This window comes from Collinsella sp. LCP19S3_A6, assembly GCF_052122015.1.
Lineage (GTDB): Bacteria > Actinomycetota > Coriobacteriia > Coriobacteriales > Coriobacteriaceae > Collinsella.
Genome location: NZ_JBQKDD010000003.1, coordinates 115,344 through 173,014 on the forward strand (window position 1 = coordinate 115,344; position 57,671 = coordinate 173,014).

The 57,671-nt window shown below is 57.5% G+C and carries 46 protein-coding genes (2 of these 46 cut by a window edge); 19 read left to right on the plus strand and 27 right to left on the minus strand.

The window, feature by feature from the left end; genetic code table 11:
• From ACTQVX_RS02870 to ACTQVX_RS02880, 3 genes are all read right to left on the minus strand, one after another.
• A protein-coding gene (locus ACTQVX_RS02870; protein WP_441032546.1) for a chloride channel protein crosses the window boundary here: on the minus strand, window positions 1-1,226 show its 5' portion. It extends 79 nt beyond the left edge of the window; 1,226 of the gene's 1,305 nt are visible here — the first part of the coding sequence; the start codon lies at window positions 1,224-1,226; the stop codon falls past the left edge of the window.
• Window positions 1,227-1,351: 125 nt separating this feature from the next.
• Window positions 1,352-1,885 (minus strand): TIGR00730 family Rossman fold protein, encoded by a 534-nt coding sequence (locus ACTQVX_RS02875; protein WP_427719368.1) that lies wholly within the window; start codon window positions 1,883-1,885, stop codon window positions 1,352-1,354.
• 36 nt (window positions 1,886-1,921) lie between these two features.
• Window positions 1,922-2,347: a potassium channel family protein gene (locus tag ACTQVX_RS02880; protein WP_441032550.1), complete on the minus strand. Its 426-nt coding sequence runs from the start codon at window positions 2,345-2,347 to the stop codon at window positions 1,922-1,924.
• Between the two features lie 256 nt (window positions 2,348-2,603).
• Between ACTQVX_RS02880 and ACTQVX_RS02885 the strand changes: the two genes are divergently transcribed.
• Window positions 2,604-3,083, plus strand: a complete 480-nt coding sequence (locus ACTQVX_RS02885) for a pyridoxamine 5'-phosphate oxidase family protein (protein WP_154516961.1) — start codon at window positions 2,604-2,606, stop codon at window positions 3,081-3,083.
• A 96-nt stretch (window positions 3,084-3,179) separates the two neighbouring features.
• Here the strand turns inward: ACTQVX_RS02885 and ACTQVX_RS02890 are convergent, their stop codons facing one another.
• Window positions 3,180-4,391 carry a MalY/PatB family protein gene (locus ACTQVX_RS02890; protein WP_154516958.1) on the minus strand — a complete coding sequence of 404 codons (1,212 nt, stop codon included), beginning with the start codon at window positions 4,389-4,391 and terminating at the stop codon, window positions 3,180-3,182.
• A 112-nt stretch (window positions 4,392-4,503) separates the two neighbouring features.
• Window positions 4,504-5,241, minus strand: coding sequence for a tRNA (N6-threonylcarbamoyladenosine(37)-N6)-methyltransferase TrmO (gene tsaA / locus ACTQVX_RS02895; protein WP_441032555.1), 738 nt, complete (start codon window positions 5,239-5,241; stop codon window positions 4,504-4,506).
• Between the two features lie 141 nt (window positions 5,242-5,382).
• Here tsaA and ACTQVX_RS02900 point away from each other — a divergent pair, with 141 nt between their 5' ends.
• Window positions 5,383-6,210, plus strand: coding sequence for a TipAS antibiotic-recognition domain-containing protein (locus ACTQVX_RS02900; protein ID WP_427794277.1), 828 nt, complete (start codon window positions 5,383-5,385; stop codon window positions 6,208-6,210).
• 51 nt (window positions 6,211-6,261) lie between these two features.
• On the plus strand, window positions 6,262-6,507 hold the full coding sequence (locus tag ACTQVX_RS02905) for a glutaredoxin family protein (RefSeq protein WP_441032559.1): 246 nt from the start codon (window positions 6,262-6,264) through the stop codon (window positions 6,505-6,507).
• A 252-nt stretch (window positions 6,508-6,759) separates the two neighbouring features.
• Here ACTQVX_RS02905 and ACTQVX_RS02910 read toward each other — a convergent pair whose 3' ends face one another.
• On the minus strand, window positions 6,760-8,742 hold the full coding sequence (locus ACTQVX_RS02910) for an InlB B-repeat-containing protein (protein WP_441560131.1): 1,983 nt from the start codon (window positions 8,740-8,742) through the stop codon (window positions 6,760-6,762).
• 250 nt (window positions 8,743-8,992) lie between these two features.
• On the minus strand, window positions 8,993-9,151 hold the full coding sequence (locus tag ACTQVX_RS02915; RefSeq protein WP_441560133.1) for a hypothetical protein: 159 nt from the start codon (window positions 9,149-9,151) through the stop codon (window positions 8,993-8,995).
• 384 nt (window positions 9,152-9,535) lie between these two features.
• Here ACTQVX_RS02915 and ACTQVX_RS02920 point away from each other — a divergent pair, with 384 nt between their 5' ends.
• From ACTQVX_RS02920 to ACTQVX_RS02930, 3 genes are read left to right on the plus strand one after another with little or no spacing between them, the layout of a single operon-like run.
• Entirely contained in the window at window positions 9,536-10,822 is a 1,287-nt protein-coding gene (locus tag ACTQVX_RS02920; protein WP_441560135.1) for a hypothetical protein, read from the plus strand.
• 57 nt (window positions 10,823-10,879) lie between these two features.
• Entirely contained in the window at window positions 10,880-11,146 is a 267-nt protein-coding gene (locus tag ACTQVX_RS02925) for a hypothetical protein (RefSeq protein ID WP_441560137.1), read from the plus strand.
• Between the two features lie 8 nt (window positions 11,147-11,154).
• Window positions 11,155-11,421 carry a ribbon-helix-helix protein, CopG family gene (locus tag ACTQVX_RS02930; RefSeq protein WP_195192539.1) on the plus strand — a complete coding sequence of 89 codons (267 nt, stop codon included), beginning with the start codon at window positions 11,155-11,157 and terminating at the stop codon, window positions 11,419-11,421.
• A 239-nt stretch (window positions 11,422-11,660) separates the two neighbouring features.
• Here ACTQVX_RS02930 and ACTQVX_RS02935 read toward each other — a convergent pair whose 3' ends face one another.
• Together ACTQVX_RS02935 and ACTQVX_RS02940 are read right to left on the minus strand one after the other, a co-directional pair.
• The gene (locus ACTQVX_RS02935; protein ID WP_441560139.1) at window positions 11,661-13,658 is read right to left on the minus strand and encodes an InlB B-repeat-containing protein; all 1,998 of its coding nucleotides are present in this window, start codon (window positions 13,656-13,658) and stop codon (window positions 11,661-11,663) included.
• 250 nt (window positions 13,659-13,908) lie between these two features.
• Window positions 13,909-14,862: a tRNA dihydrouridine synthase gene (locus ACTQVX_RS02940; RefSeq protein WP_441560140.1), complete on the minus strand. Its 954-nt coding sequence runs from the start codon at window positions 14,860-14,862 to the stop codon at window positions 13,909-13,911.
• 365 nt (window positions 14,863-15,227) lie between these two features.
• Here ACTQVX_RS02940 and ACTQVX_RS02945 point away from each other — a divergent pair, with 365 nt between their 5' ends.
• Window positions 15,228-16,070 (plus strand): hypothetical protein, encoded by an 843-nt coding sequence (locus ACTQVX_RS02945; protein WP_441560142.1) that lies wholly within the window; start codon window positions 15,228-15,230, stop codon window positions 16,068-16,070.
• Window positions 16,071-16,323: 253 nt separating this feature from the next.
• Here ACTQVX_RS02945 and ACTQVX_RS02950 read toward each other — a convergent pair whose 3' ends face one another.
• The 3 genes from ACTQVX_RS02950 to ACTQVX_RS02960 form a co-directional block, all read right to left on the minus strand.
• On the minus strand, window positions 16,324-19,578 hold the full coding sequence (locus ACTQVX_RS02950; protein ID WP_441560145.1) for an ABC transporter ATP-binding protein/permease: 3,255 nt from the start codon (window positions 19,576-19,578) through the stop codon (window positions 16,324-16,326).
• 242 nt (window positions 19,579-19,820) lie between these two features.
• A complete protein-coding gene (locus ACTQVX_RS02955) occupies window positions 19,821-20,405 on the minus strand; it encodes a DUF5714 domain-containing protein (protein WP_441032571.1) in 585 nt (194 codons plus the stop codon).
• 279 nt (window positions 20,406-20,684) lie between these two features.
• Entirely contained in the window at window positions 20,685-20,948 is a 264-nt protein-coding gene (locus ACTQVX_RS02960; protein ID WP_441032574.1) for a GMP synthase (glutamine-hydrolyzing), read from the minus strand.
• 261 nt (window positions 20,949-21,209) lie between these two features.
• Between ACTQVX_RS02960 and ACTQVX_RS02965 the strand changes: the two genes are divergently transcribed.
• The 5 genes from ACTQVX_RS02965 to ACTQVX_RS02985 all read left to right on the plus strand — a co-directional run bounded on the left by ACTQVX_RS02965 (window position 21,210) and on the right by ACTQVX_RS02985 (window position 31,729).
• Window positions 21,210-22,214: a helix-turn-helix domain-containing protein gene (locus tag ACTQVX_RS02965; RefSeq protein WP_441032577.1), complete on the plus strand. Its 1,005-nt coding sequence runs from the start codon at window positions 21,210-21,212 to the stop codon at window positions 22,212-22,214.
• 155 nt (window positions 22,215-22,369) lie between these two features.
• Window positions 22,370-26,728: a hypothetical protein gene (locus ACTQVX_RS02970; protein ID WP_441032579.1), complete on the plus strand. Its 4,359-nt coding sequence runs from the start codon at window positions 22,370-22,372 to the stop codon at window positions 26,726-26,728.
• 254 nt (window positions 26,729-26,982) lie between these two features.
• Window positions 26,983-28,980, plus strand: coding sequence for a DNA gyrase/topoisomerase IV subunit B (locus tag ACTQVX_RS02975; RefSeq protein ID WP_441032582.1), 1,998 nt, complete (start codon window positions 26,983-26,985; stop codon window positions 28,978-28,980).
• Between the two features lie 45 nt (window positions 28,981-29,025).
• Window positions 29,026-31,266: a DNA gyrase subunit A gene (locus tag ACTQVX_RS02980; RefSeq protein ID WP_441032585.1), complete on the plus strand. Its 2,241-nt coding sequence runs from the start codon at window positions 29,026-29,028 to the stop codon at window positions 31,264-31,266.
• Between the two features lie 247 nt (window positions 31,267-31,513).
• Complete coding sequence (locus ACTQVX_RS02985; RefSeq protein WP_441016470.1) at window positions 31,514-31,729, plus strand: hypothetical protein; 216 nt, start codon at window positions 31,514-31,516, stop codon at window positions 31,727-31,729.
• A 35-nt stretch (window positions 31,730-31,764) separates the two neighbouring features.
• Here the strand turns inward: ACTQVX_RS02985 and tet(W) are convergent, their stop codons facing one another.
• On the minus strand, window positions 31,765-33,684 hold the full coding sequence (tet(W), locus tag ACTQVX_RS02990) for a tetracycline resistance ribosomal protection protein Tet(W) (protein ID WP_441560147.1): 1,920 nt from the start codon (window positions 33,682-33,684) through the stop codon (window positions 31,765-31,767).
• A gap of 1,518 nt (window positions 33,685-35,202) precedes the next feature.
• Here tet(W) and ACTQVX_RS02995 point away from each other — a divergent pair.
• The gene (locus ACTQVX_RS02995; RefSeq protein ID WP_441033667.1) at window positions 35,203-35,622 is read left to right on the plus strand and encodes a YjdF family protein; all 420 of its coding nucleotides are present in this window, start codon (window positions 35,203-35,205) and stop codon (window positions 35,620-35,622) included.
• 456 nt (window positions 35,623-36,078) lie between these two features.
• On the opposite strand, the gene ACTQVX_RS03000 is transcribed toward ACTQVX_RS02995, so the two are convergent.
• The 3 genes from ACTQVX_RS03000 to ptcA all read right to left on the minus strand — a co-directional run bounded on the left by ACTQVX_RS03000 (window position 36,079) and on the right by ptcA (window position 40,373).
• On the minus strand, window positions 36,079-37,284 hold the full coding sequence (locus ACTQVX_RS03000) for an agmatine deiminase family protein (protein WP_320772223.1): 1,206 nt from the start codon (window positions 37,282-37,284) through the stop codon (window positions 36,079-36,081).
• Between the two features lie 321 nt (window positions 37,285-37,605).
• Complete coding sequence (locus ACTQVX_RS03005; protein WP_441033671.1) at window positions 37,606-39,036, minus strand: APC family permease; 1,431 nt, start codon at window positions 39,034-39,036, stop codon at window positions 37,606-37,608.
• 266 nt (window positions 39,037-39,302) lie between these two features.
• Window positions 39,303-40,373, minus strand: coding sequence for a putrescine carbamoyltransferase (ptcA, locus tag ACTQVX_RS03010; protein ID WP_441038877.1), 1,071 nt, complete (start codon window positions 40,371-40,373; stop codon window positions 39,303-39,305).
• Window positions 40,374-40,688: 315 nt separating this feature from the next.
• Between ptcA and ACTQVX_RS03015 the strand changes: the two genes are divergently transcribed.
• Window positions 40,689-40,925 carry a response regulator transcription factor gene (locus ACTQVX_RS03015; RefSeq protein ID WP_441062878.1) on the plus strand — a complete coding sequence of 79 codons (237 nt, stop codon included), beginning with the start codon at window positions 40,689-40,691 and terminating at the stop codon, window positions 40,923-40,925.
• A gap of 64 nt (window positions 40,926-40,989) precedes the next feature.
• Here the strand turns inward: ACTQVX_RS03015 and ACTQVX_RS03020 are convergent, their stop codons facing one another.
• Window positions 40,990-41,901 (minus strand): response regulator transcription factor, encoded by a 912-nt coding sequence (locus tag ACTQVX_RS03020; RefSeq protein ID WP_441033680.1) that lies wholly within the window; start codon window positions 41,899-41,901, stop codon window positions 40,990-40,992.
• Between the two features lie 241 nt (window positions 41,902-42,142).
• Here ACTQVX_RS03020 and ACTQVX_RS03025 point away from each other — a divergent pair, with 241 nt between their 5' ends.
• Together ACTQVX_RS03025 and ACTQVX_RS03030 are read left to right on the plus strand one after the other, a co-directional pair.
• The gene (locus ACTQVX_RS03025; RefSeq protein ID WP_441038879.1) at window positions 42,143-43,948 is read left to right on the plus strand and encodes an amidohydrolase; all 1,806 of its coding nucleotides are present in this window, start codon (window positions 42,143-42,145) and stop codon (window positions 43,946-43,948) included.
• 106 nt (window positions 43,949-44,054) lie between these two features.
• Window positions 44,055-44,345, plus strand: a complete 291-nt coding sequence (locus ACTQVX_RS03030; protein WP_441032493.1) for a helix-turn-helix domain-containing protein — start codon at window positions 44,055-44,057, stop codon at window positions 44,343-44,345.
• A gap of 217 nt (window positions 44,346-44,562) precedes the next feature.
• On the opposite strand, the gene ACTQVX_RS03035 is transcribed toward ACTQVX_RS03030, so the two are convergent.
• The 3 genes from ACTQVX_RS03035 to ACTQVX_RS03045 form a co-directional block, all read right to left on the minus strand.
• Entirely contained in the window at window positions 44,563-44,790 is a 228-nt protein-coding gene (locus ACTQVX_RS03035; RefSeq protein WP_441032491.1) for a hypothetical protein, read from the minus strand.
• Window positions 44,791-45,197: 407 nt separating this feature from the next.
• Window positions 45,198-46,271 (minus strand): SDR family NAD(P)-dependent oxidoreductase, encoded by a 1,074-nt coding sequence (locus ACTQVX_RS03040; RefSeq protein ID WP_441032488.1) that lies wholly within the window; start codon window positions 46,269-46,271, stop codon window positions 45,198-45,200.
• A 104-nt stretch (window positions 46,272-46,375) separates the two neighbouring features.
• Entirely contained in the window at window positions 46,376-47,713 is a 1,338-nt protein-coding gene (locus tag ACTQVX_RS03045) for an LPXTG cell wall anchor domain-containing protein (protein ID WP_441038881.1), read from the minus strand.
• 337 nt (window positions 47,714-48,050) lie between these two features.
• Here ACTQVX_RS03045 and ACTQVX_RS03050 point away from each other — a divergent pair, with 337 nt between their 5' ends.
• The gene (locus tag ACTQVX_RS03050) at window positions 48,051-49,268 is read left to right on the plus strand and encodes an InlB B-repeat-containing protein (protein ID WP_441545377.1); all 1,218 of its coding nucleotides are present in this window, start codon (window positions 48,051-48,053) and stop codon (window positions 49,266-49,268) included.
• Window positions 49,269-49,396: 128 nt separating this feature from the next.
• Here ACTQVX_RS03050 and guaA read toward each other — a convergent pair whose 3' ends face one another.
• On the minus strand, window positions 49,397-50,995 hold the full coding sequence (gene guaA / locus ACTQVX_RS03055) for a glutamine-hydrolyzing GMP synthase (protein ID WP_427795973.1): 1,599 nt from the start codon (window positions 50,993-50,995) through the stop codon (window positions 49,397-49,399).
• A gap of 268 nt (window positions 50,996-51,263) precedes the next feature.
• Between guaA and ACTQVX_RS03060 the strand changes: the two genes are divergently transcribed.
• Window positions 51,264-52,277, plus strand: coding sequence for an asparaginase (locus ACTQVX_RS03060; protein WP_441032456.1), 1,014 nt, complete (start codon window positions 51,264-51,266; stop codon window positions 52,275-52,277).
• A gap of 317 nt (window positions 52,278-52,594) precedes the next feature.
• On the opposite strand, the gene ACTQVX_RS03065 is transcribed toward ACTQVX_RS03060, so the two are convergent.
• Window positions 52,595-52,813 carry a helix-turn-helix domain-containing protein gene (locus ACTQVX_RS03065; protein WP_427719445.1) on the minus strand — a complete coding sequence of 73 codons (219 nt, stop codon included), beginning with the start codon at window positions 52,811-52,813 and terminating at the stop codon, window positions 52,595-52,597.
• Window positions 52,814-52,889: 76 nt separating this feature from the next.
• Here ACTQVX_RS03065 and ACTQVX_RS03070 point away from each other — a divergent pair, with 76 nt between their 5' ends.
• A complete protein-coding gene (locus ACTQVX_RS03070; protein ID WP_195838610.1) occupies window positions 52,890-53,279 on the plus strand; it encodes a hypothetical protein in 390 nt (129 codons plus the stop codon).
• Window positions 53,280-53,288: 9 nt separating this feature from the next.
• Here the strand turns inward: ACTQVX_RS03070 and ACTQVX_RS03075 are convergent, their stop codons facing one another.
• The 5 genes from ACTQVX_RS03075 to ACTQVX_RS03095 all read right to left on the minus strand — a co-directional run.
• Window positions 53,289-53,672: a DUF1648 domain-containing protein gene (locus tag ACTQVX_RS03075; protein WP_154517947.1), complete on the minus strand. Its 384-nt coding sequence runs from the start codon at window positions 53,670-53,672 to the stop codon at window positions 53,289-53,291.
• A gap of 11 nt (window positions 53,673-53,683) precedes the next feature.
• Window positions 53,684-54,760 carry a redox-regulated ATPase YchF gene (gene ychF, locus ACTQVX_RS03080; RefSeq protein WP_089572784.1) on the minus strand — a complete coding sequence of 359 codons (1,077 nt, stop codon included), beginning with the start codon at window positions 54,758-54,760 and terminating at the stop codon, window positions 53,684-53,686.
• A 114-nt stretch (window positions 54,761-54,874) separates the two neighbouring features.
• Complete coding sequence (locus ACTQVX_RS03085; protein WP_441032451.1) at window positions 54,875-56,128, minus strand: 4Fe-4S binding protein; 1,254 nt, start codon at window positions 56,126-56,128, stop codon at window positions 54,875-54,877.
• A 151-nt stretch (window positions 56,129-56,279) separates the two neighbouring features.
• Entirely contained in the window at window positions 56,280-57,347 is a 1,068-nt protein-coding gene (locus ACTQVX_RS03090; RefSeq protein WP_441032449.1) for a glycerol dehydrogenase, read from the minus strand.
• 151 nt (window positions 57,348-57,498) lie between these two features.
• Window positions 57,499-57,671, minus strand: partial view of an iron-containing alcohol dehydrogenase gene (locus tag ACTQVX_RS03095; RefSeq protein WP_441032446.1) — the 3' end only. It continues 1,042 nt past the right edge of the window; 173 of the gene's 1,215 nt are visible here — the last part of the coding sequence; its start codon lies beyond the right edge, outside the window; its stop codon occupies window positions 57,499-57,501.

A 57,671-nucleotide genomic window follows, 5' to 3' on the forward strand; every position in this document is an offset into this window, starting at 1 on the left:
GGGAAGCACATGAGCAGCAGGCCCACGACCATAACGGGTTGGCGCATGACGGCGCCCATCGTCGATGCCGTGCAGACGGCGACGCAAAAGACCGGATCGGCGCCGGTGAGGATGGCAAGGCCATAGCCCAGGCTTACGCCCGAGAAGATAACCGGGAAGAAGTGACCGCCACGCCAGCCCATATTGATGAGGGCGGGGGTCAGCATAGCCTTGACAAGACCGGTCGCGATAAGCACGCCGGCGGGAATGGTCAGATAGGTTTCCATGAGCACGTCAGCCTGAGTCTCGCCGGCAAACATGGTGTAGGGCAGGAGCGTGCCACAGATGGCGAGCGCCAGACCGGCCATCATGGCCTTGACGACAGGACGCTCCCCTATTGCATGGGACAGCGCCTCGCTCGCGTGCTCGGAGACAAAGTACAGCCAGCCGCAAACGGTGCCGAGCAACGCCAGCGGAATGAGCCAGGCAAGCTCCAGGTTGCCCACCTCGGCGGACTCGAACCTGGGCATGCCCATGCCGCCGCCCACGAGCTGGCCAAGCAACAGGTAAGTGCCCAGACCGCCGGCAATCGCAATGCCGTAGACCACGGTCTTTTGCGCCTTGGGCAGCTTGATGGTGATCTCGTCGGACGCGGACTCATCGTCGGCATCTTCGCCCTGGCCGTCGGCGCTACCGGCGAGCGGCGCCACAAAGCCAAAGACAGGCGCGGTAAAGAGCGCCGTCAGGGCAGCCTGGGTACCTAGCAGCGTGAGCTCCCTAAACTCGGCGCCAAAGCGACGCATGCGGTCGCCGACCCAGCTGCACAGGCCCGCGATAACGCCGGTCAGGCCGGCCTCCGGTCCAATACTTCCGCCAAACAGCAGCGGCAGCAATGCCGCAAGCGAAAGCTTGCCCAGATTGTCGTACGGGTAGCGCCCATCTTGCTTGACCTTAGCCATCACCTGATTGAGGTTATCGGTCTTGGTGTCTGTCATCTTTTCGTACAGACCGATTAACAGGCCGCCCAGCAGGCAGACAAAAAACGGGTACGGCAGAAAGCCAAACGGGCCGCTGGCGAGCTCGGGCGAAGCGACGCCCAGTGCATGCGGAATCTCGGTCCATAGATAGTCGATGCCGTGCTCCATCACAAAAAAGAACAGCCAGACCGCGGCACCTGCGAACGCACCGGTCACGGCAACGCTAACTAAAAACAGCGCGCGGTTTGTAGGTTTAGCGAGCTTATCCATCGGGTCCTCCCGCGGTCAAAGTCGACATAGATACGTTTTATTGTAGAGCGAGTGTGGCCCAGACAAGCCAACCGTCTGCGCTGCAAACGGAGCCACCGGGGACCACAGCGGGACAGGCTCAAGGCTTATCCGTTGATAATTGATGCGATTTCGTACAGATCCTCGGCAAAGTAAATGCCTTGCTGGCGCCGTGGGCTTGATAGGCCCTTATCAATCATGTGTCCGAGCAGCGCCTTGAGGTCGTTGTAGTAACCGTCCAGGTTATACAGAATGCACGGAGCACTCAGGTGCCCCAACGACACCGCGGACATAACCTCGGCAATCTCCTCGAGCGTGCCCGTCCCACCGGGAAAGGCAATGAACGCATCGCCGAGCTCGATCATCTTTGCCTTACGCTCCGCCATATCGCTCGTCACGATGAGGTCGTCGATACCGTCATGTTGAAACTCGGCCTCGATAAAAAAGCTCGGCTCCACACCCGTCACGTGCCCGCCGGCATTAAGCACGCTATCGGCGAGCGCGCCCATCAGGCCCGATTTGGATCCGCCGTACACGAGCGCGTGCCCGTTGGCGCCAATCCAGTTGCCCAGCTCCTGCACCGCAGGCAGAAACGCCGGGTCATTGCCGATACTGGCACCCAGATACACGGTGATATTCAAATTCAGTCCCCCTCATGGTGACGCGCTGCGCCCGTTTTAGCGCTGGCGCCGGCGATATTCGCGCACGCGGCGCGACAGATCGGCGAGCTCGTCACGATCGAGCTCTTCCAAATGCTCAAGATCATCCATAAAGCGCGCCATAGTGTCCTTTTGATGCATCTTGATGAGCATATTGCAGTAGCTCACCGCCACGCCCGTGAGCATGGCAATGTAAAAAATGCTGATAACGCTTAGGACGACCGTGATGACACGGGCAATCGGCGTTTCGGCCGGAATGTCGCCAAAGCCGATCGTCGATACGGTTTCAAAGCTAAACCAAAGGCCATCGCCAAACGTAAGAGTTGTTGGCTCAGAGAGCCAAACAGCCATTGAACACAGAAGATAAAAGACGAGAAAAAGGCCCGTGATGCGCACGAAACCGGCTTGACGCAACACATCGGCCAGCGTCCTCAGCTTTTTCATCGAGACCCCCTTTTTTCAGGACAAGCAATCGCTTTTGGTCGGTATTGTCCCACGCCTCCCCCGCAAACGGAACCAGCCATCGAGAATGCCCCTAGACGACGAGTTGTGAGGGACAATCCTTCCACAACAAAAAAGTGCGTTTCAATCTGCGACAAATAGGATGTTCCCGTCGGCCTCGCAGCCTGAACTAGTATCTTGATATAGACATGCCACCCACCGCCGTGCACGCAGCACGCGGAAAGAAAGGAAACCCACGATGTTTAGACCTCTTCGTAGAAAGAAGCGTGCTATCACCGATCAAGAGGCACGAGAGCTACTTGTTAATTGCAAACGCGGCATTTTTGCCGTCAACGGAGACGACGGCTATCCTTACGCCATTCCCGTTAACTACTACTTTGACCCCGAGCACGACAAAATTTACTTTCATGGAGCCAAGGCGGGGCATAAGGTCGATGCACTCAAACGCAGCGACAAAGTCTGCTTTACCGTCTATGGCAACGATTGGTACAAAGACGACGACTGGGCACCCTATGTTCAGAGCACCGTGGTTTTCGGCCGTTGCCGCCTCGTGAACGATGACCCGGCGTTTGTCGAAGACAAAGTCCGACAGTTTGCCCTCAAGTACTATCCTTCTGCCGAAGAGGTCGAAGAGGAGATCAAGCAAAGTATCAGGGGCGTCCAGCTGTATGAAATTACGGTTGAACACCTTTGCGGCAAGCAAATTCAAGAAAAGTAGCAAACGTGGAAAACGCGCTCGCAACCCTCTGCGCCCTATGCGCCCACGCACGTTGACGACACGGGCGCAAGCTGCAGTACCCGAATCGTGCGACCCCTATACCCCAAAAACGTAACGGTCTAGGCGGTCGCACGCTTCCCTTACGCGCGAAAGCGGCAGCGCCAGATTCACGCGAATGTGGCAGGGGCCATGGAACGGACGTCCATCCTGATACCCCACGCCCACGCGTGCCCCCTCGTCGAGCAACCACTGAATATCGCGGCCATGCTCGCGGCACCACTCGGTGCAGTCCAGAAACACCATGTACGTGCCCTGCGGACGCGAATAGGACACGCCCTCAAAATGCTCGTCCACGTAATCGCAGAAGTACTCGATATTGTCGGCAAGCACCTGGTTGAGTTCGTCCACCCACTCGTAGCCCTGCGGTTGGTAGGCACCGATAAGCGCATGCATCGAAAGGACATTCATCTCGTTGTAATGGGTCTTGTTAGACACAGCGCACATGCGGTCGCGCAGTGTCTCGTTGTAGACAATGTGGTAGCTGCCGACCAGACCCGCCAGGTTAAACGTCTTGCTCGGCGCATAGAGGGCAACCGTGCGCATGCGGGCATCCTCGCTCACCGACTGCGTCGGGATGTGCTTGTGTCCCGGCAGAATGATATCGGACCAAATCTCGTCCGAGATCACCACGCAATCGTGCTCGCGATAAATGTCCATGGCGCGCTCGATCTCGTCGCGCTCCCATACGCGGCCGCAGGGATTGTGCGGCGAGCAGAACACTGCGGCATGGATGTGATTTTGGGCGAGTTTGCGCTCCATATCCTCAAAGTCCATGCGCCACACGCTCTGGTCGTCGAGCTGAAGCGGGCTGTGGACAATGCGATAGCCCGCGGCCTCGATGGACTTGGTGAAGCCGATGTAGGTGGGGCTGTGGACCAACACCGCATCGCCCGGCTGGACATACGCGCGCAGCGTCGACACGACACCGCCCAGCACGCCGTTTTCGTAGCCGATATGCTCAGGCGCCAGGCCCTCGACGCCATTACGGCGGCTCTGCCATTCGATGATGCGGTCGAAGTACTCGGAACGCGGATTGAAGTAACCAAACATGGGGTGCTGGGCGCGCTGAATGATGTGCTCCTGGACCGTGGGCACCGTGGCGAAGTTCATGTCCGCCACCCACATGGGAATGCGGTCGAAGCCCTCGTCGGGTGCGTTCGGAGCCATACCGGGGATCTCGCCCCAAGAGTCAACGGCGATGGAGTCCATGCCGTGGCGGTCGATGATTGAAGTGAAGTCGTATTTCATGCTGAGCCCCCGTGCAGAGCGGAATGATTCGGTAAGCGTTATTGTCCACCAGCGTAGGCGATTTTGGCATGGGGTTTGGCGCTTAATTTGATGGGTGCGGACGAATGGCTGGCTAGTCTCGCGCGTCGTTGATTGCGGTTACCGTCAACCTGGCCCCGTCAACCGTAAACGATATGTCGAGTCCGGCGTAAGCCAAGTGGTAAACGCGGTTTGGCTCGTGCTTGCTGCCCGCGCGGCGCGGATCTTGGCGAAGAACCTCGACCAGGCCGGGGAGCTTTGCGGGCGGGACCATGTCTTGAAGCGCTTGCGGGAACTCAACATCGAGCTCTTGCCACGGAGCACCCTCAATCCAGCCGCCGGTCGCATCCGGGTGGCAGTCCGCAAACGGGATGTAGGGCTTAATGTCGTAGATGGGCGTGCCGTCACGCAGATCGGCCCCCAGTACATGGATGATGGGGCCGTCGTCGGTGCGCTCAACGCGGCTGAGCTTGACGCAGGTAAGACCGATGGGATTGGGGCGAAACGGACTCCGCGTGGCAAACACGCCCACGCGCTCGGCTCCGCCCAGACGCGGCGGGCGCACAGTCTTCGACCACTTGACGTTGGTGCCGGACCTGTCCTGCGTCTTGGCATCGGCAGCTATATCCTTAGCCGTGCCGCCGGGCGTTCCGTTTTCGAAGCGCCACAGCAGCCATAGGTGAGAGAAGGAGTCCAGACCCTCAACTGCTGCGTTGGAGGCAAATTCCGGCTCAAAGACGATGCGTCCCTGCAGGCGGGGCGCCAAAAAGCTGTTACGCGGAATGCCGAACTTCTGCGGTAGGTCGGTATGTATGTGTGCGATAGGTTCCATGCCGGTCATTGTACGGCATGGAGGTGTGGGGTGCAGCGCGCAATTCTTCGCCGCGGTCTCCCGTCGTGCAACCAACGGTTGCTTGGAAGGAAGCTGGCCGCCGCGTATGCTTAAGCCATCAACCAGCAGAAAGGAGTCGCTATGGCCTTTGCAGAAAAGCTCATTGCCATTCGCCGCGCCCATCACCTTACCCAAGAGCAGCTCGCCGCCAAGCTCTTCGTCACACGCCAAGCCGTCAGCCGTTGGGAACGCGGCGAAGTCACCCCGGGCATCGACATGATGAAGCTCATTGCCGCCGTAACCGGAGAACCGCTGTCCCACCTGCTCGAAATGCCCGAGCACTATTGCCAGAGCTGCGGCATGATACTCACACCCGACGACTGCGGCACCGATGCTGTGGGCGCCACGACCGACCATTACTGCAAGTGGTGCTACGACCACGGCCAGTACACCTACGACACCACCATGGAGGCGATGATCGAGGATTGTGCCCCGCGGCTGGCGCAAAACACCGGCATGTCGCTCGACGAAGCCGTCTCGCTCATGGGCGCCGTCCTGCCGCAACTAGAGCGCTGGCGCTCCGTGCAAGAAAACGAGGAGCGCTACGGTGCCGAGGCGCGGGCGCGCTATGGCGACGAGGCGATCGACGCAGCAAACGAAGCACTGCTGGACATGGACCCCGAGACATGGAACGACATGAAGGAACTTGAACGCGCTATTCTGGGTCAGCTTTCGATTGCCATGGGCGACGGCGATGCGGATGGAAGCGAGGCCCGCAAACTTGTCGCGATGCACCGTCGATGGATTGGCCTTAACTGGGGGCACAAGCCCCAAGACGAAGCATACCTGGGCCTCGCCCACGGCTATCTTGCTGACCAGCGCTTTATCGACTACTACGACAAGCCCTGCGGCACCGGAGCCACGGCGTTTCTGGTACAGGCCATCGAGTCGTCGTCAGCTCATGCATAGACCGCGGCGGCTTTGGGTATTTCAATCAAAACCTCAACCGATTGGAGACCTATGGCTACTAATCATGAGCTCACGCTGTACGTTATGACTGGCTGCCCGTATTGCATGAAGGTCAGGCGCTTTTTGGTAGATAACAGCGTGACCATCCCTGAGCGCAACATCTCGACCGACCCCGATGCCGAGCAGACGCTCATCGCCGTCGGCGGAAAACGCCAGGTTCCCTGTCTGTTCATCGACGGCAAGCCGCTCTACGAATCGAGCGACATCATCGCATGGGTACAGGAGAACCTGCTCTAGCGTGCGCATTGCAACCGGCCCACCCCAACCCATACGGCTCAAACATGCACGTCAGCATCCAAAGTCGACATTTTTCGAGATCTTTGGAGGCTGACGTACAACTTTTTATGGGTAGTCATTGGGAACGTTCTTGAATGACTAGTTGCGCAAGCACAACGTATAGCCACAACGCATAGCAATAAGGGCCAGGCTCGAAACACCAACTCGAACCTGGCCCTTATTTATGGTCTAGCTACGGTTTACGGCTGCGCATTACTTCTCGCGGCGACGCGCCTTCACGCCCAGGGCAATCGCGGCGGCTCCCCCGGCAAGAAGTGCCGGCACGGCCGCAAAGCTCTGGTCACCCGTCTGCGGGATACCCTTCTTTGCCTTGGAAGCGGGCTTTGTCGTCGTGGGGGTCTGGGTATCCGCCGGCGTTGCGGGAGTCTCGGGGTTCTTCGTCCACTTGCCGTAAAGCGTCATAGAGCCGGGCAGCTCAGCGCCGTCGGTCCACTTGACCGTGCAGGCCTCGTCCGCGTACCAACCGTCGAACGTCCAGCCGGCGACCGCCGCCTGGGCCTTAGCCGTATAGGCGCAGCCGAACTCGAGGTCCACGTCGGTCGAGGGAAGCACGGCGTCGCTGGGCGCCTCGCCCACGTACTCGTAGTCCACGCACGCGAGGCCATGGGCCGCCTTGAGCGCGAGCGCGCCCTCAAGCTTGCCCGCCTCGACGGCATCGACGTGCTTCGCGTCGTCGTGGGCAGACCAGCGAGTACCCTCGGCGTCGTCGTACCAGCCGTCGATGGCGTGGCCGCAGTTGCCGAGGTTGTCGTCGAGCCGCCAATCGGAGCCCGTAGCCTTAAAGTCCACAACACCGGTGCTGTAGATGTCATCGCCAACCGTTGCGGCGTGGTTGTTGTAGAGCTTAGCCCCGTCGGCCACGGTCACTGTGCCGCGGTTCCAAATGCCGCCGCCAACCTCAGCGGCCGACCCGTTGCGCAGGACCTCGGTCCCCTTACCGACGTAGATGGTTCCGTCGCTGTTGATCGCGCCGGCCGGATTGTCTACCAGGGAAACCGAAGCGCCATCAGAGAAGTTCACATTGGCGGCCGAGCGAGCACACGCGATCGCCCCGGTGTAGCCAGCACGCTGCTTCACGCCTTCCGCGCCGGTCCCCGTAATTCTCAGCTTGGTCCCGTCCTGAACGTCGACGTTACCGCCCCACAGGAAAATGCCCGCGCTCTTGTTATTTGCCATTTCGAGCTCAGAGCCATTCGTCAGGGTCAAGTTGTTGAGCCCCGCATAGCCCGTGATGCCGTAGTAGTTTCCGCTGATGGTTGCCTTGGACGCATCGAGCTTAGTTATGCAGCGGACGAGGCCTTGATAGGCGTTGTTATCGATGTGAAGCTCGGAGTTCATCACGTCGATGACGAATCCCGTAGCGCCGTTGCCGTTGATGGCGTTGCCGTTGATGGCAGACTTCTCGACCATGAGGTTGCCCCCATTGGTCACGTTGATTTTCGCGTATCCCTTGCCGTTTTGGTACTCGTTCATAAGCGGAGTATAAGACGTGCCGGAAAACGTGAGGTTCGACTTGTCGACGTTGATCTCAACCCCGGAGCCCACCGTATAGATACCATGCTGCATGAATGTCGCAGAAGAGCCATTCACGAAGGACAGTTTGCCCGCGTCCGACATAACAACGCTCCAGTTGTTCGGGTTTCCGAACGAAACCTTTGTGTTGTCAAACGTCAGCGAGCCGGAACCGGAGATATTGAGACGGCCGTCATCGGTACCGGACTGGGACTTAACCTCCACGGAGTGTTTGCCGTTGCCCTTGATTGTCACAGCCTTGGAAATCGTGTTGGTCGTGACAATGACGCCGTCCTGCTGCAGTACAATGGTGTCCCCGGTATTTGCAACGGCAAGAGCCTCGTCGAGGCTTGCGTACGTAGCGTCGCCGATCTTTGCGACAGAAGCACCGTTCCTTGCGCCCGCAGAAGCACTTGCGGCAACAGGAGCCGAGGAGGGAGCGGTCGCAGCAGATTCGGCAGAAGAGGCGACAGGCGTGCCAGATTCGTTCGCAGACGCGGCATCGACTTGGGGCTTGGCAACCGTGCTCACCGAAGACGCCTCAACGGCAGGCTCGGAAACAGAAGCAAAACCGCCATCCGCAAAAGCCTGAGGCGCAAGAAAGCAGAGGGATGTCATAAGCCCTGCTGTTACCGCAAGAACGGCATGGGAGCGTTTTTTCATGGAATGCCTTTCCTTTCGTATCGAGCCCGGCAGAATGCCGGCACAACTATCTTACATCGCTACTCGTATGGCATAAGCGAAATACGCTTCAGGTTTATAGCTCAAGTATTATCACATTGTAAATATTTTAAATAGTCATAGCATCATCACATTTTGGCAAGTTTCTTGCACAACTTTTGGTGCCAGTCCCAAGCCTCTGGGAGTTGGCACCAACAAGACGATTTGCTTCCTTCGTCCCCCTACAGATCAGTTATCCGTGGAAACGAGCGGTAGGCGCGAGCGGCTGCTCGCGGAAAACGCGGTCGACGGCGGCGCGGTATTCGTCGACCTTTTTAGTCTTGCGTACGAGTTTGTGAACGGTAGCAGGATCGGCGAAGGCGCATTTAGCGTAGAACCACCACTCCTTCATGCGAAAGACCGCGTTGCCGCCAATCTCTTCTGCATATGCCGCAAACAGCGTGTCGTGGAAGCGCTGCAGTTCGGCTGCCGTGGCAGCAGGGCCGCCCTTTACTCATTGGGGACGCACTTAAATGAGTAGGTAGGAATTCAGTGCCTCAAATTTATAGAACATATGTTTGCTATCTGTGTTATACTCATCTCAAGGCATGAGACTGGTCGAGAGCTCCTGCGGAGGTCCCCAATGACACGCTGGAGCAAGCTCGGTAAGTAAGATCGGTGGTTACCGCACTCGCCCATCTCAGACAGGCTGCGCTCCTGTTCGTCGTCGCCATCAAAGAACGGCACTCACAATCAGACTGTTTCTTTTCCGTGAGTCACACAGGAGTGCATCGCTATGGCAAAAAAGATACCAACCCTTTCACCCGACATTATTTCAAACACCTGCTCGGATATCAGCAGGATTGTCGAGGCCAAACACCTCGGCCAGAAAGGCACCGACCATGAGGCCTCTTCGGAAGGGGCTCTGCTCATCGGGCGCCGTCTCGAGCAAGAGATTGCCGGATACCCCATTTCCAATCTAAATGGCCTACTCTCGCCCATCGCTTGCCACCTCAAGCAGCACTTTAGCCCAAGCCTGGGCCCGACCTATCTCAAGCGTTGCATAAAGCTCGCACGAACTGTTCCGGAAGACATGAGTTTTCGACCGGAGCTTGATCTAAAACACTATCAGTCGCTCGCTCGCATCGTCGACAAAGATCTGCGCTTGGATCTGATGAACGTTGCCGCTGATAACCATTGGAGCGCATCGCGCATCGATCGTCATGCTCGCTATCGAAGTCCGCAGGACGTTTTGGATGCTTGGGAGCGCCGTGCGCTTGAATCAAATCAAGAAGTACGGCGCTTCGCCCGCGCCTACACAGATGCCTGTGGAATCATTTCGCTCGATAAACTTATTGAGCTCTACAACTCCTGTGCCCCCAATCCAGTCTCGAGATTTGAGATAAATGAAACTATTTGGCAAATCAGGAACGAATCGGGGCAAATCGACAATCCCTGCGTCATATCCAGAGATGGAAAACTCTATCTCATAGCGCCTGAGCTCGATGACGCTGTCGATGAAGCCCCTTATTACTACGATGAGTACGGATACTCCTATCGAAAATATGAACGGCGCAGCGAATACACCGGTGAGATGCGCGCACGGCGAGAACGGCGCGTTGGCATCAGAGTGGCAGCCATCTTCGCCGGTCACGAACGTCTTCCAATCAAAAGGCTCAGCTATGACGAAGTCATCTGCGGACATATAAAGTGCAGTCGATCTGTCGAACAACTCAAGCAGTACGTCCTGAGAGACCCTGAGATTAAGGCATCCGATCTCCATGCAAGAGAAAATGAGTTCGATTTCATCATGACAAAGCTTTTGCGTTCCGTTGGACTCAACGGTATGCCGACAGCACAGCAAATTACCGAAGACGCAGCTTTCTTATTGATTGTCGTACGGCCCGAGTTTTACGAACGCAAGAAAACAGCCGAAGTCTCGAAGCTCCTCTCGATAATCTATGAAGACGCTCCCCTCTGGGAGTTCAACGGACGTTCACATACCGAGCTAAAAAGCGAAGGAGTGGTGGAGCCTCCGACGTCGGCTTTACATCGAGAAGTCCAATCAAAACAAGCCGCTTAAGCCTATTAACTGCTTGCATTTTTGTCTACAAAACTGTATACAAAAAGAGAGGCCCTTATGGAGCTCGTCGCAATCCACCCCCACGCCCTCAAACACGGGCTGACGGAGACGGATATTACCTGCGCCTGGAACTCCGCTTTTGCATGGTTCAGGCGTGATCTTGAAAACGGAGGTATCGATTACGTTCTCGTTGGACTTGATGGAAGAAACCGTCTCATGGAGCTCATCGCTCGATATTGCCCCAATCGAGATGGTTACATCATTTACCATGCCCTTGTCCCTCCTACGCGCAAGGTGCTCAGGGAAATCGGGGTCGATCGATAGGAGGCGCTATGGACGCTAAGCAGCTCGAAAAGATGATGGGGTTTGCCCCCGGAGAGCTGGAAAAGGCCGCGGAGGCATACGAAAAAGATGAGTGGCCGAAGGGCCGCACCATCAAGCTGGGAAGGCCGTCGATCTCTGATGAGCCAAGCGTTGTTTTATCGGCACGTGTGGGTGAATCGGTTCTTGAAGCGTTTGACGAGAAGGCAAAGCGCCATGGGCAAACACGAACGGAGCGACTCAGAGAGCTCATTACACTCGACGCAATGATTGCCTAGATTACACTCCCACACCGACCCAAACATGTACGCCAGTATCCAAAGTCGACATTTTTCGGCATCTTTGGATGCTGGCGTACAGCTTTTTTGCATGGGCCCGGCACAGGTGATTCGTTTTTCTCCGTCCCGAGGGGTCAAACGAAAGGGCGTGGGTGACTCGCTCTAGCCACCCACGCCCTAAATTGAACAAATGCGCTTAGCGATGTAGCTCACCGTAAGCGTGACCTGCCAACCATCAACTACCTATTGGAATTGGCCCTGCGACGAATCGCCTCACCAAAGCCGAGCACCGCAGTGCCAACACCGGCGAGGGCGGCAGTCATCACGGCGCTGCTTTTATCACCGGTCGAAGGGAGTGACTTGGTGCTCTTGGTGCTCTTGGTCTTCTTGGCAATCTCCGTCTTGGGTTTTTCACTCGGCTGAACGGGCTTCTTCGTCCACTTGCCGTAGAGCGTCATCGAACCCGTCAGCGAATCGCCGTCGTTCCACAGGACCGTGCAGCCCTCGTCGGTATACCAACCATCGAACGTCCAACCATCGACAGCCTTCTGCTCCTTGGCGGCATACGCAGAGCCAACCTCAAGGCCCTCATCGGCATCGGGCAACTTTGCCTTCTCGGGGGCTTCGCCGACATACTGGTAGCTGACGCTTACGAGGCCGTGGGCAGCCTTGAAAGCAACCTCGCCCTCGTACTTGCCGGGCTGAGCGAGCGCCGTAAACTTCGGCTCTTTGTGGGCGGACCAGCGAGAGTCCTTCCCGTCAACATACCAGCCGTCAATCGTGTGGTCGCAGTCATCAAGGATCCAGCCAGTGCCAACATTGCCAAAATCAGTGTCGCCAGCACTGGTGCTGTAGATGTCATCGCCGGCGTTCGCGGCGTGGTTGTTGTAGATAACAACCGACGGATCGAGCCTCATAGTGCCCACGTTATAGACGCCGCCGCCCATGTCGGCACCAATGCCGTCCTTGTTGCAGGCGCCAGTGCCGTTATTGGTAATGGTCGCAGAGCCAATGGTCAGGTTGCAAACATCTTGCTCAGTGTAGATACCAGAGCCCGCATTATTTTTGATGGTGACGTTTGCGCCCTTCTCAATCACGCTTGTGTATTGTTTGTTGCCCTGGAAGAAAATGCCGCCGTTCTTCGCGGCGGGTCCCTTTGTACCGTTGCCCTCGACGTCAACCAGGCAAGAAGAATCAACGTTAAGCACGCGAGTCCAGATGCCACTGTACCCGTTGTCATTCGCATAGAGCTTCGAGCCCTTGCTCATGTCGATGCGCCAAGCGGAAATACCCCAGGTGCCGCTGTTATCGAACGTGACTTCGGAGCCGTTCTTGATGGTGTAGTACGTGCCGTTCGAGCCGTTGCCCTTGCTGTTAAGAACCTTGACCGTCGACGAATCGATAGTGGCATAGAACGTGCCCGTAAAGCCAGAGCGGTTGTGGTCGGAGATATAGGTGGAACCACCTTCAATATTCACGTTGTAGCCACCGTCACCACCATCCCACTCAAGAGCGTCCTGGCTGTAGTTCTTAATGGTGAGATTAGAGCCATTCTTCAAGTTTAGCTTGTTGTTGCTGCAGAAATAGATGGCATGCACATTGCTGGCGGTACCGGTACCGTCCATGGTAAGCGTAGCGCCATCGAGCGTGAGCGAGGCATCCTTGCTCGCGCACACAGACATCCAATTCCACTCGGCGGTATACGGAGTGGAGCCGATGCCGGTCATGGTCACGTTGACGTTCTTGAACGTCAGAGCCTTACCCCAAAGGGCAATGCCCTTCTTCTGGGTGAACTTCAGCGCGTGGCCATTGCCGTCGATGGTGAGGTCCTTGTGCAAATCAAGGCCCGAAGTCTCGGCATCGCCAAGGAGCTTGATGGTCGCGCCGTTCGTGTTTTTGGCAGCAGCGAGCGCTTCATCAAAGGTCGCGTACGGGGTCCCATTAAACTCTGCGACAGAAGCACCGTTCCTTGCGCCCGCAGAAGCACTTGCGTCAACAGGAGCCGAGGAGGGAGCGGTCGCAGCAGATTCGGCAGAAGAGGCGACAGGCGTGCCAGATTCGTTCGCAGACGCGGCATCGACTTGGGGCTTGGCAACCGTGCTCACCGAAGACGCCTCAACGGCAGGCTCGGAAACAGAAGCAAAACCGCCATCCGCAAAAGCCTGAGGCGCAAGAAAGCAGAGGGATGTCATAAGCCCTGCTGTTACCGCAAGAACGGCATGGGAGCGTTTTTTCATGGAATGCCTTTCCTTTCGTATCGAGCCCGGCAGAATGCCGGCACAACTATCTTACATCGCTACTCGTATGGCATAAGCGAAATACGCTTCAGGTTTATAGCTCAAGTATTATCACATTGTAAATATTTTAAATAGTCATAGCATCATCACATTTTGGCAAGTTTCTTGCACAACTTTTGGTGCCAGTCCCAAGCCTCTGGGAGTTGGCACCAACAAGACGATTTGCTTCCTTCGTCCCCCTACAGATCAGTTATCCGTGGAAACGAGCGGTAGGCGCGAGCGGCTGCTCGCGGAAAACGCGGTCGACGGCGGCGCGGTATTCGTCGACCTTTTTAGTCTTGCGTACGAGTTTGTGAACGGTAGCAGGATCGGCGAAGGCGCATTTAGCGTAGAACCACCACTCCTTCATGCGAAAGACCGCGTTGCCGCCAATCTCTTCTGCATATGCCGCAAACAGCGTGTCGTGGAAGCGCTGCAGTTCGGCTGCCGTGGCAGCAGGGCCGCCCTTGACCATGCGAGCCAGCGCGGGGTTCGCAAGCAAGCCACGCCCCAGCATCACATGGCGTGTACCGGGATAGGCCTCCACCAGCGCCTCCATGTCCTCAAGATCAAAAATATCGCCGTTGTATGCCACCGGAAACGGCGCCAGCTCCAGCGTCTCGCCATAAAACTCTTTGCGCGGCGAGCCCGTATAGCGATCCTTCTGTATGCGCGGATGCACGATCAGTTCTGCCAGCGGCATGCGACAGTACAGATCGAGCACGCGCTCGTATTCGTCGTCGCTCTCCAGCCCCAGCCTGGTTTTTACCGACACCGGCAACGGCGACCGCTCGCACACATCGCTCAAGAACACCTCGAGCCCATCGAGGTTGCGCAAGAAGCCCGATCCTTTACCCTTGGCAACAACCGTACCCGAGGGGCAGCCAAGGTTGAGATTAACCTCGCGGTAGCCCATGTCGGCGAGCACGCGCGCCGCCCACACAAACTCATCCGCGTTCTTGGACATCAGCTGAGGCACCACGTTAAGCCCTTGGTTGTTAGCCGGATTGATTTCCTTAAACGCCTTGCCGCCAAAGCGGTTGCCCACCCGCGGCGGCGGCAAAAACGGCGTGTAATAGCAGTCGAGCGCACCGAAGCACTCCGCATGCACGCGACGGAACACATGCCCGGTAATCCCCTCCATGGGGGCCAACGATAGAATCATCAACATCTACTCTCAAATCAATGCGGCAAAGGAACCGCCCCTTTGTCACATGCATTATGCCTTGTCCCCGAGGCGGCCCACAAGGCGGAGGCGGTTGCTTGACACCAACCAGCCCTCCGACCGTCCCTGTGCAACGAAGATGAACGGTGTCCACGAACAGCAAATGGGGCCGCTTCACAGCGGCTCCCTCTCTCGCCACTTTTCCTTTGATAGCGGCTTCATACTCTAAAAGATGGCGCCCACGATCAAGCGATCACCAACAGCACGCTGCTGACCGCCATGTCTGAACAACAGACACCCTCCACTCATCTATATTCAAGAACGTGTGTGCATCGCCCCCGAAAAACGATGAGAGTCGAGGCCCCATGCAGCTGCTCACCGAACAAGAAAAGAAACGCATCCAGCGGTACTGCACATACCCCAAAATCGCAGCGACCGCACTCGTCATGTCGTTCGTAGCATGTCTGTTGATGTTGCCGCTCCAAATGATCAACGATATCGCGTTCCACCAAAAGGAATTCCAATCCGCGGGCATATATACCGCCATTGCACTCACCGCAATCGAACTCGTCATCTTTTGCTATTGCGCTCTTGCGCCGCGCTTTGGAATGCAGGGCAAACAGTGGAAGGAGCTGCAGAGCAGGCTTGCGGTAGCCCAAACCAACAAAGACCGCTCCGCGGAGGTCGCCGGCGTGCTCGCCGCGCAAGATGCCTTGGAACCCGTGTGCAAACGCGTCGCGGCAGACGACCCATACGAGTCGTATCACGACTACGGCTACCGCATTATCGGCTATCTGCGTGATAATGACCTCGGCGCTCAAGCAGCCTATGTCTACCTTTCTTTCGATGCAGATGGCATGCTCACGGACGTCGATTACACCAGTCAGATCGACCCCGAGGCAAGCCTTGCAGACAACCTCGCCTGCACCGAGCAGGATATCGCGACACTCTGCGCCCCGCTCAACGGGTTGGACATTTCCTTTGCCACACTGGGCCTCCTCATGCCATGCAGCCTGTCGGATGAATTTAAACAGGCATTTTTAGCCGGATCCCTATATGAAGAAATCAGCATCAAGACGGAGGAGGATCTATCAAGTCGTACTACACCTTTGACACCGAGCCCAAAGAAGAGTTCGACAAGTACACCCATCCGGAAATTAGCCTCATGCTCTCCGCAAAGGAGGACTAGCAACTTACGCTCTAATTGACGCTGCAAACGCCGTCTATATCTCAAGGTCTAATACTTTTCCCGAGAAGTGAACGGCTATATTTGGACCCCCGAAGCATCGACATTTTTAGACGCCAAACCCGCAGGATTTGGCTGGCAAAACCGCAGGAAACCGCCTTCAATAAGTGTCGATGCTTCGGGGGTCCATTTTGACTCGTTCACTTCTCGGGAAAAGTATTAGACCTCGATTTACATGTCACTCAATGTGACAAAAGGACAGTCCCTTTGTCACATTATTCGGAGCGCAGGGCTTCTACGGGGTCTTTCTTGGATGCACTGCGGGCCGGCAGCAGGCCGGCAACGACCGTCAGCAGCACCGAAATTGCAATGAGCGCCAGCGCATCCTGCACGGGCAAGCTCATCAGATTGGGTACCTGTTTGGCAGCAAGCGCCCAGGCATTAACCGGAAAACTCACGGCCACCACAACGACAATGGCAAAGACGCCGGCAATGAGGCCCTCGATAAAGGTCTCGGCGTTGAACACGTTTGCCACGTTGCGCTTCGACGCACCGATCGCGCGTAGGATGCCAATCTCCTTTTTGCGCTCCAGCACGCTGATGTAGGTGATGATGCCGATCATGATGGAGCTCACGACCAGGCTGATGCTCACGAACGCGATGAGCACCAAGCTGATGGTATTCACGATATCAGTCACCGAGCCCATGATGATGCCCATGTAGTCGGTGTACGAGATTGCCTGCTCGTCGTGGCCGGCGGCTTTGACCTGCTTGTTGTACGCATCGATATGGTCGAGTACGCGCTCCTTGGCCTCAAAGTCACGCGGGAAAATCTTGACCGAGATGGGGTCCGCTTCATCCGCGTAGCCCAACGTGGTCAGATTGTTGTCGTAGGTGAGCTTCGACGCCTTGGCATAGCTCATCATGAGCGAGCTCAGGTCCTCGGCGTCCATGTTGAAGTGGATGGCACGAGCAAAGGCGCTCGCATCCACGCGCATGGCGCTCGCCAGGTTGGCAAAACTCGAAGACATCTGCGTCACCATCTGGTCCATGAGCCCTGCCGCGCCGGCCTTAAGCTGGGTCGACACGGTCGTTGCCACCTGCTCGCTGATCGCCTTCATCACCTGATCCATAGCCTGCTGCAGATACGGAGCCAACTGATTTTGGACATAGTCGGTCATCGCCTGTTGCAGGCGCTCGACCAGGGCATCGCCGCCGAGCGCCTTGAGCTGTGCCAGGCACTGCTGCGCCACAACATCGTTCTCGAGATACGCCGAGAATGCGGCAGCAAGCTTTGACGCGTCTTTGAGATCTTCGGGTGACAGCGCCCTAAACTGATCAGACTGCAAAAAGCCCTCAAATAGTTGGTTGGCAAGCGTTCCCACCTGTTGCATTTGCTCGGGTGTGAGCTCCAGACCGTCAAAGATGCCCGAAAAATCGGGGGTCGGCGCTTTGGCCATAATGTCGCTTAAGTCGATGTCTTTGCCAACGCCCGAAAGATCAATATCCAGGCCCGACAAATCGATGCCCGAAAGATCCATGCCACCGGCAGAACCCGAGAGTGCAGACGCATCGAACGAGAACGCGCTCTTGAGCGCCGCCTCGTCCACGCTGAACATACTGCCCAGATCCACGCCTTGCCTGGCCTCGCCTTGCAGTTCGTCGAAGGTTTTGCCCGTAAAGACATCCGTCTCGGGGTGGGCAAGTTGCTCTTGCACGATCTGCGAATCGGCGGCGCGCTCCATAAGCTGGCGAGTCAACGCATGCGTATAGGCAATGCCCGGAGACAACGCGCTCGCATTGGCCGTCTCGTTAGGTCGCACCACGCCCACAATGTGCACGTCAATACCGTCGGCAACCTTGGCCGTCATAAAGTCGGCGTCGCCGGACATGTCAGTCCACATGCCGGTCTCTTCGTTTTTGCGATAAGCATCGGCCGGCGACAACACCTTAAACGTCGTGGACAGCGCATCGTCGTAAGTAAAGTCGGCGCCGCTCTCAGGCGTCTCAATCTTACCGTCGGCGGCCATGGCACTGTTCACCAGGTCGTTGAGCTCATCGATATCCAGCGCACCGATGCTGTAAAGCGTATAGTCGCCCACCGTTCCACGGCTCGAAAGCACCATTACGGCTTCGTGAGCAGACGTAGGCCAATGGCCGGCGACGACATCGTACTGGCTGTCGAGCAAACTCTGGTCGTCGATCATCTCGTTAAAGACCGAGGTCCCCATGGAGTCCATGCTCACCGTTGCCGCCGAGCTCGCACCACCGCTCATGGCCTCGGTCATAGCGTTGGGCACCAGCCGGACAGGCTTCTCATCGCCCTTGCCGGCACGATAGACAACCGGCGTCACGCCGTAACCGTACTGGATGGCGTTGACCTCTTTGTCGATACCGTCGCCGCCGCCGTCAAGCCATGCCTTAAAGCTCGTCATATCGTTGGACTTAACACTTGCGAACATATCCTTTACGGCCGTGACCACGGGAATCTTTTTGGTTCCCTGAGCCTTGCCGTCGGTGCCGTCGTCGGACGAACCCTCGTTCTTGGACGTATCGTCATCCGTGGCCCCCTGTTCGCCCATCATGGACGACAGGTCGTAATCCTGCTTGGAAATGGTAAGCGGGTAGCTCGAAAGCGTATCCTCCTCGACCTTTTTGATGTAGCCGTTTACGCCATTGGACAGCGCCAAAATCGCCGCGATGCCAATAATGCCAATCGAGCCCGCAAAGGCCGTCATGGCCGTACGGCCCTTCTTGGTCATAAGGTTTCGGGCAGAAAGCCCCAGCGCCGTCACAAAGCTCATCGAGGTTTTGCGCGTAGGCTTGGCCTCGCGGCGCGTGGCGTCAGCGACATCGAAAGGATCAGAATCGTCGGTAATCTTGCCGTCCGCCAGGTTGACGATGCGCGTGGCGTACTCGTACGCCAGATCGGGATTATGCGTGACCATGATAACCAGACGGTCGCGCGCGACGTCCTTGAGCAATTCCATGACCTGCACGGACGTTGTGGAATCCAAGGCGCCAGTCGGCTCGTCTGCCAGCACAATCTCGGGATCATTAATCAGGGCGCGGGCGATGGCCACGCGCTGCATCTGTCCACCCGAAAGCTGACTCGGGCGCTTGTTCACGTGCTCGCCCAGACCAACGGCCTCGAGCGCCTTGCGCGCACGCTGGCGGCGCTCGGCGTGCCCCACGCCCGTGAGCGCAAGCGCCAGCTCCACGTTTTCCAAAATGGTCTGATGCGGAATGAGGTTATAGCTTTGGAACACAAAGCCGATGCGGTTGTTGCGATAGGCATCCCAATCGCGATCGTGGAAGTCCTTGGTCGAAATACCGTCGATCAGCAGGTCACCCGAGTCAAAGTGGTCGAGTCCGCCGATAACGTTGAGCATCGTGGTCTTACCCGAACCCGAGGGGCCCAGAATGGCCACGAACTCGTTATCGCGAAAAGACAGGCTTACGCTGTCGAGCGCCACCTGCGTAAACGACTGCGTAACGTATCTTTTGCAAATTCCTTTGAGCTCCAGCATGGACGGCAACCTCTCCTGCGCAGGCACCTTGCCCGCTCTCCCCCGCCGTTCGTATTCGACGCGTTTGTCCTACTCTATCCCCATTTTTTACCGGCGTCAGTGAGGAATGTAACAAACCGCACCAAAAAACGAACGAGACGGCACGCCGCGTGGCGCACCATCCCGCGCATACCGCCGATAATGTGACAAAGGGACTGTCCCTTTGTCACATCTGCCCAACCCTTATTGGGGCACCCGATTCCCTATTGGATGATAAAGGACGGATGATACGGGCACTTTTCGCCCATGCACACTGTATTGGCCGCATAGCTATCGCAGGCTGGCGTCTTCTCCCATGCTTTAAGCTGCGGTCCGCCGAGCGCGTTAAAAAACGAAACGGCCTCACGAATCGCCACGCGCGCGTCTCGCTTGCAGCACCGCGGGCTTCCCGAGCGCGCGATGGCGGCGAGTAGCTCAGAAACCATAAGCTGCCCCTCCTGCCAGCCTTCACTACGCAGCGGCGCATTGCCGCGCACGATTGCATATGCCATGCCCGCAGACGCAGCTGCCCCGCACACGCCCCAACGGGCACACGTTGCCCCCGGCACGCAATCCGAACGAGACATCAAATCGGCAAGATCGTCTTTGAGCATCGCATCTCGCTCCCCAGATGCTTCGGCGTTGCGCCAGCACGCAAGCAGCACCGCGCCCACAATAAAATGGTGGATGGGGCCAAAATCCACGCAGCGCTCATCTGCCATAACCTCTTCCAAAAGAGCCGCGGGCGCCACCGACACACTGGCCATGAGCATCTCAACAATCCAGCTTGTTTGTTCGTCTTTTGCCATGCGGCATCCTCCTCTAAAACAAATTGTGCGCGCACTCCATTATGGCCTTCTTCTGCCCGGCGCGCTCAATGCGAAACAACCTGCTTCGCTCGTGCCGCTAACAAGCCCTGCTAGTTCTCGTCGCAAATCAGCCCTGCTCATGAGCAACACCAGAGGCGATGGCAGGCACGATGGACAGTGGCGACACCACGACGGAAGCCCTTTTCGAAAAAGAAGGCCCCGCGCAATCGCGCGAGGCCTCCCCATTCATGGAACTATGATCAAAGCAGCCCAAAAAGCTTACTCCCACTCAACGGTGCCGACGGGCTTGGGCGTGAGGTCGTAGCACACACGGCAGATGCCGGGGACCTCGTCCTTGTACAGCATTCTGACGGGCTCGCAAAGCTCAAACTGCAGGTCCTCGGGCAGGCCAACCACGTTGTGATGGGCCTTCACGCCGTCCTGGGACTCCAGGATGTCGGGATAGATGGTGCCCTGAGCGAGGAAGCTGACCTCGTCGCCAACCCTGCGGGCCTCCTTTTCGGTTCGATGGGAATGCGTCACACGTATGCAAACGCACCGTCATATGACCTCATTATATGCAGAACAAGATGTGTTTCCCATCGCTGCGACAAAGCTTTTTGCAGGGGTGGCAATTTTTCCTACTGTCGAGCTCAGCTAGGCTTCGGTAGCCACCTTGGCAGCATCGCCAATAGACTCTTCCTTTATACGTTCTGCGTAATCGTATGCCATACCCGCAAATTCCAGTCCCGAGTAACAGGAGTACAATTGCTGCTATTGTTGCCAGCTGTTGGGAGATGGAAGATGGACTGCGATGGCTACCCATGCGTTCCCATGCCGTTGATGTGCACCGCCTTTGTGCCGGGGCAGATTGACGCTGCGGTTGCAGGCATTTCCGACCCCGATTCGCGCGCCATTGCCACGGCAGAAGCGCTGTACTTTCGCGGACAGGCCACCCTCGCTGCCAAGACGGCGCGCCCTTATCTTGACGCCACCGACCCCGCACTGCGCTATTCCGCATGCTTTATCTGCGGATACGCCAGTCTGTCGCTCAACCGTATCGCCGATGCCCGCCGGTGCCTTACTGGCATCCTCGATACGCCGGCCGACGAGGAATCGCCTGCCGTCCACGCCATGCACATCCTGTTCACCTCGGCCGCGAGCGTCCTGCTGCACTTGCCTTCCCCGTATTCCGCCGAAGAGTTTTATCCGCTTGCGGCGCATTTGCCCGAAGGCCTGCGCCTGTTCGCCAGCTACGTGATGGCGCACGCCTTGTATCTGCGCGGCGAATACGGCCGCAGCCTGGGCATGGTGGAAAATGCCCTGATCATGAAACAGGGAAGCTATCCCATCTCGGAACTGTTCCTGCACCTGGCGGCTTCCATGGCATGCATGAGCCTCAAGGACATCGACGCCGCAAAGGCACATTTCGGAGCCGCTTGGGACATTGCGCGCCCCGACGGCCTTATCGAGCTCATTGGCGAGCACCACGGCCTTTTACAGGGGCTCATCGAGGCGTGCCTAAAAGCGCAATACCCTGACGATTTCGCACGCATCATCGAGATTACGTATCGATTTAGCTACGGCTGGCGGCGCATCCACAACCCCGATTCGGGCGAGGACGTGGCCGACGATTTAACGACCACGGAGTTCACCATGGCCATGCTCGCCTGCCGCGGATGGACCAACGCCGAAATCGCACGCCACATGGAAGTATCGCCGGGCACTGTTAAAAACCGCCTATCAGGAGTGTATGCCAAGCTTGGTATCGGAACTCGCGCCGAGCTGGTCGCGCATATGTTGCGTTAGCGACCGGGCTGCCAAGCGCATCGAACGCGTTCCGGAACCCGGCGCTTCGCTCGATCAATTTGGACATTTTGACCCTTGAACGGCACTACCGCCACGGGGCACCTTCTCGCAAAATAGGATTATTTCCTCCGTTATTTGCGGGATGGGAGCCCAAAATGCTTGATCGTCGTTCGCTACTTATCGCCGGAGCATCCTCGCTGGCAGGCATCATGCTGCCTCGCGTGCCGAGCAGCGCAAACGCCTTCATACTGCCATTCGCCCCCACCGAGGCCTATGCCGACGAAGAAGACCCCTTCAAGGTGCTCGTTCTCTCGCGCACCATGTTTGGTGTGGTCGTGGTCGACGTCGCCAACAAGAATATGCCCATCAAGGGAGCCCAGGTCACGCTCGCGTCGCGTTATGCCGCGGGCAAGCAGCTCTCCGCCACTACCGACGACGAGGGCACGGCCATCTTTGAGGTCGCGCCGCTTTCGGAAGGCTACGTGGACGAGGCAACGCTTCTCGACGCGTACGACTTTAACGGTGGCATCTCCATCAGCATGGCGGGCTACCGTGATGTCGAGATCCCCCTCACGCGCATCCAGGGCGGCACCGCCATTACCGCGCCCACACGTCCGCTTTCCGACGGTGAGCCGTACTTTCGCCAGCTTACGTTCGACGAGTGGGACATCCAGTACGCCGACGCCACGTTCATGGCACTGCCGAAGGACGACGCCGGAAACGACCAACCCGACACGCACGCCTTTACCGTGCAGGCACATCTGCCACAGGGTGGACAGGCAACGCTGTGCATCAACAAGGTAATGCCCGCCACGAGCAGCTCATCCGAAACCGTCACGCAAATTGGCCAAGTCAAGGCCAGTGCATCGGGTTCGGATAATCTGGCAACGTTCACACTCGAAGACACGTTCCTCGATGCAGCTTCGGGCCTTCTGGAGGAAGGATGCAAGCTGCGCTTTGTCCTCGACTATCAGGGCAAGACCTATACACTCTCCTCCCCCATGGCCGTTGTCACCGCGCCGGCCGCAAAGGCAGAATCGGGCTCGACCACTATCGTCCCCACCACCATGGACCAAGAGATTACTCCGTTTGATTTCCCGGCGGCGTTTCCCGGCATCGGCGGCAATAAGTTCACGTGCTGGATGCCCTCGTTCCCCATTTTGTTCGATTTCTCTTTTGCCGGATACGTGCTGTTTGGCGGAGGATACAAACCGGTCGGCTACATGAACGATTCGGGCAATCCGGATCCGGAATACTGGAAGAAGTCACCGCGCGAGTCGGGCGCCAAGCAGGCAAACCGCTACCTCGACGAGATGGAGGGGAAGTGGAATCAGTACAAAAGTATGAGTGCCGGTTCGGGCACCGATCCAAGGAACACTAAGCTGCTTCGTCACCACTGCACGCCGCGTTTTACGATGAATATCGCCACACAGCTGTACGGATCGCTCGCCTACGACTGGGTGGGCAAAACCTGGGGTGACAACAACGACCCCGCATTTGGCAATATTAAGGCCCTCTTCCAGGTAAGAACCGACCTCAATTGGACCGAGCAGTTTACCCTAGGACCGGTGCCGTTTTTCCTAAACGTCAACCCCTGGGTGCTGGCGAAGCTGGCGCTCGCCGTGGGTGCCCACACGCACGGCAGCGGCGCGGCGTTTTTTAAAAACATTTCGCTCGACTATTCAAACACCTCGGGCTCGTTCACCATCCAGATCGGGCTTGCCGTCACCTTTGGCGCCGGCGTTGCAGGCGTCGCTTCGTCTGCCGTGCGCGGCGCCGCATCCCTCACGCTGTTCATTGGGTACGAGAAGGCAGATGGACACCAGCTTCCGCGACTGCGCGTAGGTGCAGACGTCGATGTCGATGTGATACTCCAGTTCGTAATGTTCAAGTGGACCACCAAGGCTTGGTCGGGGTCGTGGCCCACACTCCTCGATTCGTGGAATATGTCGGTGAACAATGGCAACCAGTATGTGCTCCAGCGCTCTGAGCTCGCATTGGGTGGAGATACGCCTTACACGTTGGATGCCCGCTTCGGCACGGCCGGCAACGCCGAGGCAGGCGGCGTGCCGCAATTTATCGCATCGGCCACCATCGTCACCAACGCCGAGCTGCTCGCACGCGCCGAGGTTAAGGCCACCGCCGTAAACGTCGCGCCTGTCGTGCGCGATTGGGATCAAGCGGTCACGCGCATTGAGCTCGAGGCGGATGCAGAAAGCGACGACACGGGACAGATCGAGCATTTCGTCCATACACTGATAGAAAACGCCGCGCCGATGTATAAGTACACCTATATCGGGCAGGCGAAGGACGCCGTTGCGGACCCCAACGCCAATTCTGCTGGCGTATCGGAGGACGAGCGTGGCGGCATAAAACCCTCGAGCGACAACGTGCTGTTTACTGGCGTGCTCAGCGAAGCTCACATGAAGCTGGCAATGATTGCCGGCGTAGAATGTCTGTTCCGTATCGCCTCGGTGCGCTACGGCGACAATGGCCGCTCGCGCCTGGTGGTGCACACAAAGGCAAACGGCACGTGGTCCGCTCCCACTCCCGTGGACTTTCCCCTTGGGTTTGGCGAGGGCGACGTGGAGCGCGACGGCATATTCGATTACGACTTCGACGTGGTGGAATATACGGACGGAAGAGGAAACCAGGACGCCTACGTGCTGCTGATCTCGGGCGAGCGCCCCGCCGGTGACAACACCCTTTTCGATACGGCAAGCACAGCCGGCATACTGTCCGTCGTGCGCCTGCGCATAAGTAATAGCAAAGTTCGCGTGGTGTCGTATACGTCGTGGCGCAGCATCTCGCGCGGCCGCCTTCAGGAGGATGGCTACCATTGTCTGCAGTGCCCGCGTATCACGGTGGGCAAGACGCTCGTCGACGGGCGCCTGTCGGGTGCCTACCTCCACCGCCGCGGAACCACCGCAGAAGAGGCGCTCGGCAGCGAGGCCGAGGTTGCGCTGGAATGCTTTACCTTGTGGTCGGATGATTTGGGCGACAGTCTCACGTTCCGTCAGGTCCTCCGCTTTCCGCAAGCACCGTCGAGTATCGAGCTGGGCAAGCCCGAGAATATCAACGGCAAAATGGTGGTGTCCGTTGCGTACGAGACCGCAGACGGTTGCGGCTGCGCATCGTACGCCGTGATCGGCCAGTCCATTGCGTGCTGGGACGTTATGTCACCAGACGCCACGGTACCTCATGCGGTGCCATGGCCACAACATTCGGGCTTTTTGGCAACCGTCAACGAGCAACTGCAGCATATTACTTGGACGCGAGGCGCATCGGCATTTGCAACGCAGCCCGTGGGTGCCGCAGGCTGTGGCCCGGCATCGTTTAGCGTAAGCAACAACGGCAGGTGCGTGCTCTATGTAGAGAACACCGATGGCAAGGTGGGACAAACCTACGACGAAGAAGGCAACCCGGTAGCAGTGATGGGCAAGCACTTCCGCATCTTCGCCAGCACCTTGGCAGGCGATCTGTTCACGGAGCCGTTCGTGATGTGCGAGCTGGACCACCCCGTCGATCAGATAACGACATTTTTGACGTCGGGAGGCATGCTCTCCGCACTCGCCACGCACATTGTGAGCGCGGAGAAGAGCGAGGCAGAGCTGCACGGCATCGAAGTGCCCTTGGTGGCGTGTGCCACTCCGACGGGCGCAGTCGCTACCTCGGGCGCAGTGGTACCCGGAGCAGCAGGCGAATCCTTCATGGTCACGGTGCGAAACGACGGCAACACCTTGCTGACCGCCGGCACGATCGATCTGTACCGAGAGGGCTCCAGCCAGCCGTTCTCCAGCGCATCCATCGGATTCGGACTGAACGCACGCATGGTTTCGATCTACGATCCAGAGCTTGCCGAGGATGCTTCGGCCCAAGACATGGCACACGTGAAGTACGCGCTCGAGACGCTGGGCGCACGTTTTGCAACGCACCCGCTGGTAGCCGACAACGGCAACGCCGTGCTGGCACCGGGTTGCACGGCACAGTTCCGCATGAGCTTTGCCATCCCCGAGAGCTGGAGCGACGATGTGGGCAAACGCGTAACGCTGTATGCGAAGGCGCATAACCTGGTGGCGCTCGATCCCGTAACGCTCGAGGAAATTCGGCCGGGTGCAAACTCGGCGCTGGGTGCCGTACTGCACGAGCTTCATGTGCCCGACGCGGCATGCGAACGCTCAGAAGTTCAGGTCGGCGTATGCGACAGCGCGGATACGACGGGGCTTCACGATGCACCGATGACGGTGGACGACGGTGGCGGCTCGAGTGGCGGCGGTACTGACAAGGGCGGCGGCTCCGGCGGAAGCAGCTCCAGCAGCGGCAAGGACCACAACAATAGCAAGCGCCCCGGAAAAGCGGGCGCGCTTGCGGGCACGGGCGATACATGCGCTCCCCTTACGGCAGCCGCTGCAGCACTCGCCGCGGCAGGCGCCGGCCTCGTCGCCTACAGCGCCCGCCGCACGGCGCTCGAAGCCGATACCGCCAATGAGGTCAATTCGGATAGGCCCCGCTAGCTCCTAGTTACTTTTGTGAGAGACGCCGACTCGGCTCATTCGTCATCGCTATGCGGACATTACAACTTCGGTTCGCTATTCAAACTTGCTCGCACAATACCGACTCGGTTTTGTGCGAGTAAACGAAACCTTATCGAACTCCGAACGATTGTTCGATGGATTTCGTGTTGGTTGGAATCGCCCAAGGGCTGGGCTATGCTACCTTGACTATCTATATGACTAAAACGCAGCAAAGGAGCATCGAGAGAGCGAGCATGGCAAAAAACACCGCAAACTATGGTAACGACAGTATTCGTCAGCTCAAGGACGAGGAGCGCGTACGCCTGCGCCCCGCCGTCATCTTTGGCTCGGACGGGCTCGACGGCTGCGCGCATGCCGCCTTCGAGATCCTGTCCAACGCCGTTGACGAGGCGCGCCAGGGCTACGGCAAGCTCATCACCCTTACCACCTTTCGCGATGGCTCCATTCAGGTAGAGGACAACGGCCGCGGCTGCCCGCTTGACTGGAACCCCTCCGAGAAGCGCTTTAACTGGGAACTCGTCTTTTGCGAGCTTTACGCCGGCGGTAAGTACAACAACAACCAGGGCGGCGACTACGACTTCTCGCTCGGCACCAACGGCCTGGGCTCGTGCGCAACCCAGTACGCCTCCGAATACATGGACGTCACGGTTTGGCGCGACGGTAACAAGTACTCCCTGCACTTTAAGAAGGGCAAGGTCGTCGGCGCCAAAAAGAAAGCACTCGAGGTTGAGCCCAGCGACGAGAACCGCACCGGCACCACCATCAAGTGGCGCCCCGATCTTGAGGTCTTTACCTCCATCAGCATCCCCCACGATTGGTATCGCGAGACCATGCGCCGCCAGGCCGTGGTCAACGCCAACGTGACCTTCCGGCTGCGCATCGAGGGCGACGACGGCGAGTTTTCCGAAGAGGACTTCTGCTATCCCAAGGGCATCGAGGACTACGTGCTCGAGAAGGTCGGTACCGACTACCTTACCGAGCCCTTCTTTATCGAGGCCGACCGTCGCGGTCGCGATCGCGAGGATCTACCCGATTACAACGTAAAAATCACTGCTTGCATGTGCTTCTCGCGCACTTTCACGATGCAGGAGTACTACCACAACTCCTCCTGGCTCGAGAACGGTGGCTCACCCGAAAAGGCGGCCCGCAGTGCCCTCACCAGCGCCATCGATGCCTACATTAAGCAACAGGGCAAATACAACAAAAACGAGAGCGGCATTAAGTGGCAGGACGTCCAGGACTGCCTGGTGCTGGTGACCAACTGCTTCTCCACCCAAACGTCCTACGAAAACCAGACTAAGAAGGCCATCAACAACCGCTTTATCCAGCAGGCCATGACGGCATTCTTTAAGGAGCGCCTCTCGACCTACTTGATCGAGAACAAAGATGCCGCCAACAAGATCATGGAGCAGGTGCTCATCAACAAGCGCTCGCGCGAGAATGCCGAGAAGACGCGCCAGAGCATCAAGACCAACCTGCAGCAGAAGACCGACATGGCCAACCGCGTGCAGAAATTCATCGACTGCCGCTCCAAGGACAAGAGCCGCCGCGAGATCTACATCGTAGAGGGCGACTCGGCAGCAGGCGCCATTCGCACCTCGCGCGATGCCGAGTTCCAGGGCGTTATGCCCGTCCGCGGCAAGATCCTCAACTGCCTAAAGGAGGACTATCCGCGCATCTTTAAGTCCGACATCATCATGGACCTCATGCGCGTGCTGGGCTGCGGCGTGGAGATCAAAGACAAGCGCATCAAGAACCTCGGCGCCTTCGACCTGGACAACCTCAACTGGAACAAGGTCATCATCTGTACGGACGCCGACGTCGACGGTTATCACATCCGTACGCTCGTGCTCACCATGCTCTATCGCCTGGTGCCCACGCTTATCGACGAAGGCTACGTGTATATCGCCGAGTCGCCGCTCTACGAGATCAACTGCAAAGAAAAGACCTACTTTGCCTACACCGAGCTCGAGAAGAACGGCATTCTTAAGGAGATCGGCGACCAGAAGTGCTCCATCAACCGCTCCAAGGGTCTTGGTGAGAACGACCCGGACATGATGTGGCTCACCACCATGAACCCCGAGACGCGTCGTCTGATTAAGGTGGAGTCCGAAGACGTCACCAAGATGGAGACCATGTTCAACCTTCTGCTGGGCAGCGACGAGGCGGGCCGCAAGCGCCATATCTCGGAGCACGGCAAGGAATACCTGGACCAGCTGGACCTGCAGTAGCAGCAAATCGATAACGACGGCCCATAAGAAGTTCAAGAGGAAATCGTGGCAAAGAAGAAGACAAAGAACCAGCCAAAGAAAAAGCAGGTCAACGCCGAGAACGTCATCGGCCTGCACTCCGAGGTCACCAATCAGCCGATCACGCAGACGCTCGAGGTCAACTACATGCCCTACGCCATGAGCGTCAACGTCTCGCGTGCGTTCCCCGAGATCGACGGTTTTAAGCCCTCGCACCGCAAGCTGCTCTACACCATGTACAAGATGGGCTTGCTCAAAGGTGAGCGCCAGAAGAGCGCTAACATCGTGGGCCAAACCATGAAGCTCAACCCGCACGGCGACGCCGCGATCTACGAGACGATGGTGCGCCTGGCCACCGGCAACGAGGCACTACTCGCCCCCTTCGTGGAGTCGAAGGGCAACTTTGGCAAGTACTATTCGGGCGACCTGAGCTACGCTGCCTCGCGTTACACCGAGGCCAAGCTCGCCCCCATCAGTGCCGAGATCTTCAAGGACATCGACAAGGACCCGGTCGACTTTGTCGACAGCTACGACGGCGCCATGAAGGAGCCGCGCCTGCTGCCTACCACATTCCCCAACATCCTTGTCTCGGCCAACAAGGGCATCGGCGTCGCCATGGCGTCCGACATCTGCGGCTTCAACCTCAACGAGGTCTGCACCGCCACCATGCACTACCTGCAGGATCCCAACTGCGATCTGCTCGAGTACATGCCCATGCCCGACTTCTCGACCGGCGGTGAGATTATCTACCGCCGCGAGGAGATGGAAAAGATTATCGAGACCGGCCTTGGCAGCTTCCAGATCCGCTCCCGCTGGCGCTGGATTTCCGAAGAGCGCATCATCGAGGTCTACGAGATCCCCTACACCACCAAGACCGATGTCATCATCGATCGCATCGTCAAGCTCTCCAAAGAGGGCAAGGTCAAGGAGATCGCTGACATCCGTGACGAGACTGACCTCTCGGGTCTGCGTATCGCCATCGATCTTAAGCGCGGTGTCGACCCCGACAAGCTCATGGCGAAGCTTTATCGCTCGACTACGCTGCAGGATTCGTTCTCATGCAACTTTAACGTGCTGGTCGACGGCTATCCCCGCGTTATGGGCGTACGCCAGATCCTGCACGAGTGGGTCAAGTGGCGTATTGAGTCCACGCGTCGCCGCATTAACTTTGACTTGGGCAAAAAGTCCGAGCGCCTGCACCTGCTGCACGGTCTTGAGGCGATTCTGCTCGACATCGACAAGGCCATCGCCATCATCCGTGGCACCAAGCTCGAGGCCGAGGTCGTGCCCAACCTTATGAAGGGTTTCGGCATCGACGAGACCCAGGCCGAGTTTGTTGCCGAGCTTAAGCTCCGCAACATCAACGAGGAGTACATCCTCAACCGCACCAAGGACATCGCTAAGCTCGAGGGTGAGATTGCCGAGCTTGAGGAGATCCTTTCGAGCGAAGAGAACATCAAGAAGGTCATCAGCGACGAGCTGGCCGCGGTCAACAAGAAGTACGTGATGCCGCGCCGCACGGGCAGGATCGAGCCCCATGAGGTTGTCGAGGTAAGCCTGGAGCCCGAGATCGAGGAGTACCCGGTTACCATCATGCTCTCGCGCGATGGCTACCTTAAGAAGATGACGGACCGCGTACTCAAGAAGGCTGCGACGCTCAAGTACAAGGACGGCGATAAGCCCTTTATCGAGTTCCCGTCCTCCAACACCCACGAGCTGCTGGTCTTTACCAACAAGAGCCAGGTATACAAGTGCAAGGTTGCGGCGTTTGAGGACACCAAGTCGGCCCAGCTGGGCTCGTACTTGCCCACCGACCTCGAGATGGAACCCGACGAGAGTGTCATCTGGGTCATCGACCCCGAGGACTACAAGGCCGACGTGCTGTTTGTCTTTGAGAACGGCCGCGTGGTGCGTGTCGCACTTGCCGGATACGTTACCAAGACCAACCGCAAGCGCCTCAAGAACGCCATCTACGGCGGCAGCAAACTGCTGTATGCTCAGGTACTCAAGGAAGACCGCGACATCGCGCTGGTCTCGAGCGACTACCGCCTGATGAACTTCAACACGTCGCTGCTCAAGACCAAGACGACCACCAACACGCAGGGCGTCCAGGCCTTTACCGCCAAGAAGGGTCGCTCGGTCACCACCGTCGGCACGACCGAGGAAATCCTTGGCGCTGGCGTCTCGGCCGAGAAGTTCACCGCGCAGAGTCTCCCCTCTGCCGGTGCCCTCATGAAGGAAAACGACATGCCGAGTTTGTTTGACTAGGACGACGGCAACGAGATCGTTAGACACTTCGCAAAGCGACGAGGCCCGGAACGCAACGGCATTGCGCCCGGGACTCGTCGTTTTTTCTTCTCAACTATTTTTTAACGCAGATAAATTGATTTCTGCTTATTTTTCTGCGTAAAACATGTCAGCGCCACTGCTTCGATGCCCTTTGGTCTGTCGTTAGCAAAACTTGCAAAAGTTAGCAAAACTTGCAAAAATTAGCAAAACTTGCAAAGGAGCTACCATGGAGTACAGCAAGAACCCCTTTACCCCAACATTTGGAAGCGTCCCTCCCTTTCTAGCGGGTCGCGAGCATATCCTGCGCGACATCAACCGTGGCTTTATCAACGGCCCGGGAGATCCCAACCTGTCGACTATTATTACGGGAGCAAGGGGAACGGGCAAGACGGCGCTTCTCTCGCTCCTTTCAGAAACGGCGTTCCATTGTTACCCTCCATAACTTCTGATTGTTGCCGTCTTGACGATTATGTATCTTTACATTACCTTCTGAAACATATGGCGCACCTTGTCCAGGCGGCTGTTTGGACGGCGGGGCTGGATGACCGGCTCGCCGACAGCGGCCTGATACCCTTTCAGTTCCGTCAGGCATACGCTCTGCCCGTTGGTGTAAAAGGCCAGATCAGTACGGTATGCCTGTATACAGCGGGCGGGAATCTCGCCCGTAAAGACAACTTCATCCTTTTTTACCTGGACCGTTTCGATGGTGGCACAGTATTTCGGTGCATCATGATAAGCCCTGGAAAGATATTCCCGGGGCGCATAGAGGGTGAAGGAGAGATAAGGTTCCAGCAGTTGCGTCCCTGATTCCTTCAATGCCTGTTCCAATACAATCGGGGCCAATGAGCGGAAGTCCGCCGGCGTGCTGACCGGACTGTAATAAAGCCCGTATTCAAAGCAAATCTTACAGTCCGTTACGTTCCAGCCGAACAAGCCCTGCTCCAGCCCGTAACGGATACCATCCCTGACAGCGTTTTGAAAACTCTGGTTCAAGTATCCCAGCGAAACCCGGCTCTCGTATTGTACGCCGGAGCCAAGCGGGAGTGGTGTAACAGACAGTCCGATAGATGCCCAAAACGGGTTGGGCGGCACCTCGATATGGATGGTGTGGCTGGCTGCTTTGAGCGGCCGCTCCATATAAATGATGGTGGGTTCCTTTACCACTGTTTCAATCTTGTATTTTTCCGACAGCAAAGCGGAAACGACCTCCAACTGCACCCGGCCCAAAAAAGAAAGAATGATCTCATGGGTGATGGAATCCACCTCGTAGCGCAAAAGCGGGTCAGTATCCGCAATTTGCGTAAGAGCGTCCAGCAGCCGTTCTCTTTGCGTTGCCGTTTTCGGCGCAATCGTCGTCCGCAGCATGGGGAGGGGGGCATCGCGCCACCTTTCACGAGGAAGTCGGGTGTTGTCCCCCAATACGTCGTTTAATCTCACGCTGTCGCTGGGAAGAATGACAATTTCGCCCTTGTGGGCGGTGTCTGTACGAACAATCTCCCCTTTGGATGGAATACGCATCTCTGTGATTTTCAGCTTTTCTCTCCCGGCCAGGGCCACCGTATCCCGCAGGCGCAGCGTTCCGCTGTATAGCCGCAGATAGATGAGCCGCTGGTCACAATCTGTATACTCCACCTTGAAAACGCTGCCGCATAGGGCGGCGCTCCCCTGTTCCCCAATTGGTTGGAACAGCCCTGTCACCGCATCCATCAACGGTTGAATGCCAAGGCCCTTTTTGGCGCTGCCATGATAGACCGGGAACAGGGAGGCGTCTTGAACCCGCCGCTGTTCCTCCTGCGCAAGTTCTTCCCGGCTGATTGGTTCTCCTGCGATATACTTTTCCAATAATTCATCGTTATTTTCAATGACCGCATCCCATGCTTCTATGTCGGTATTTTCCTCCAGGACTATTTCCGGGGACAGCGACACCGTCTGCTTGATGATAATATCGGCGGAGAGCTTATCCCGAACAGACTGATACACGCCTTGCAAATCAACGCCAGTCTGGTCGATCTTGTTGATAAAGATAACGGTGGGAATGTCCATTTTCCGCAGGGCATGGAACAGAATACGGGTCTGGGCCTGCACACCATCTTTAGCGGAGATCACCAAGATGGCCCCATCTAAAACAGCCAAAGAGCGGTACACCTCCGCCAAAAAATCCATGTGGCCGGGCGTATCCACAATGTTGACTTTACATCTGTTCCACTGGAAGGAAGTGACTGCCGCTTGAATGGTAATCCCACGCTGCCGCTCCAAAAGCATGGTGTCCGTCCTCGTTGTCCCTTTTTCGACGCTCCCCGGTTCTGAAATGGCTCCGCTGGCATATAGCAGGCTCTCCGTCAAGGTTGTCTTTCCAGCGTCTACATGGGCAAGAATCCCGATATTGATTATTTTCATGTGATTGTCCTCCCTTTACTGCCCCGAAGGGCATAAAAATCCCCAGCAGTAAAATACTTTTACCACTGGGGATGATAATTGCGGACATACACGTATACAGCATACACCTGTTTGTGAGTGCTGTTTTTGGGGATATGTCAAAATTGATAAGGCAAAAGTATTCTTAAATTGGGTACAAAAAACTAAGCCCCTACAAAAGGGACTATCATAATCCTTTGTTCCCACTATTTGATTATAGTTTTATTTAAGAATACCTTGCCGCATATTTTTTACTCCTTTTCTGGACTTGAATTATTATATCACATCAGTTTTAGGAAAACAAGTATCTAAAAGAAATTTTTCTTCCCCTTATATGTAACAATCATACCGGCTTCCTAACGTTCAGAATGGTTTCTACTGTCTGCTGCGGTGTTTGGTTGGAATTGTCCAGCCAAAAGCCGATCCGTGGTGTTGTCTGCATTTTACTAAATACAAATTCAATGTATACAGAAAGAAATATATAAGGAGTGGGAGGGATTCCGCCGTAGTCGGCATTGTGGGAAAATCCAAAAGTTTAGATTTTCCCACAATGCTTATCTTTTGGTCTTTGGTTCGGAATAGTGTAGTGCTGGCGGTCTATCTCTTGTTTTCGGTTGCTTGCTTCCTTACCGTACATGAGCATTTGCTCATGGCATCTCGCTTTCAAAGTCTTTTGAATCTGAGCTGGGGCATATATGCGCTTGCTCAGATTTGGTAAAAGGATACGATTGCGCCTCATTTTAATATAGGGTTTCTTAAGGCAAATGCAAGCAGAAGATGCAATAGCGAAATCATTGCTATCGCATATGGCTCTCTTTCCGCTCCTTGTTTAATTGGGACTTAAATCCTTCTGATAAGCAGGACGTTTTCGCCAAAGCGCTTATAAAAAGACGGCGCTGGGCCCGATCTCACCTTGCATGCAGACTGAAGGGCAGCCACCCAGCCCGGTACTGACGAAAACGGAGGGGCAACGGCGACAGCTCCTCTGCCAATGCGAACGCAAACAACACCGTAAACAACAACCGCCACAACAAGGGTAAGAAGCCTGCAGAGGGCGGCTTTCCCATAAGTCATGGAGCTGACTGGGGCTTCGCTTGCGTCCGTATCGATTTGCGCGCGTTCGAACTCCCGCGCGGGCGATGAGGACCTTCGTGACTGCATCCCTGATGGACAGAAGCGACGAGAGCCCCTTCTCGAGCGTCGACTCAGAGCTAACGTCGTCTCTTGCTTAAACTCTCCTTCGCGGTTTCGAAACTCAAGGTCTTTTAAAGTTTCGAAAATGAGAAGACGATATGCGCAAGGGCGCGTCGGGTGGTAAGCCCCAACCATGTCATGTCGCCAGCGATGAAGGGCGCGTCTGCGCGTGCTACAATCCAACTACCAGAGATAAAAACACAGTCCCCGTCGGGTAGTCGTGGGCGTGCGGGGGTCCGCATCAGTGACCTGCCTCCTTGGTTGTCCCTTCTCTGCATGGTCATCTACATAAAGGAGGAACCAACCATGCAGATCAGTGTGTCGTCCACCCTGACCGTATATCATGACGGCCAATTCTGGGTCGGGCTGGCGGAGCATGTCGAGGACGGCAGATACGGCGTCGCCCGCATCGTCTTCGGCGCGGAGCCGTCCGATGAGGAGATCCTGCGATTCGTTGTCGGCAAATGGGAGAAGCTCTCGTTCTTCGGCGACAAGGCCACTGAGACAAGCAAGCCCGCGAAGAACCCCAAGCGGCGCGCTCGCGAGGCAGCGAAAGCCCTTAAACGGCCCGCGGTGAGCACCAAGGCACAACAGGCGCTCGCGGCACAGCGGGAAGCGATGAAGCGGGAGTCGGCTCAAGCAAGAAGTCAGCGTCGCGCGGATGAGGCGGAGGCGCGCTTCGAGCAGCGGAAGCTGAAGCGCAAGCAAAAGCATCGTGGGCATTGACCGGTGCCGACATGGGCCCAGGTGTGAACAGGGCTACGTCCCCTATTCACACTGCTCACACATACAGCAGCGGGCACGGATTCGATTGAAACCGTGCCCGCTGTCTGATGCTAAATCATTTTATCAAACATGTGTTCTATTCCAGCGCAGTAATTAAATACGCTGGTACATAGATACTCCGATCAAGACGGCCGCGTATACGACCGGGAACTTTCGGCAATTGGATACGCGCCTGACCTGGGATATCCAAGCGAACAATTGGCCTAACCCGCAACAGGTCCCAGGCCAGGCGGGTATCCAATCGAAGGGGAGGGGCGCTCCGGTGTGGAGGCAGCGGAGCGCCCGGGGAAAGCCCCGCCGGCCGGCCAGTCGGCCCCGTTCGCCTGGCCGGCCGGGCCTCCGGGGTGCGGCGGACTCCCGTGAAGGAGGGGCGCCGCGCCCCGGCAAGCCGGGCTATTAGGCGGACGGCTCCTGCTGCGTGATGCAGTGGATGTTGCCGCCGCCGTAGACGACCTGGTCGGACTTGACGCCCACGCACTTGTAGACGCCCTCGCCCCAGACCTCGTCGTAGATCTCCTGGAGCGTGTCGACGGCCAGCTGGTCGTTCTCGTCGCCGTACTGCGGGACGATGACGCCGTGGTTGGTCACGAGGTAGTTCATGTAGGAGGCGATCAGCGGCTCGTCGGGGACGCGCGGCTCGGCGTTCTCGTCGGCGTCGATGGTGTCGCAGGAGGCCTGGTCCATGTACAGCGGCTTCACGGGCATGCAGAGCTTGTAGACCTTCAGCTTGCGGCCCTTGGCGTCAACCGCGTTGGAGAGGGTCTCGTAGGCGGCGTGGCACTGCTCGTAGAACGGGTACTCGGGGTCGTCGGTCCAGATGCAGACCATGACGCCCGGGGCGATGAAGGTGGCGACGTCGTCGATGTGGCCGTTGGTCTCCTCGGGGTCGATGCCCTCCTTGACCCAGATGACCTTCTCGACGCCGAGGTAGTCCTTGAGGTGCTCGGTCATGTACCCGCGAAGCTCCTCGCTCCAGGGCTCGAACTTCTTGCGGTACTTGGGCCAGAGGGACTCGGGGTCCTCCTCCTCCTCGAGCACCGCGGAGCAGGTGCGGCCGGGGGACAGGAGGCACTGGTCGGTGACGACGAGGGTGCCCTCGCCGTCGACGGTGATGGAGCCGCCCTCGAGGATCATGTCGTCGGGACGGTAGCGGCGGCAGCCGGAGAGCTCGGCCATCTTGAGGGCGATCTGCTCGTCCTTGTCCCACGGGAAGTAGAGGCCGTCGATGAGGCCGCCGTAGCCGTTGAAGTGCCAGTGGTTGGCGCGCTTCTCGCCCTTGCCGTTGATGACGTAGGTGGCGCCGGTGTCGCGGAACCAGGCGTCGTCGGTGGTCATCTCGACGACGGTGACGTTCTCGTCGTTCTCGAAGACGGCCTTGCAGTTGGCGTAGTCGACCTGGTTGGCGCACATGTAGACCGGGGTGAACTCGGAGATGGCGCGGGCGATGGCGGCATACTGCTTCTGGGCGGGCTTGGCGCCGTGGGCCCAGGTGTCGGTGCGGTGGGGCCAGCCTATCCACACGCGGTCCTGGGGGGCGAACTCGGCGGGCATGAAGAAGCCGTCGGCCCTCGGGGTGGACTCGGACTCGGTGATCGTACGCATAAGATTTCCTCCAAACCGAACGATCGTCTGCCGCGGGCGGGCTGCCCGCGGCCTAGGACCAAGAGATGGCGGGCGCCCGTCCCCCCGGCAGAGGTCGGGGCGCCCGGGGCCGGTTTTCACGGGGTCGCACCGGCGGGCGACGACGTAGCCAGGTGCGCGGAGACGGGACGCACGAGGGATACGGGAGAGGGGTCGGGGCGGTCGGCGGCTGCCGGAGCTATCGCCTGCACCCGCCCCGGGGGATGGTTGGCGGACCCGTCGCCCGGGCGCGCCCCCGGGGAGGCCGGGGTGCCCGGGGCCGGGGCCCCGGAACCGGGAGCCCTAGTTCTCCTCGGCCTCCTCGGCGAGGCGCTGGGCGGCCAGCTCGGGGGTGAGGCCCTTGTACTCGGTCTCGCGGCCCCTGGCGCTGACGACGCGGACGACCTCGCCGATGAGCATGAGCACGATGAAGATGATGATCATCGGGACCTTCTCGCCGACCTCGGCGGCGGAGAACGGCGCCAGCGTCGCGACGATGGCCAGGATCAGCTCGATGCAGGGGATGGCCAGCATGACCTTCATCATTGCGCCCTTGAACGGGAACGTGAAGATGCGCTCGCGGTTGGGGTCGTTCTTGCGGAGGTTGAGGAACGCCGGGAACATCGGGATGTAGGTGAGCAGCAGGAAGACGACGGAGGTGCCGAAGAGCATCCAGAAGACGCCGTTGGAGATGGCGTCGACGGGAACGAGCTGCAGGCAGAGGACCAGGGAGGCGACGACGGCGTTGACCAGGTTGGCGCCGTTGGGCATGTCGTCCTCGGAGACCATCGAGGCGAAGACCTTGGGCATGTTGCCGTGCTCGGCGGCGTAGCGGGCGACGGAGTTGACGCCGAAGGACCAGGCGGCCATGTTGGCGAACAGGGTGATCAGGAAGGCGATGCAGATGACCTTGAAGAGCACGGAATCGCCCACCATGGTCTGGACTGCGACGATCATGCCGTAGTCGGGGTCGATGGAGTCGGCCGGGATGGCGGCGCCGATGCCGAAGCCAGCGAACAGGTAGATGGCGCCAATGGTCAGGCCGCCCAGGATGATGGACTTCGGAATGTCGTGGGTCGGGTTCTCCATGTCCTTGGCGAAGGTGCAGATGACCTCGAAGCCCGTGAAGTTGAAGATGATGATGGACAGGTAGCCCAGGGCGTTGGTGTTGGTGAGCTCGGGCAGGAAGGTGGCGGCGGACATGTCGTTCGCGAAACCGTTCTCCATGGCATACCAGATGCCCAGGGCGCCGACGATAACGGCAACGGCGACCTTGATCAGGGCGCCACCGTTGAGGACCCACTCGGAGTCGGCCGCCTTGGAGCGGCCCATGAGGTAGACGATCCACACGAAGGCGAGCTCGATGCCCATCTTGGCGATCAGGTTGAACTCGACGCCAAAGACCATGCCCAGGATGTCGGGGAACATGGTCGCCAGCGAGGCGATCCACAGCGGGTAGTTGACCCAGTAGTAGTACGAAATGCGGGCGCCCCACTTGTCGCCCAGGCCATCGCGTACCCAGTCGTAAATGCCGCCCTCGCCGTCATAGGTGGTGCCGAGCTCGGCGACGACCATGCCGTAAGGGAGCAGGAAGGTCAGGATCAGGAAGATCCACCAGAAGAACTGCTGGTTGCCAATGGCAGCAGCAGGAGCGGCGGCCTCGCAAACGAAGACGACGCAGATGATGGTCGAAATGACCGTCAGGAAGGAAAGCTTTTTCTTTCCGTCACTCATATTTAATCCTTTGCTCAGTCGTTTTCAGACAGGGCGCCAGTGCTTACGCGCAGTGGCGCAGATGATGGGCGGCAAGAGACAAGCATCTGCTGCTGCCCATCAGAAAGCATCGTACAGGCCATACCACACGTCGGTGTAGATGAAGTCGGCGCCCTTGATGCACTCGGTTGTCGTCGGAGACTTTGCAGTTCTCCTCGCCGATGGCCATGAGGTCGCCCATCTCCTGCGAAGGCGGGCGAGCCGTAGCTCGCCCGACCTGGTACGTCTTACAGACCGTGCTTACCGAGGGCCGCCATGCGCTCATTGATGGTGGCGCGGTATGCCGCAGCCTTCTCCTCGTCGGGCTCGCTCTGGGGGCACAGGGTGGCCAGGATGGCGCGAATGGAGTGCTTGCGGTTCTCGGCCTCGACCCAGCACAGGGAGCACTCGGGATCGTCCATGACCTCGTCGACGACTTCCTCGCCACGGTTGGCGGGCAGGCAGTGCATGAACATGCTGTTCGGACCGGCAACGTTCATCATATCCCTGGTCACCTGGTACTTCGGATAGAACACATCCATGTAGCTGGAGCTGGAGACTTCACTGTCGTAGAGGCCGTACCACACATCGGTGTACACGAAGTCGGCGCCCTCGATGCAGGAGATGTCGTCGGAAATGGTGATGGTGCCGCCGGAGACCTTGCAGTTCTCCTCGCCGATAGCCATGAGATGCTTGCCGAACTCGGCGCGCTCCTCATCGGTGCCTATATGCAGGCAGCCGTCGGGAATCTGATGTCCCTTCGGTCCGAACTGCACGAAGTCCATGCCCATCTTAGTGCAGATGAACATGAGCGACGCGCAGGTCTGGGTGGCATCGCCGATCCAGGCAAACTTGCAGTCCTCGATCTTCTTGCCCTCGGGGAGGTTCTCGATCATGGTCATGAGGTCGCCGAGCTCCTGGGTGGGATGGTTGTACTCGCTCATGCCGTTGATGACGGGGGCCGCGGAGTACTTCGCCAAGCTCACTACATCCTTATGACGATCGACGCGGGCCATGAGGATGTCGACGAGGCTTCCCATAACGCGGCCGGAGTCCTCGATGGACTCATGGCCACCCAGCTGGATGGAGCCGGGGCCGAAGAACTCGGCGTGACCGCCGAGGTCGGTCATGGCCGTCTCGAAGGAGATGCGGGTACGGGTGGACACCTGCTGGAAAATCATGCCGAGGGTCTTGTCCTTCAGCAGGTGCGGGTACTCGCCGCCCTCCTTGATGAGCCCCTTCATGGCGATGGCCAGATCTACCATGCCGAGCAGCTCTTCTTTTGTGAAGTCGTTGGTGTCGATGTAATCTTTGACCATTGAAATCTCCTTCAAAATTCGTTGGCCGGACCGCCCCTTGCGGACCGCGCTCCCATGAAGCGCCCCGAAATGAGCGAGACGCTCCCTTGCGCCACACAGCATGGGGCGCACCCGTAGTTTTGAGAAGAAATAACCAGGATTATTTTCAGATTACATTAGCTCACCGCACACCTTGCCCTGGCTAATCCTAGCTAATCCTAACTAATCCTAACTAGTCCTAACGCCTAAACGGATTGATATTGAACTGGTTTCTTCGCCCTGTGCGCCGCTGTCAACACCTTGCGCCTCCGTTCTAAGGAACCGCCGAGCACCGACGTGCCCGACACCCAAGAATACGTAGACAAGCTGCTCCTCGCCTTCTGCGAGCACTGTCACCTGACCGCGCGCGAGCGCGTCATCTTGAAAGAGGTGCTGCAGGGCAAGGACAACCAGAACATCGCCAGTTCGCTGCAACTGGCCCTGGGCACTGTGAAGGCCCATGTGCACAACATTCTGAAGAAAACCGGCACCGCCACCCGCCAAGAACTCACCCAGCTGTTCTGGAAGGGATGAAGAACGGCCGTAGACGGCTGATCCCGTAGGGGGCGGCCGCATAGCCGCACCGACTCCCAGCCTCTCAGAGCCCGGCCCTTTTACGGCCACTCAGTTCCTTTCTAAGTTTTTGCGCAAGCTCGTCTCGGCTACTCACACCAAGCTTGGCGTAAATATTCGATATGTGGGTTTTCACCGTGTTGACGGAAATGCATTCTTGCTCAGCAATCTCCTTGTTCGATGCGCCCTTTTCAAGGAGCGACAGCAGTACTTCCTCGCGCTTGGTCAGCCCGTATTCGCGAGCAATCCAGGGCACAAGGGATTCCGCCAACCGCACATTACGTATCCGCCGATGATGTGCAAGAAAGACATACGCAGCCACGGTGAAGCAAAGCGCCATAATCTCAACGGGAACCCTACGAGGAGAGACAGAGCGCGCGCCGCCCTCCTGTCTAAAGGCCAAATACGTTGCCGCTTCCGCCAAGGCATATATGAGCACAAGTAAGAGCGAGAGAACCCATCGCCATCGGCTCATACGTCGAAACTCTGCCGCCAAGCAGCAGATGCCGTACCCTATTACCCAGATCGCCAACAACCTGGTAAAGAGAAACTCGCGCCATAGTGCAACCGATTCGACTGACGAAGCGCCACTTGCCAAAGCCACCATCATGCAAACTGCCCAAAAAAATCCCTCTACGAGAGAGATGCTGCGCGAGAGCAAGCTGCCGAGCACGAGCCGATACAAGAGGATTACCACCATGTTGAATGCAAAGCGGAGCATAGGATAGGCGTTTCGCGTGCCCTCGAATTGCATCGCGAATTCCGGAACGAACTCATACATGAATACAGAACATATATCTATCGTATACAAAAGGAAGGTGAGCGCGACGAAGAGATAGCCCCGCCTGCGCTCGACATAGTGCAGACTCCCATAGGCAGCACTGACTAACGCATAGGCGATGCAACTTGCCACATTGTAGAGAAAAGCGAGGGACACGACTCCTCCTTCATCAAGCGGCAACATTATAGAAGATTTAGCACCCAAGGCTAAAACTACCCCAACGTCCGATTTGTCTCCCTGCATTTTCGCTGTTCAGGGACAGGGGGATAGAAAATCATCCTCCGATTAATCTCAAATCCCTCTCTGTTTTTCTTAACAAAGGACCCCCTGACTCTTAAGGTTGAATTACTGCAGCGCAAAAAAGAGACAGCGCTGCAACCAAATTAAGGAGGGTCTTATGAGCACATCCCATCAGAAGCAACCTCTCAGCCGCCGTCGTTTCGTCATTGGATCGAGCGCCCTAGCGGCTGCCGCGTTCTCGGGCGGACTCTGGGGATGCGCATCCGGGGAGCAGCCTGGATCAAATGCCACGCCCGGTTCCGCCGATCAAAACATTGCCGATATCGTGCTCCGCAACGGCCATGTGCAGACCATGGTGTCAGAAAGCGATGTTGCATCAGCCGTCGCTATCGCGGGCAACAAGATCGTGTACGTGGGCGACGATTCGGGCATCGATGCTTTCGTAGGAGACAAGACTCAAGTCATCGACCTCGATGGCAAGTTCGTCTCCCCCGGCTTCATTGACGGCCACATCCACGCCCCCGCCAACTGGTTCAACGCCCTCTTCCAGATCGACCTGACGGGGCTTACCACCAACGAGGAATACCTCAAGGCAATCCGCGCCTTCGTGGAGGCCCATCCCGACGAGGAGGGCTACATCGGAGCGCCTTTCATGCTCAATGCCTACCAGCTTCCCGACGGCTCGAATCCCGGGCCCTCGAAAGAAGATCTAGATGCCATCTGCCCCGATAAGCCCATTCTCATCCACGACGTCTCCTACCACGCCGCTTGGGTCAATTCCAAGGCCCTCGAAATGGCTGGCGTAACTGCCGACACCCCCGACCCAGAAGGCGGCCTGTTCTATCGCAATGAGAAGGGAGAGCCTTCGGGGTGCGTCTCCGATGCCGCCAAGGGAATTGTGTTCGCCATCATGCCCAACACCATGACCAACGATAATCTGAAAAAGGCCATGCGCAAATTCATGAAGGAAGCAAACTCCTATGGCATAACCGGCATTACAAATATCACCCAAGGCGGTCTTGATATTATCGACATGTATCACGAGTTGGAGGACGAGGGCAATTTGACCCTGCGCATGCGCGTCGTCCCCACTATGAAAGAAGGCCGCACCTATGACGAGGTGCTTTCCGCCATCAAGTCCTACAACGACTCCGCCACAGACATGATTTCTTCGAATACCGTGAAGATTTTCTACGACGGAGTGACCGAAAGAGGCACCGCCGTCTTCCTGGAACCCTACCAGGAATCAACGGGGCTCGGCGATCATTGGTGCGGCGAACCCATCTGGTCTCAGGAAGACTTTACCCGTCTTGTACACGACTTTGATGCAGAAGGCGTTCAGGTGCACGTGCACGCCATGGGCGACGGCGCCGTTCACGGCACCCTTGATGCCTTCGAGGAGGCTCGGGCGACCAATGGGAAGCGCGACGCGCGGCACACGATCACCCACGTATGCGCCATTACCGATGAGGATATCCAGCGCATGGCCGATTTGGATGTAGTGGCGAATCTCCAATTCCTGATGATGTACCACGATGATCTCATGGACCTGGAGCGCGCCTATATCGGCGACGAGCGCGCCATGGCGTTGTACCCAACAAAGCACTTGGCCGAGGCAGGCATCTGCATCAGCGGCTCCTCAGACGCCCCCGTCATTCCATTTGCCCCGCTCGATGCGATCGAGGTCGGCGTTACCCGCAACTCGCCCTATCCCGAGGAAGAGGACACCGACATGACCCGCTGGCCCGAACAGGGGCTCACAGCCTATCAGCTGCTCGAGGCCTACACCAAGAACGACGCCTACCAGAACTTCATGGACGATATTATCGGCACCGTTGAAGTAGGCAAGTTCGCCGATCTCGTCGTGCTGGACACCAACATTCTCGAAGCCGATGCCAAGGCCATCTCCGACACGCGCGTGATCTACACCATCTCCGACGGCCGCATCGTCTACAAGGGATAGAACCACGCCAGAAGGTGCCAGCAATACAGAACGGCTCACAAACCCTCGAACACAAGCCCCCGCGGCTCTGCGGTCATTAGTCCCGCAGAGCCGCGGGGGCCAATCTATGCGACTTCGCAGTCCTTACCGGCACTGCGGCAATACGCAAACACGCAGTATCCCGAAAGGGCTTCTCACTCTCCAATTTGTTTTAGCGCACTTTACTACCGGCGAGAAAATCAGGTACTACCGTAAGCTTCGCGGGCTCTATCAGGGAGAGCTGGGCGAGAAAATCGGCGTCTCCAAGGGCGCGATCCGTCGCTATGAGACGAATTTCAGGACTCCCAAGCAGCCTCAGGTGGAAGCCATCGCCGAAGCTCTCGACATCTCTCCGCTTGCCTGTTGGACTTCAGGGTAGAGAACGCCCGAGACCTCCTGGGCCTCCTTCTGCAGCTGGAGGACGAGTTCGGCATCGTGCCTGTCGAGAATGAATCGGGCCTTTCAATCGATGTATCTGCCGAGAAGGAGCCCGCCGCTGCCCGGCCTCCCTCAGGGTCTCAACGTGCATAAGGTCGACGGCCAGCCCCTCAGCTCGATAGCCGCCCTCAGCCTCGGCCTGCTAGTCGTGTGCCTGTTCACCTAGGAGAAATCATGCCGAAGGCAGCGCTGGACCATGGTTTGCGGCCACACCTCCGCAACCGCGCGATGAGGACGACGAGGTCTCTGGCGAGGTATATGCCGTCGACGAAGACGACCCTGTGGACCGCGTCGACGCACTCGGGCATGGGCCAGACCTCCCAGAACTCGGCCGTCCTGCGCCTGAAGACCCGCCCGCCGCAGTAGGGGCAATAGACGGCCTTCATGGACACCTCTTCCGAAAGGATTTTTGACGGTTCCGGAAAAGGGTTATCTACCTGCGGGAACGATAGGCAACCGGACACGCATTCTGTCCGAGCGGTTAAAAGCGGGCACGGAATTCAAACGGCTGAAAAAGGGGCATCGACCTGCGCCGATGCCCCCAACGTGGACACACATTTTGTCCTATAAGCCTTAGCCAACAGATTGCCTGCACAAAAAACATGGCCACCTGCAAAGGGTGGCCATGTAGATTCTATCTGCAAGAAATCTTATGCGTGCGTGGTGTGCTTTCGCACGTTCAGTCATGCGCGCCTTCGCGTTTTCACACTCTAGCACGTTCATGCGTTCATGCGTCCACGCTTTCCGCATTCTCGCGTTCGCGCTTTCGTATTGGTCTATTCGCCTGTGCGAATTACCACGTGCGGGAATTCATCTGGCGGAACTGAGCAACGGTTGGAGCGTGCGAATTCATGCCGCCGTCAACGTTGATGATCTGTCCTGTGGTGTAGGTACTTTCATCGGAGGCAAAATATACGGCTGCATGAGCAATGTCTTCTGGGCAACCGTAGCGGTTAACCATGATGCTACCCAAGAAGATATCTTTGAGCATCTGAGGAACCTTCGCCTCGTTTTCTGGCGTAACAATCAAGCCTGGACGGATGCAATTGCAGCGGATGTTGTCTTTGCCGTATTGCAAGGCAACGTATTGCGTGAAGATGTCTACGCCCGCCTTGGCGCATGCATAAGCGGTAGAACCTAAGTCGCCTGCACATGATGCCATAGAGCCAATGTTGACGATTGCGCCGCCACCAATTTCTTTCATGTAGGGGATAGCGCACTTCGTTGCATAGAAGGTGCCGCGCAGGTCGCTTTCCAAAATAGCGTCCCACATTTCAAGGGTGAGCTCGTCAACACGACCGTCCTTGAGGGCAACGTTTGCTGCATTGTTTACCAAAATATCGAGCTTGCCGTATTGCTCTACAGTGTCTGCAATAAGCGCTTCGATGCTTGCTGGTTCGGTAATGTCGAAATAGTGGAAGCTTGCCTTGCCGCCTGCTTCAACAATTTGATCAACTACAACTTGGCCTTTTTCGGCACGACGACCACTAATAACAACCGTTGCGCCCTCGGCTGCGTATACCTTTGCGATACCGATGCCAATACCGCTGGTGGAGCCCGTTACGATAGCAACTTTGCCTTCGAGTCTACCCATTGTGGTCCCTTTCTCGTTCAAATAATCGATAAGGTATTTGTATTCCTTTTTTGCGTGTTTGTGAATATTTGCATAGAAAAAGCGGATGGCAGGCGTGTGGATTTCGGCAGGAAGGGAAGGGGCCGGCCGCGTTGCGTACACTGCCGTATTCTTTTCTGCAGGAAAAAATGTTGAGCTGCTCGTTTTTCTGTTTGAATAGTAGACAGATTTAGCATGGTCAGAGGCTGCTAGCAAACAATTTACCCCCTCAACAAAACGCTTGCTCTCTGACATGCCATGCTCGGCGCACAAAGTTGGGGCCTTCCCAGACGGGAAGGCCCCTTTGCTGATTATCTTAGCGCTTCATTTCAATGGAGCTGCACCAATGGTATCCGTGCTTATTTATAGTTGTTGCGCTTTCTGAACGTGAAGAGCGCCCCAGCACCAGCCGTAAGTACAACAGCGCAGATGCCCATCAGGTACAGGGCGGCGCTATCGCCGGTGTGAGGGAGATTGGATGCAGACTTATCGGAGTCGACCCCGACGATGGTCAGCTTGGCATCGTCGATGTTCACGATGAACTGGTCGGTCACATCGTTGCCCTCGGCATCGGTCACGACCGCCTGACCGCTTTTCGTTACAGGGTACTCGCCCGCATCGGTGCCCGTTGCAGAAGCCTCAACGCCGGAAACGTAGAAGGTCTGACCATTGATCTGGAACTCCAGGGTCTCGAAACCGGATACGGACTTCTCGGTGCCATCGTAGGTCACGGACTTGGAGTTAGGAGTGAGGGTGATCTGGTACTTCTCGCTACGGTCGGTAACGGTCAGGGTTCCATACGTCTTGTTGATCTGATAGTTGTCCAGATTGGTTCCCTCGTTGGGGATGCATTCGAATGCATTCTCAGAGGAGCCGACGATCTTCTGCGAGCCGGTGAAAGAATAGGTGGCACCTTGGCCATCGACCCAACCAGTATCCCGGGCAGCCTCCCCAACGGTGACCTTGTGATTGGTCAGGGGCTTGCCGTCGTACTCCTTCGAACCACTCGCGGAGGTCAGGGTGACCGGACGTGGTGTGATCTCCACTATACCTGTTTCAAACTTGGTAATATTGTAAGAGTCGGGACTACCCTTAATAAATATTATCTCAAACGTATTATTATTCGTTATGCCAACATTGGTCCGAGAACTAGTCGATATGCAATAAACATCGTCAAACGTAGCAAAACCAGGATCAACTGATACGGGACAGGCAAGAGGTTTGCCGTCATAGGTTTTTGAGACGTTTGTGGACCTAAGAGTTACGTTACGCTTTGTAATCTCGATTTCGAATCGTTCCTCATCCACATCACCTCCCGAAACCACCAAGGTCACGTGGCCGACTTGAGTTCCCATTACAGAAACGGTCTTGCGATTAGGATAAAGATTATCAAGATACGAGATTGTGACATCTCCACCGTCATTGTCACGAATATAATCCCATTTATATTCAGACCTTGATGTTATATTGGTATATTGTGCAGCAACGCCGTACTGAATCTTATCAGGGCCTTTGAATGCATTGCCAACGGGATCGCTTACCGCCCCACCCTCACCAGCGAAAGCTGCAACGGGTAGAAAAGATGCTGCCAGCACTGCCGCCAGCATCACCCTCGCAAATCTTTTCGCAAGCGATTGGGAGAGAACTGCAGTTTCGACCTCTCCCCATTTGGAGAATGCGGCATCCATGAAGCTCATGTCTGCTCCAATCGCATCGAATTGAACCAACGTAAAACGCAACACGACGTACAGTGTGTTGCTACGTTTTTTCCATCCGGTAAAGAATAACCGAATCTTTGTTGGCTATGCGTCGTTTGAATGTAATTACCCCTCTAGTAAATCATATTTGTTACTTTTCAGCACCACCAAACCAGATTCTGCCTCCTTCGAATTAGGCACCCACCCCATCAAGACCACGAAGCATCCCCGCCCAGAGCAAGCCCGAGCCGAGCAAGGGACATGCCCGAAAATAATTCTCTGTTAACATGAAATGCAATGTTGCAATAGGGAACGCACGCTTGAATTGGAGGATGCAGTGAAGATACAGGTTAAAGATACCTTGGCCAGGCGCCTGCCGGTTTTCGTCCTCACGCTCGCAGCCATAGTCGGCGTTTGCGCCTTCACCTTCTCCGGCACCCAGAATTACGCCTGGGCTGAAGACGAAGGACCCATTGCCACTTGGAATAGAGTCCCAGCGCCGGGGGATATCGGCGTCCCAGCAAATGATAGGCACCTTACGCTTGAAATAAGACAAACTAGCTCGGGCGATCACCTGGAGGCCCATATCACGAATAACGACGAAGATACAATTCCCCCATCTGTCCTTGAGTTGACAACGGGAGATGGGTCAATATTAACCGCCTATTTTGGTTCACCTATTTCTACTGGCGGCCAACAAGGAGCATCTTCCATTGAAGGCTCGAAAGCCGATACCCGATTCATCAGTGCAGCGCTCTACGAAATCGTCACCGTGACCTTCGATATGAAAGGCCACGGAACCCAGATTGGCCCCATTACGGTCAAGAAGGGGACGTCCGTCACCCTGCCCCAGCCCACCGACCTGGAATATGACTTTGGCGGCTGGTTCACCGAAGAGGGCCTCACCACCTCGTTCAACGGCACCGCCGCTACGACCATGACCGTCTACGCCAAATGGACCAAAAAGGAAAAGGTCACCGTTTCCTTCGAATCCGAATTCGGGACCGCACCTGAGGCCAAAACCGTGAACAAGGGCGAGATCGTCGAACTCCCTAATCTAGGCACTGACGGCGACTACACATTCGTTGGCTGGATCATGAAGGGCTCCGAAGGCACCGATCCCTTTATCGGCGAATACACCGCTAAAGAAAACATCACCTTCACGGCTGTCTGGGAAGCTCCCTCCACTCCCATCATCGAAATGGTCGATGTCACCTTCGACATGAACGGCCACAGCGACAGTGTGACCAAGCAGACCGAGAAGGGCAAGCCCATCACCCTTATCGATGATCCCACCGCTGAAGGCTACACCTTCAAGGGCTGGACCTACGACAAGGAAGGCAAGCAGGCCTTCGACGCCAAAAAGAACGCAGACCAGGACACTACCCTGTACGCCCAGTGGGAGAAGAATGCCGACTCCGCTCCCACCAACTCAACAATCCCCCGGACCGGTGACAACCAGATGGCACTCCTGGCATCCCTTTGCTTCAGTGCAGCAGCCCTGATAGCAGTCGGCATCGCTTTAATCGCGTATCGCAAACGCAAGCACGCATAAAGCATACGTGACGTTACCGTTCTAATTCTCGATCTAAACAGAGGGGAGTCCCGCGGGACTCCCCTTCCCATTCGCGTACCTAATTACGCTGTTCCTACTAAATTGGGAATTCTATTCCCAATTTTTTCCTATTCCCACTCAATGGTCGCGGGCGGCTTGGACGTAATGTCGTAGCACACGCGGTTGGCGCCGGGGACCTCGGCAACGATGCGGCCGGAAATGCGGGCCAGCACATCGTAGGGCAGCTTGGCCCAGTCGGCGGTCATGGCATCACTGGATTCGACGGCACGCAGGATGATCGGGCGCTGATAGGTGCGCTCGTCGCCCATAACTCCAACGGACTTGATGTCGGGCAGGACCGCGAAATACTGCCAGCAGCTGTGCTCAGAGTTGCGCTCGCCGGTCTGCTCAAACAGGCGCTGGTTGTAGGCGTCGAGCTCCTCGCGCACGATAGCGTCGGCGTTCTTGAGGATCTCGAGCTTCTCCTTGTCGACCGCACCGATGATGCGGATGGCCAGACCCGGACCCGGGAAAGGCTGACGGAACACGATATGACCCGGCAGGCCCAGTGCCAGACCAAGAGCGCGGACCTCGTCCTTAAAGAAGTGATCAAGCGGCTCAATGAGGTCGAAGTGTACGCCCTCGGGGAACGGGATCAGGTTGTGATGGCTCTTGATGGTGGCCGTCTTGCCGCCCGTCTTGCGAGCGCCGGACTCGATGATGTCGGGGTAGATGGTGCCCTGAGCCAGGTACTTGACCGACTTGCCATCGGTCTCGAGCTGCTGCGCCACGGCGAAGAACTCTTTCCAGAACTGAGTACCGATGATGCGGCGCTTCTCCTCGGGCTCGGTCACGCCGGCCAGAAGCTCGGCATAACGGTCCTCGGCGTGAACGTGGATAAAGTCGACATCGAACTGCTTGGTGAAGACCTCCTCCACCTGCTCGGGCTCGCCCTTGCGCAGCAGGCCGTGGTTGATGAACACACAGGTCATCTGCTTGCCCACGGCGCGAGCGCCCAGCGCAGCCACGACGGAGGAGTCGACGCCACCGGACAGGGCCAAAATCACGCGGTCGTCGCCGACCTTCTCGCGGAACTCGGCTGTCATGGTCTCGACCAGGTTGTCCATGCTCCAGTTGGGCTCCAGGCCGCAGATCTCAAACAGGAAGTTGCTCAGCAGCTGCTGACCGTACTCGGAGTGTTTGACCTCGGGGTGGAACTGCGTGGTGAAAATCTTGCGCTCGGGGCACTCCATGGCGGCAACCGGGCACACGTCGGTGCTGGCGGTAACGGTAAAGCCCTCGGGTACCTCGGAAACGGCGTCGCGGTGGCTCATCCACACGGTTTGCTTCATGGGCGTGGAGTTAAAGAGCTTGGCGCCGGCCGTGCGTGTGATGGTAGCACGGCCGTACTCGCCCACCTCTGAGTGGCCGACCTTGCCGCCGAGCGTCACGGCCGTGATCTGATGGCCGTAGCAGAAGCCCAGGACGGGAAGGCCCAGGTCAAAGATGGCAGGATCGATGGACGGAGCGTCCTCGGCATACACGGAGGCCGGGCCGCCGGAAAGGATGAGCGCAGAGGCGTTCATCTCGCGAATCTCATCGGCCGAGATGTCGCAGGGAACAATCTCGGAATACACGTTGAGGTCGCGGACGCGACGGGCAATGAGCTGACCGTACTGCGCACCAAAGTCGAGTACGAGGACCTTTGCGGAAGCCTTTTGATCCATGGTTTCCCCCTCTTGTTGGCGGGGAGCCGATGCCCACCCGCGCGAATAAACGAGAATAACTTTCATAGTGTACACGTTATATGGGGTTTCTCGTCCCTCGCAGCCATCAGCGCACGGCAAACGCACGACCTGGGCCCCTATTTGACGGCAATTGAAGTGTTACCAAACGTTACAGATGATGTAATACGTTTGAACATTGGACGCCCTGTGCCACAATACTGCCGAACGACTCCGCCTCTGGGGCGGCAAATACGATAGGAACACCAACATGAAGCGCATCCTTCTCATCGCCACGGGCGGCACCATCGCATCGACCGAGGACGGCAACGGCCTCTCCCCCGTCCTGACCGGTGAGGAACTCGCCCAGAGCGTCCCCGAGATCTCGGGCCTCTGCGAGCTCGACGTCGTGCAGCCCATGAACATCGACAGCACCAATATGCGTCCGAGTGACTGGATGCGTATCCGCGACGTCATCGTCGAGGGCTATGCCGACCACGACGGCTTCGTGATTCTGCACGGCACCGACACCATGAGCTACACCGCGGCGGCGCTTTCTTACCTGATTCAGGACAGCCCCAAGCCCATCGTGCTCACCGGCTCGCAAAAGCCCATGGGCAACCCCTTTACCGATGCCAAGCTCAATCTGTACCAGAGCCTGCTCTATGCGCTTGACGAGCATTCGCACGACGTCTCAATCGTGTTTGGCGGTGTGGCCATAGCCGGCACGCGCGCCCGCAAGCAGCGCACCATGAGCTTTAACGCGTTCATTAGCGTCAACTATCCGCCCATTGCCTACATCCGCAACGACCGCATCGTGCGCAACGGGCTCCACGGCACGCATCAGGGCGAAAACCCGGTGCATTTCTACGACAGCATCGATCCGCGCGTATTTGTACTCAAGCTTACGCCCGGCGTAAACCCGGGCATCCTCGACGCCCTTGCCGATAGCTACGACGCCGTGATTCTGGAGACCTTTGGCATTGGCGGTATCCCCGAGTTTGGTGAGTCGGGCGAGTCGTTCCAAGAAGCAATTTTCCGCTGGGTCGATTCGGGTCGCACCGTCGTTATGACCACACAGGTCCCCGAAGAGGGCCTCGATCTGGGTGTTTATGAGGTCGGCCGTGCCTACGCCGACCATCCGGGTATTTTGCGCGGCGACGATATGACCACCGAAACGCTCGTGGCCAAGACCATGTGGGCGCTCGGCCAGTCACGTGATGCGGCCGAGATTCAGCGCCTGTTCTACAGCCAAGTCAACCATGACCGCATCCCGATGGTGTAGCTAAAACAAAATCCGCCTCTTTGGGCCTTGTAGGGCACGTGGTACCTCTCGGAACGTGCAAAAAGCGGAGTTTTCAGCACCCGCCCCTTCCGGAAACGTTAAAACCGCTAGCTGTAAATCGCTTTTCGGTTCGATAGGCTCGTCCCACGCGTCTATTATTCCTCATAATAATGAATTTTGTGGATAATCCAAAACAGCAAGCATCGTATTTGCGCCTTCGGTTGCTGTCAATTTATTGAGGGATGCTGAATACTCGGGTTTTTGCACGCCGCCGTCGGGGGGACCCGTTCAGCAAACGACAAATCTAGCAAAAACGCCTACTCAATGCCCTCGAGAAGCTCTGACACCGTCATGCCAAGCGCGGGCGCAAGTTTAAATAAAATCTCGAGCGTGCTGTTTGCCGTTCCGCTTTCGATTTGATCGAGATAAGGTCGGCTGATTCCAACCGCCACGCAAAAATCGACCTTGGAGATACCAAGGGCCTTGCGCGTCCGCTCGACTCGCTCGCCAAGAATCTGTTTCGCATGTTCGTTCATGCAGACGAGTTTGAAATGGAGCAAAACAAAAACGTAAACTATAGTTTACGTTTTGCCTAATATACAGGAGTTTTCTATGTCGGGTTCTTCGGTCCGCATGTACCGAGCCACGCTTCGCACAAACAGCGCACCGCCCAAGCTCGTCGTCGTTGAAGCAGAATGCCTTTCGCCCGATGAGCGCACAGCATTTGCATTGCTATCAAGTCGCGTCGCCGCCGTTTTGGTCCCTTGCCCAGCGCAAGGTGAACTTGCCATCCAATGCCAAGCGCACGGCTGCTCACTCAATCAGGCTGCCGTAATCGCAACCAGCCAGTGTGGCCTGCCCCTTCTCTTGGAAGCCGGTATCGCGCTCTGCCTTCGCGGTGCCGGATACGAAAACGAGGCCGCCGCCGATGTGGTCTTTCAACCACGATCGAGCGGCGGCCTCGCAGCAGCCATCGAATATGCTTGCAGGCTCGTTGCCTAAAGGCGCAAGCTAAAAGCCCAGGCCAAAGCCTGTGCCGGTAATCGCCGAATACATAAAGTAGACGTTAATTACGTTGAGGAATGCGCCCGTGATGCAGCCGTTTCGCAGGTAGCGCTCGCACACGATGCGCGCCATGGCGGCGGAGTCCTCATTGTTCTTTGCCTGGCGTCCCGCCGTAAAGTACGTCGCCACGCTCAGCAGCAGGTTGAGCACCGGCAATGCCAGCAGCTCGTAGCTCTTGCCCCAGCGCGTCACCTCACCGGCGGCATTAAACTTTGTTGCCACCTCGGGACCAATGTTGGGGATTACAAACGCTGCGACCACCAGCGGAAGCACTGCAAGCACCAGCAGCGCGATGCCCATGTAGCCAGCTTTTTTTCCATATTTAAACATGCTCGCCGTCCTTACACGTTAAAGCGGAAGTGCACGACGTCGCCATCGGCCATGACATACTCTTTGCCCTCGATGCGCAGCTTGCCTGCAGCCTTGGCGCCTTGCTCGCCACCGAGCTCGATGTAGTCGTCATAGCCAATGACCTCGGCCTTAATAAAGCCGCGCTCAAAGTCGGTATGAATGACACCGGCGGCCTGCGGGGCGGTCGCGCCCTGACGCACCGTCCAGGCCTTGACCTCCATCTCGCCAGCCGTAAAGAACGACTGCAGACCGAGCAGCTTGTAGGCTGCCTGCGCGAGCACGTCCAGGCCGGGCTGCTCCAGGCCCAGGCTCTCCAGGTAGTCGGCCGCATCCTCGGGATCGAGCTCGGAAAGCTCGGCCTCGATCTTGGCGCAGATCGGCAGCGGCTTGACGCCATCGATGGGCGCCAGGTCCTCGTTGAGCATGTCCTCGTCCACGTTGGCCACATACAAGATGGGCTTCATGGTGAGTAGGAACAGGCCCTTGGCAGCGGCGCGCTCCTCGTCGGTCATCTCCATGGACGCGGCGCGCTTGCCCTCGTTGAGCCAGGCGAGCAGGCGCTTGGCGACCTCAAACTTGGGCATGAGCTCCTTGTCGCGCTTGGCCTCCTTCTCGAGCTTAGGCAGCTGCTTCTCGAGCGTGCCCATGTCGGCCAGGATAAGCTCGGTCATGATGGTGTCGGCATCGCCGGCGGGATCGACGAACTCGCCCGTACGACCCACCTCACGCATGACGTTGGGATCCTTAAAATAGCGCACGACCTCGCAGATAGCGTCGGTCTCGCGAATGTTTGCCAAGAACTGGTTGCCCAGGCCCTCGCCCTCGTTGGCACCCTTCACCAGGCCCGCGATGTCGACAAACTCGACCGTAGCCGGCACAATGCGGCCAGGGTTGACAATGTCGGCGAGCTTTTGCAGGCGGCTATCGGGCACATCGACGATACCCACGTTGGGGTCGATCGTGGCAAACGGGTAGTTGGCGGCGAGGCCGGTCTTTTTGGTAAGCGCGGTGAACAGCGTCGACTTGCCCACGTTGGGCAGGCCCACGATACCGATGGAAAGGGACACGACAGCTCCTTTTGGTACAGGTACTTCAAACTGTATAAGTATAGCGCCGCCACAGCATCCGGGCGAATCCGGACACCGCGGCGGCGCAAATGAAGCAGAGATTGGGGTAGCTGGCTAGTCCGCGAGCTTCTCCACCTGGTCGAGCATCTTGTCGAGCTTGGCCTTCGCCTCGGCTTTTACCTTTTGGGCCTCTTCGTGGGCTTTGGCCTTCTGAGCGGCCTTTTCCTCGGCTTCGGGGTCGACGACAACCAAGTTGGACGCATCGTGTTCGACCAGCTTGAGCGCATGTTCGGGACAAACCTTGACACAGGCGCCGCAGCCCAAGCAATATGTGGACTCCAACGCGAAGCGGCCGCTTCCCACCAAATCGCAGGCGAACGTGGGGCATACATTGACGCACTCGCCACACGACGTGCACTTGTCAAAATCGCACTCAGGCGTACTCACCTGCATGTTCTGGGCAAGCTCGGGATGGTTCTGCAGTGTCGAAAGCACCAGCTGCCGCCCATGCGTGAGCGAACGGCGACGCTTTGCCGTCGTGGTGCCGCACATGGTGTTGAGCGTGCGCTCCAGCTGGGTAATCTGATGGCGATGGGCCTTCAACTTCTGCGTCACCGAGGCCAGCGCCGCCGTCGCCGGGTTGAGCTTGGTCACCGTCAGACCCGTCGTGCGGGCAATCTTTTCCATGTACTCCTTGCGCTCGTACTCGCGGAGCTTATGGCACTTGAGGCTCTTGGGGTCGACCTCCAGGCCCATACCCGTGCCAGACCACTCCTCAGCCTTCGCAATCGCCTCGCCCAGGATATCCTCGCCACCGGTGTTGCGGCATTTATCGCACACGCCCAGCGGAAGATACACGCTCACGTTGGGATAGTCCGCCAGTACCGAGAACCAGGTCTCGGCCGTAATATCGCCCACGCAGGCAACGACGACCTCGTTCTCGCGCGGCATGCGCTTGAGGGCGCGCGTGCAGGTGACGTAGGCGGTCTCGTGGCTCGTTGCCGCCGAGACAATGTCGTCATACAGGTTTTTGGGCGCCAGACGCGGCGAGATGATTGCCTCGGTCGGACAGGCAGCGGCGCACAGGCCGCACTTGCGGCAGGAGTCGAGAATCTCGATGGAGTCTTCCTCGACCTCGATAGCGTTGACCGGGCACACATCCATGCACGCAGTGCAGCCGCTCTTTTCGTTTTTGCAGGTCAGGCACGGAATGGTGTTGCCGCGCGGACGCTCCTTATAGTCGGCAGGATTCCACTGCGGCGCCGACGGATCGAGCGCATCGGTCACACCGCCAAGCGGGTTTTTAAGAAAGTCGAAACCCTTGCTGATCTCGATAATGTCATCAAACAGATCGTGTTCCTGCGCCATGCGCGGCCCCTCCCTGAGCAGTGCAAACAAGCAAGAGATAATGATACGCCATCGGCCCACGCCTCGGGCAAATTACATGCGGCGCATCATTGAGACAAATAGCCTATGGCCTATCGCCGCCTCGATTGCACAAGGTCAATCAAGCGCCAAGCTATGCCTCGCACATGAGCTGCACGAGCTTTTGTTTGGTCACCTTGGCCTGTTCGTTAGCCATATTGCGCTCGTTCTTAAAAGTTGCGTCCGCAACGCTCAGCAGGTCATCATCGGAAATCTCGCCAAGGCCCAGCTCCTCGAGTGTCGTCGGCAGACCAACGCGCTGGCAAAACTCGAGCACCTGATCAAGCTCGGGCGCGCGCTCCAAACGAAGCTGCACCACCAGGCCAAATGCCACGGCCTCACCATGCATGGCCTTGCACTCGGGCAGAATCGTCAGGCCGTTGGCGATAGCATGCGCCAACGCCAAGCCACCGCTCTCAAAGCCGACGCCCGAGAGTAGGATATTGCACTCGATCAGGCGCTCAACCGCCGGCGATATACGACCCTTTTTAAGATCGCGCTTGGCAGCGACGCCGCACTCCATAAGCGTGTCATAGCAGGCACGAGCCGCAACCAAGGCCAAGTGTCCTGGCGCTCCACCGTGCTCGTTGGCGCCGTGCGCCGCGGCGCACGAACGCGCCTCGAAATACGTTGCCAGTGCGTCGCCCATGCCAGCGACCGTCATACGCAGCGGGGCTGCCGCGACCACGCCGGTATCGACCACAACCAAATCTGGATTCTTTTCGAGCATCAGATAGCGGTCGAACGACCCATCCTCGTGATACAGCACCGAAATCGCGCTGCACGGACCGTCCATCGAAGCCGCCGTGGGGCATACGCACAACGGCAACTCGGCATAAAACGCAACGGCCTTGGCGATATCGAGCATCTTGCCGCCGCCAATACCCACCACCATGTCGCAATACTCAGCCTGGGCTTCCTTAGCCATTTCGACAACGGCCTCTTCCGTACACGGACCGTCATAAATCTTAAAGAACGGCTCGCTTAGATCTTCGTCCAGAAATCCATCGACGATCTGCCTGCACAGCCGATCCTCGGTGCCCTGGTCAAACAAGACATAGGCAGCGCAGCCCAACCATGACAAATATCTGCCCTGACGCGAAAGTTCGCCCGGCCCCTGAACATACCGGCCGGGACCGCCATAAACCATAGGAAGCGCCATACGAGAATCCGCCCTTCATCAAACAACGATTGGTGCAAAGCCACCTGTCCCCTTGTGGCAACTTGGCGCATTGAGGACAGGTTAGATTGCACCATAGAAAAAGGGTCCCGCGCACAGAGCGCGAGACCCTTATCAGAACAATGTGTGCCGATTAGAACGTGACCGGGGTGTCGGTGTAGACGCACTCGAGCAGCTGCTCCATCTCCTCCTGAGACGGCTGGCGCGGGTTGGAGCCCGTGCAGGCGTCGAGGATGGCGTTGGCGGCAACGTCGTGCTTCTTAGCCTCGAACTCATCGTAATCGATGATGGACTCGTCGGCCTTCA

Coding starts and splice junctions, on each gene's coding strand:
- ACTQVX_RS02880 (WP_441032550.1), bottom strand. CDS start 2,347: ATGAAAAAGCTGAGGACGCTGGCCGATGTGTTGCGTCAAGCCGGTTTC.
- ACTQVX_RS02885 (WP_154516961.1), top strand. CDS start 2,604: ATGTTTAGACCTCTTCGTAGAAAGAAGCGTGCTATCACCGATCAAGAG.
- ACTQVX_RS02890 (WP_154516958.1), bottom strand. CDS start 4,391: ATGAAATACGACTTCACTTCAATCATCGACCGCCACGGCATGGACTCC.
- tsaA (WP_441032555.1), bottom strand. CDS start 5,241: ATGGAACCTATCGCACACATACATACCGACCTACCGCAGAAGTTCGGC.
- ACTQVX_RS02900 (WP_427794277.1), top strand. CDS start 5,383: ATGGCCTTTGCAGAAAAGCTCATTGCCATTCGCCGCGCCCATCACCTT.
- ACTQVX_RS02905 (WP_441032559.1), top strand. CDS start 6,262: ATGGCTACTAATCATGAGCTCACGCTGTACGTTATGACTGGCTGCCCG.
- ACTQVX_RS02910 (WP_441560131.1), bottom strand. CDS start 8,742: ATGAAAAAACGCTCCCATGCCGTTCTTGCGGTAACAGCAGGGCTTATG.
- ACTQVX_RS02915 (WP_441560133.1), bottom strand. CDS start 9,151: ATGAAGGAGTGGTGGTTCTACGCTAAATGCGCCTTCGCCGATCCTGCT.
- ACTQVX_RS02920 (WP_441560135.1), top strand. CDS start 9,536: ATGGCAAAAAAGATACCAACCCTTTCACCCGACATTATTTCAAACACC.
- ACTQVX_RS02925 (WP_441560137.1), top strand. CDS start 10,880: ATGGAGCTCGTCGCAATCCACCCCCACGCCCTCAAACACGGGCTGACG.
- ACTQVX_RS02930 (WP_195192539.1), top strand. CDS start 11,155: ATGGACGCTAAGCAGCTCGAAAAGATGATGGGGTTTGCCCCCGGAGAG.
- ACTQVX_RS02935 (WP_441560139.1), bottom strand. CDS start 13,658: ATGAAAAAACGCTCCCATGCCGTTCTTGCGGTAACAGCAGGGCTTATG.
- ACTQVX_RS02940 (WP_441560140.1), bottom strand. CDS start 14,862: ATGATTCTATCGTTGGCCCCCATGGAGGGGATTACCGGGCATGTGTTC.
- ACTQVX_RS02945 (WP_441560142.1), top strand. CDS start 15,228: ATGCAGCTGCTCACCGAACAAGAAAAGAAACGCATCCAGCGGTACTGC.
- ACTQVX_RS02950 (WP_441560145.1), bottom strand. CDS start 19,578: ATGCTGGAGCTCAAAGGAATTTGCAAAAGATACGTTACGCAGTCGTTT.
- ACTQVX_RS02955 (WP_441032571.1), bottom strand. CDS start 20,405: ATGGCAAAAGACGAACAAACAAGCTGGATTGTTGAGATGCTCATGGCC.
- ACTQVX_RS02965 (WP_441032577.1), top strand. CDS start 21,210: ATGGACTGCGATGGCTACCCATGCGTTCCCATGCCGTTGATGTGCACC.
- ACTQVX_RS02970 (WP_441032579.1), top strand. CDS start 22,370: ATGCTTGATCGTCGTTCGCTACTTATCGCCGGAGCATCCTCGCTGGCA.
- ACTQVX_RS02975 (WP_441032582.1), top strand. CDS start 26,983: ATGGCAAAAAACACCGCAAACTATGGTAACGACAGTATTCGTCAGCTC.
- ACTQVX_RS02985 (WP_441016470.1), top strand. CDS start 31,514: ATGGAGTACAGCAAGAACCCCTTTACCCCAACATTTGGAAGCGTCCCT.
- ACTQVX_RS02995 (WP_441033667.1), top strand. CDS start 35,203: ATGCAGATCAGTGTGTCGTCCACCCTGACCGTATATCATGACGGCCAA.
- ACTQVX_RS03000 (WP_320772223.1), bottom strand. CDS start 37,284: ATGCGTACGATCACCGAGTCCGAGTCCACCCCGAGGGCCGACGGCTTC.
- ACTQVX_RS03005 (WP_441033671.1), bottom strand. CDS start 39,036: ATGAGTGACGGAAAGAAAAAGCTTTCCTTCCTGACGGTCATTTCGACC.
- ptcA (WP_441038877.1), bottom strand. CDS start 40,373: ATGGTCAAAGATTACATCGACACCAACGACTTCACAAAAGAAGAGCTG.
- ACTQVX_RS03025 (WP_441038879.1), top strand. CDS start 42,143: ATGAGCACATCCCATCAGAAGCAACCTCTCAGCCGCCGTCGTTTCGTC.
- ACTQVX_RS03030 (WP_441032493.1), top strand. CDS start 44,055: ATGCGACTTCGCAGTCCTTACCGGCACTGCGGCAATACGCAAACACGC.
- ACTQVX_RS03035 (WP_441032491.1), bottom strand. CDS start 44,790: ATGAAGGCCGTCTATTGCCCCTACTGCGGCGGGCGGGTCTTCAGGCGC.
- ACTQVX_RS03040 (WP_441032488.1), bottom strand. CDS start 46,271: ATGTCAGAGAGCAAGCGTTTTGTTGAGGGGGTAAATTGTTTGCTAGCA.
- ACTQVX_RS03045 (WP_441038881.1), bottom strand. CDS start 47,713: ATGAGCTTCATGGATGCCGCATTCTCCAAATGGGGAGAGGTCGAAACT.
- guaA (WP_427795973.1), bottom strand. CDS start 50,995: ATGGATCAAAAGGCTTCCGCAAAGGTCCTCGTACTCGACTTTGGTGCG.
- ACTQVX_RS03060 (WP_441032456.1), top strand. CDS start 51,264: ATGAAGCGCATCCTTCTCATCGCCACGGGCGGCACCATCGCATCGACC.
- ACTQVX_RS03065 (WP_427719445.1), bottom strand. CDS start 52,813: ATGAACGAACATGCGAAACAGATTCTTGGCGAGCGAGTCGAGCGGACG.
- ACTQVX_RS03070 (WP_195838610.1), top strand. CDS start 52,890: ATGTCGGGTTCTTCGGTCCGCATGTACCGAGCCACGCTTCGCACAAAC.
- ACTQVX_RS03075 (WP_154517947.1), bottom strand. CDS start 53,672: ATGTTTAAATATGGAAAAAAAGCTGGCTACATGGGCATCGCGCTGCTG.
- ACTQVX_RS03085 (WP_441032451.1), bottom strand. CDS start 56,128: ATGGCGCAGGAACACGATCTGTTTGATGACATTATCGAGATCAGCAAG.
- ACTQVX_RS03090 (WP_441032449.1), bottom strand. CDS start 57,347: ATGGCGCTTCCTATGGTTTATGGCGGTCCCGGCCGGTATGTTCAGGGG.